General features: G+C 64.0%; 48 protein-coding genes and 1 pseudogene (2 of these 49 cut by a window edge). 25 read left to right on the top strand and 24 right to left on the bottom strand.

The genetic code is table 11. The features are described from left to right. Positions 1-461 carry the 3' portion of a DUF3885 domain-containing protein gene (locus tag GW587_RS23605; RefSeq protein ID WP_166107202.1) on the top strand. Its footprint begins 166 nt before the window's first position, so only the last 461 of its 627 coding nucleotides appear in the window; its start codon lies beyond the left edge, outside the window; it ends in the stop codon at positions 459-461. A gap of 53 nt (positions 462-514) precedes the next feature. On the opposite strand, the gene bcaP is transcribed toward GW587_RS23605, so the two are convergent. Continuing rightward, entirely contained in the window at positions 515-1903 is a 1389-nt protein-coding gene (gene bcaP / locus GW587_RS23600; protein WP_308495401.1) for a branched-chain amino acid transporter BcaP, read from the bottom strand. 99 nt (positions 1904-2002) lie between these two features. Further along, positions 2003-3139 (bottom strand): sugar diacid recognition domain-containing protein, encoded by a 1137-nt coding sequence (locus GW587_RS23595; RefSeq protein ID WP_166107198.1) that lies wholly within the window; start codon positions 3137-3139, stop codon positions 2003-2005. 128 nt (positions 3140-3267) lie between these two features. Here GW587_RS23595 and GW587_RS23590 point away from each other — a divergent pair, with 128 nt between their 5' ends. From GW587_RS23590 to GW587_RS23575, 4 genes are all read left to right on the top strand, one after another. Then, positions 3268-4590 carry an MFS transporter gene (locus GW587_RS23590; protein WP_166107196.1) on the top strand — a complete coding sequence of 441 codons (1323 nt, stop codon included), beginning with the start codon at positions 3268-3270 and terminating at the stop codon, positions 4588-4590. Between the two features lie 13 nt (positions 4591-4603). Further along, positions 4604-5749: a glycerate kinase gene (locus GW587_RS23585; protein WP_166107194.1), complete on the top strand. Its 1146-nt coding sequence runs from the start codon at positions 4604-4606 to the stop codon at positions 5747-5749. Between the two features lie 39 nt (positions 5750-5788). Beyond that, positions 5789-8437: a hybrid sensor histidine kinase/response regulator gene (locus GW587_RS23580; RefSeq protein WP_166107192.1), complete on the top strand. Its 2649-nt coding sequence runs from the start codon at positions 5789-5791 to the stop codon at positions 8435-8437. A gap of 104 nt (positions 8438-8541) precedes the next feature. Continuing rightward, on the top strand, positions 8542-11880 hold the full coding sequence (locus tag GW587_RS23575) for an exo-rhamnogalacturonan lyase family protein (protein ID WP_207393613.1): 3339 nt from the start codon (positions 8542-8544) through the stop codon (positions 11878-11880). Here the strand turns inward: GW587_RS23575 and GW587_RS23570 are convergent. The 5 genes from GW587_RS23570 to GW587_RS23550 form a co-directional block, all read right to left on the bottom strand. After that, positions 11877-13217: an amino acid deaminase gene (locus GW587_RS23570; protein WP_229259612.1), complete on the bottom strand. Its 1341-nt coding sequence runs from the start codon at positions 13215-13217 to the stop codon at positions 11877-11879. The two genes, GW587_RS23575 and GW587_RS23570, sit on opposite strands and share 4 nt — an antisense overlap. A gap of 45 nt (positions 13218-13262) precedes the next feature. Then, on the bottom strand, positions 13263-14192 hold the full coding sequence (locus GW587_RS23565; protein ID WP_166107189.1) for a diguanylate cyclase: 930 nt from the start codon (positions 14190-14192) through the stop codon (positions 13263-13265). Continuing rightward, the gene (locus tag GW587_RS23560; RefSeq protein WP_166107187.1) at positions 14189-17338 is read right to left on the bottom strand and encodes a hybrid sensor histidine kinase/response regulator; all 3150 of its coding nucleotides are present in this window, start codon (positions 17336-17338) and stop codon (positions 14189-14191) included. Before GW587_RS23560 ends, GW587_RS23565 begins: the two co-directional genes overlap by 4 nt. A gap of 6 nt (positions 17339-17344) precedes the next feature. After that, on the bottom strand, positions 17345-19465 hold the full coding sequence (locus tag GW587_RS23555; RefSeq protein ID WP_371875640.1) for a TonB-dependent receptor: 2121 nt from the start codon (positions 19463-19465) through the stop codon (positions 17345-17347). 188 nt (positions 19466-19653) lie between these two features. After that, positions 19654-20163 (bottom strand): TspO/MBR family protein, encoded by a 510-nt coding sequence (locus tag GW587_RS23550; RefSeq protein ID WP_166107183.1) that lies wholly within the window; start codon positions 20161-20163, stop codon positions 19654-19656. A gap of 204 nt (positions 20164-20367) precedes the next feature. Here GW587_RS23550 and GW587_RS23545 point away from each other — a divergent pair, with 204 nt between their 5' ends. Further along, a complete protein-coding gene (locus GW587_RS23545) occupies positions 20368-20637 on the top strand; it encodes a GlsB/YeaQ/YmgE family stress response membrane protein (protein WP_166107181.1) in 270 nt (89 codons plus the stop codon). On the opposite strand, the gene GW587_RS23540 is transcribed toward GW587_RS23545, so the two are convergent. Genes GW587_RS23540 through GW587_RS23525 form a run of 4 tightly spaced genes read right to left on the bottom strand, consistent with a single transcriptional unit; the run spans position 20634 to position 24988 of the window. Beyond that, the gene (locus GW587_RS23540; RefSeq protein ID WP_166107180.1) at positions 20634-21980 is read right to left on the bottom strand and encodes an amino acid permease; all 1347 of its coding nucleotides are present in this window, start codon (positions 21978-21980) and stop codon (positions 20634-20636) included. The two genes, GW587_RS23545 and GW587_RS23540, sit on opposite strands and share 4 nt — an antisense overlap. Before the next feature lie 47 nt (positions 21981-22027). Then, positions 22028-23395: an amidohydrolase family protein gene (locus tag GW587_RS23535; protein WP_166107178.1), complete on the bottom strand. Its 1368-nt coding sequence runs from the start codon at positions 23393-23395 to the stop codon at positions 22028-22030. 1 nt (position 23396) lies between these two features. Continuing rightward, complete coding sequence (locus tag GW587_RS23530) at positions 23397-24533, bottom strand: dipeptidase (RefSeq protein WP_166107177.1); 1137 nt, start codon at positions 24531-24533, stop codon at positions 23397-23399. 8 nt (positions 24534-24541) lie between these two features. Then, positions 24542-24988 (bottom strand): RidA family protein, encoded by a 447-nt coding sequence (locus tag GW587_RS23525; protein ID WP_166107175.1) that lies wholly within the window; start codon positions 24986-24988, stop codon positions 24542-24544. Between the two features lie 119 nt (positions 24989-25107). On the opposite strand from GW587_RS23525, the gene GW587_RS23520 reads away from it, so the two are divergent. After that, positions 25108-25830, top strand: coding sequence for a helix-turn-helix transcriptional regulator (locus GW587_RS23520; protein ID WP_166107173.1), 723 nt, complete (start codon positions 25108-25110; stop codon positions 25828-25830). A gap of 4 nt (positions 25831-25834) precedes the next feature. Here the strand turns inward: GW587_RS23520 and GW587_RS23515 are convergent, their stop codons facing one another. After that, positions 25835-26122 (bottom strand): FlxA-like family protein, encoded by a 288-nt coding sequence (locus GW587_RS23515; protein WP_166107171.1) that lies wholly within the window; start codon positions 26120-26122, stop codon positions 25835-25837. 163 nt (positions 26123-26285) lie between these two features. On the opposite strand from GW587_RS23515, the gene GW587_RS23510 reads away from it, so the two are divergent. The 6 genes from GW587_RS23510 to GW587_RS23485 all read left to right on the top strand — a co-directional run bounded on the left by GW587_RS23510 (position 26286) and on the right by GW587_RS23485 (position 33258). Then, entirely contained in the window at positions 26286-27239 is a 954-nt protein-coding gene (locus GW587_RS23510) for a MurR/RpiR family transcriptional regulator (RefSeq protein WP_229259611.1), read from the top strand. Between the two features lie 112 nt (positions 27240-27351). Beyond that, on the top strand, positions 27352-29679 hold the full coding sequence (locus GW587_RS23505) for a GH92 family glycosyl hydrolase (protein ID WP_166107169.1): 2328 nt from the start codon (positions 27352-27354) through the stop codon (positions 29677-29679). An 81-nt stretch (positions 29680-29760) separates the two neighbouring features. Further along, positions 29761-30339: a dihydrofolate reductase family protein gene (locus tag GW587_RS23500; protein ID WP_166107167.1), complete on the top strand. Its 579-nt coding sequence runs from the start codon at positions 29761-29763 to the stop codon at positions 30337-30339. A gap of 126 nt (positions 30340-30465) precedes the next feature. Next, a complete protein-coding gene (locus tag GW587_RS23495; RefSeq protein WP_166107165.1) occupies positions 30466-30963 on the top strand; it encodes a hypothetical protein in 498 nt (165 codons plus the stop codon). Between the two features lie 1139 nt (positions 30964-32102). Beyond that, a complete protein-coding gene (locus GW587_RS23490) occupies positions 32103-32411 on the top strand; it encodes a GNAT family N-acetyltransferase (RefSeq protein WP_166107163.1) in 309 nt (102 codons plus the stop codon). Between the two features lie 76 nt (positions 32412-32487). After that, positions 32488-33258: a hypothetical protein gene (locus GW587_RS23485; protein WP_166107161.1), complete on the top strand. Its 771-nt coding sequence runs from the start codon at positions 32488-32490 to the stop codon at positions 33256-33258. 438 nt (positions 33259-33696) lie between these two features. On the opposite strand, the gene GW587_RS23480 is transcribed toward GW587_RS23485, so the two are convergent. From GW587_RS23480 to ppk2, 5 genes are read right to left on the bottom strand one after another with little or no spacing between them, the layout of a single operon-like run. Beyond that, positions 33697-33987: a DUF4844 domain-containing protein gene (locus GW587_RS23480; protein WP_371875645.1), complete on the bottom strand. Its 291-nt coding sequence runs from the start codon at positions 33985-33987 to the stop codon at positions 33697-33699. Between the two features lie 26 nt (positions 33988-34013). Further along, positions 34014-34169 (bottom strand): hypothetical protein, encoded by a 156-nt coding sequence (locus GW587_RS31080; RefSeq protein WP_207393612.1) that lies wholly within the window; start codon positions 34167-34169, stop codon positions 34014-34016. Then, a complete protein-coding gene (locus tag GW587_RS23475; protein ID WP_166107159.1) occupies positions 34166-34528 on the bottom strand; it encodes a glyoxalase superfamily protein in 363 nt (120 codons plus the stop codon). The genes GW587_RS31080 and GW587_RS23475 overlap by 4 nt, the downstream gene beginning before the upstream one ends. Continuing rightward, positions 34525-35175, bottom strand: coding sequence for a VOC family protein (locus tag GW587_RS23470; protein WP_166107157.1), 651 nt, complete (start codon positions 35173-35175; stop codon positions 34525-34527). Before GW587_RS23470 ends, GW587_RS23475 begins: the two co-directional genes overlap by 4 nt. Positions 35176-35225: 50 nt before the next feature. Next, positions 35226-36071 carry a polyphosphate kinase 2 gene (ppk2, locus tag GW587_RS23465; RefSeq protein ID WP_371875644.1) on the bottom strand — a complete coding sequence of 282 codons (846 nt, stop codon included), beginning with the start codon at positions 36069-36071 and terminating at the stop codon, positions 35226-35228. Between the two features lie 284 nt (positions 36072-36355). On the opposite strand from ppk2, the pseudogene GW587_RS23460 reads away from it, so the two are divergent. Together GW587_RS23460 and GW587_RS23455 are read left to right on the top strand one after the other, a co-directional pair. Further along, a pseudogene (locus tag GW587_RS23460) lies at positions 36356-37061 on the top strand (HAMP domain-containing protein); the annotation flags it as partial. Positions 37062-37341: 280 nt separating this feature from the next. Continuing rightward, positions 37342-37782: an RNA polymerase sigma factor gene (locus GW587_RS23455; protein WP_166107155.1), complete on the top strand. Its 441-nt coding sequence runs from the start codon at positions 37342-37344 to the stop codon at positions 37780-37782. On the opposite strand, the gene GW587_RS23450 is transcribed toward GW587_RS23455, so the two are convergent. Both GW587_RS23450 and GW587_RS23445 read right to left on the bottom strand, forming a co-directional pair. Beyond that, positions 37772-38767, bottom strand: a complete 996-nt coding sequence (locus GW587_RS23450) for a 2-dehydropantoate 2-reductase (protein ID WP_166107154.1) — start codon at positions 38765-38767, stop codon at positions 37772-37774. The two genes, GW587_RS23455 and GW587_RS23450, sit on opposite strands and share 11 nt — an antisense overlap. 91 nt (positions 38768-38858) lie before the next feature. Beyond that, positions 38859-40208, bottom strand: coding sequence for an MFS transporter (locus GW587_RS23445; protein ID WP_166107152.1), 1350 nt, complete (start codon positions 40206-40208; stop codon positions 38859-38861). A 134-nt stretch (positions 40209-40342) separates the two neighbouring features. Here GW587_RS23445 and cyoA point away from each other — a divergent pair, with 134 nt between their 5' ends. Genes cyoA through GW587_RS23405 form a run of 8 tightly spaced genes read left to right on the top strand, consistent with a single transcriptional unit; the run spans position 40343 to position 47698 of the window. Beyond that, positions 40343-41341, top strand: a complete 999-nt coding sequence (cyoA, locus tag GW587_RS23440; protein WP_166107151.1) for a ubiquinol oxidase subunit II — start codon at positions 40343-40345, stop codon at positions 41339-41341. Between the two features lie 2 nt (positions 41342-41343). Next, positions 41344-43344: a cytochrome o ubiquinol oxidase subunit I gene (gene cyoB / locus GW587_RS23435; protein ID WP_166107149.1), complete on the top strand. Its 2001-nt coding sequence runs from the start codon at positions 41344-41346 to the stop codon at positions 43342-43344. Further along, the gene (gene cyoC, locus GW587_RS23430; RefSeq protein ID WP_166107147.1) at positions 43337-43966 is read left to right on the top strand and encodes a cytochrome o ubiquinol oxidase subunit III; all 630 of its coding nucleotides are present in this window, start codon (positions 43337-43339) and stop codon (positions 43964-43966) included. Before cyoB ends, cyoC begins: the two co-directional genes overlap by 8 nt. Beyond that, complete coding sequence (gene cyoD / locus GW587_RS23425; protein WP_166107144.1) at positions 43963-44376, top strand: cytochrome o ubiquinol oxidase subunit IV; 414 nt, start codon at positions 43963-43965, stop codon at positions 44374-44376. Before cyoC ends, cyoD begins: the two co-directional genes overlap by 4 nt. Further along, the gene (locus GW587_RS23420) at positions 44373-45170 is read left to right on the top strand and encodes an SURF1 family protein (protein ID WP_166107142.1); all 798 of its coding nucleotides are present in this window, start codon (positions 44373-44375) and stop codon (positions 45168-45170) included. The genes cyoD and GW587_RS23420 overlap by 4 nt, the downstream gene beginning before the upstream one ends. 22 nt (positions 45171-45192) lie before the next feature. After that, positions 45193-46563 carry an ATP-binding protein gene (locus GW587_RS23415; protein WP_166107140.1) on the top strand — a complete coding sequence of 457 codons (1371 nt, stop codon included), beginning with the start codon at positions 45193-45195 and terminating at the stop codon, positions 46561-46563. Next, a complete protein-coding gene (locus GW587_RS23410; RefSeq protein ID WP_207393611.1) occupies positions 46560-47102 on the top strand; it encodes a response regulator transcription factor in 543 nt (180 codons plus the stop codon). The genes GW587_RS23415 and GW587_RS23410 overlap by 4 nt, the downstream gene beginning before the upstream one ends. Further along, positions 47102-47698 carry a 2'-5' RNA ligase family protein gene (locus GW587_RS23405; RefSeq protein WP_166107139.1) on the top strand — a complete coding sequence of 199 codons (597 nt, stop codon included), beginning with the start codon at positions 47102-47104 and terminating at the stop codon, positions 47696-47698. Before GW587_RS23410 ends, GW587_RS23405 begins: the two co-directional genes overlap by 1 nt. Here the strand turns inward: GW587_RS23405 and GW587_RS23400 are convergent. Further along, on the bottom strand, positions 47695-52698 hold the full coding sequence (locus GW587_RS23400; protein WP_166107137.1) for a response regulator: 5004 nt from the start codon (positions 52696-52698) through the stop codon (positions 47695-47697). The genes GW587_RS23405 and GW587_RS23400 overlap by 4 nt on opposite strands. Positions 52699-52862: 164 nt before the next feature. Here GW587_RS23400 and GW587_RS23395 point away from each other — a divergent pair, with 164 nt between their 5' ends. Both GW587_RS23395 and yjjJ read left to right on the top strand, forming a co-directional pair. Continuing rightward, entirely contained in the window at positions 52863-53813 is a 951-nt protein-coding gene (locus GW587_RS23395; protein ID WP_166107135.1) for a 2-hydroxyacid dehydrogenase, read from the top strand. A gap of 85 nt (positions 53814-53898) precedes the next feature. Next, the gene (yjjJ, locus tag GW587_RS23390) at positions 53899-55293 is read left to right on the top strand and encodes a type II toxin-antitoxin system HipA family toxin YjjJ (RefSeq protein WP_166107134.1); all 1395 of its coding nucleotides are present in this window, start codon (positions 53899-53901) and stop codon (positions 55291-55293) included. Here the strand turns inward: yjjJ and GW587_RS23385 are convergent. The 4 genes in view from GW587_RS23385 to GW587_RS23370 are tightly spaced (at most 17 nt apart) and all read right to left on the bottom strand, a layout consistent with a single transcriptional unit that may run on beyond the window. After that, complete coding sequence (locus tag GW587_RS23385) at positions 55250-56047, bottom strand: GGDEF domain-containing protein (protein WP_166107132.1); 798 nt, start codon at positions 56045-56047, stop codon at positions 55250-55252. The genes yjjJ and GW587_RS23385 overlap by 44 nt on opposite strands. Next, the gene (locus GW587_RS23380; protein WP_166107130.1) at positions 56047-56433 is read right to left on the bottom strand and encodes a DUF1987 domain-containing protein; all 387 of its coding nucleotides are present in this window, start codon (positions 56431-56433) and stop codon (positions 56047-56049) included. The genes GW587_RS23385 and GW587_RS23380 overlap by 1 nt, the downstream gene beginning before the upstream one ends. A 17-nt stretch (positions 56434-56450) precedes the next feature. Continuing rightward, positions 56451-57008, bottom strand: coding sequence for a SiaB family protein kinase (locus GW587_RS23375; protein WP_166107128.1), 558 nt, complete (start codon positions 57006-57008; stop codon positions 56451-56453). A gap of 13 nt (positions 57009-57021) precedes the next feature. Continuing rightward, positions 57022-57671, bottom strand: partial view of a SpoIIE family protein phosphatase gene (locus tag GW587_RS23370; RefSeq protein ID WP_229259620.1) — the 3' portion only. 514 nt of this gene lie beyond the right edge of the window; only the last 650 of its 1164 coding nucleotides appear in the window; its start codon lies off the right edge, out of view; its stop codon occupies positions 57022-57024.

Below are 57671 nucleotides of genomic sequence, written 5' to 3'. Positions count from 1 at the left end.
TTTTTAGAAAAGAAGAGCGAATACTCGTTCACCTGGAGACGTTCGCGCTGGCATCGCGGTTTGAGTTACGTGAGAAGCTACGTGAGCTTCGCGTAGCCGGGATTGTCATCCCCAATATTCGAGATGTTTGGGTGGAGGCCCAAGCTCAAACCGATGAAGATGACGATGATGAGAGCGGTTACTGGGTAAGCTGCGCTTTTGAAGTCCCCACTTCCAAACTGCAAAACCTGCTTTGGTGTGCGTTTACCGTCGACTTCGGTTCCTCAGTAGGCCCCAATCCGCGCTGCCGGGTATATCTTCTTAATATGAACGACGGAATTGTCGTACACCCCTACGACGACAGGGGCATGGACGTCATTGGCCGCAACATGCCTTCGTTAGCAGGACTTTACGAGCGCCACAAAGACTTATTGCTGGCCTACGACCTTGAAGTGATGCGTCGGACCTTCACCAGTGCTTGAAAGCTGAGAAGCCGGCGAACCGCGCATGCGGCCCGCCGGTTAGTGATGCAGGATTAATTCAACAACGAGTGCTTGCGCGCATAGCCGAAGTACACGACCAGTCCGATCGCCAGCCAGATCACGAACGCGACCCAGGTGAACCAGCTCAGGTAAGTCATCAGCATCACGCAGAAGATCACCGCCAGCGCCGGAATCACCGGCACGCCTGGGCAGCGGAACGCGCGCTTCAGGTCGGGACGTTTCTTGCGCAGAATAACGACGGCAATCGACACCAGACTAAACGCGGCCAAGGTGCCGATGTTGATCAGCTCTGTCAGCACATTCAGCGGCACCACGGCGGCGATCAGGCCGAACACGATGCCGACCAGCCAGGTGGCGAAGAATGGCGTGTGGAAGCGCGGGTGCACCGTCGACAGCCGCTTCGGCAGCAAGCCGTCGCGCGACATCGCGAAGATGATGCGGGTCTGGCCGTACGCCATCACCAGGATCACCGTGGTCATGCCGAGGATGGCGCCCAGGTCGACGAAGCCGGCGACCCAGTTTTCACCGGCGTACTTCAACGCCAGCGACACCGGATGGTCCACACCCAGGAACTGCTGATACGGCACGATGCCGGTCATGATCGCCGACACCACCACGTACAGCACCGTGCACGCGGCCAGCGAGCCGATGATGCCGATCGGCAGATCGCGCTCCGGGCGTTTGACTTCCTCCGCCGCCGAAGTCACGGCGTCGAAGCCGATGAAGGCGAAGAACACCAGCGCGGCCGCGCTCAGCATGCCGTTGTAGCCGTAAGGCAGGAACGGTTGCCAGTTGGCCGGCTGCACGTGGCGCGAGCCGACGGCGATGAACAGCAACACGACGCCGATCTTGATGGCGACCATGATGTTGTTCAGGCGCGCCGATTCGCGCACGCCCCAGCTCAGCATCGCGGTCAGGATCAGCATGATGCACAGCGCGGGCAGGTTGATCCAGGTGGTGACGCCGGGCAGCGCGCCGGGCGCGGCGGTGAGCTGGACCGGCAAGTGGATGCCGAAGCCGGAGATCAGCGACTGGAAGTAGCCGGACCAGCCGACCGACACGGCCGATGTGGCCAGGCCGTATTCCAGCAGCAAGTCCCAGCCGATCATCCATGCGGCCAGTTCGCCGAGGGTGGCGTAACTATAAGTGTAGATGGAGCCGGCCACCGGGACGGTGGAGGCGAATTCGGCATAGCACAGCGCGGCGAAACCGCAGGCGACCGCGGCGACGATGAAGGACAGCGTCAGCGCCGGCCCGGCGGTGACGGCGCCGGTGCCGGTCAGCACGAAAATGCCGGTGCCGACGATGGCGCCGATGCCCATCAAGATCAGGTCGAAAGGTCCAAGTACCTTCGCCAGGCCGCCCGGCTTGCGGGAAGTGGCGATCATGTCATCCAGATTCTTCGTTCTAAAAAGGCTCAAAGTTGCTCCCGTGTTTTAGTTATGTAGCCCTCGTGAGGCGACCGCAAATAATACAGGATGTTCCGGGCCTTGCCGAGATTGCTGTTGTAACGTTATCTATCAATTATTTTTGCTGGACAAGAGCGCGGAAATGTAGAGCAAAAATCTATCCTCCAGCTTGGTCAGGTCGAGCCCGGTGATGTCGCCGATGCGGCGCAGCCGGTAATCCAGCGTGTTGCGGTGGATGTGCAGCGCCTCGGCGGTGGCGGCCGGATGACCGTCGTGGGCGAACCAGGCTTCCAGTGTGCGCTGCAGCAATTCCTTGTTCTTGTCCTGCGCTTGCAGTTTGGCGATCGGCAGGCGCAGCTGTTCGGCCTGCCAGCCCGCGCCTAGCCCGGACAGCAACACCGGCAGCGCTTGGTCGTAATAGCTGTGGCGATGGCGTCGCGGATGACGGGCGCGGCCGAGACGGGCGGCGGTCCGGGCGCTCTGATAGGACACCGCCACACCGCCGATGCCACTCAGCGCGATGCCCATGGTCAGCGTATGCGGCTGTTCGCATTCTTCGCGCAGGATCGCGGCCAGCGTCTGCAATTGGCGCTCGTGCCCGGGACCGGGGGCGTCGTAGAAGTCCAGCAACACCAGCTCGTGCGGGCCGGCGGCGGCCGTCAGCGTGGCCGGCAGGCGGGTGCGCATGCGCATTTGCAGGCGCTGGATCTCGGTTTCGCTGTCGATGGCCTCGTCGTCCAGCTGCAGCAGGAATACGTTGTGCATCCGCTCGAACTGCACGCCCAGCCGCCGCGCCCACGCGGCCAGATCGGCGTGCTCGGCCGGCTCGGCGTTGATCAGCTTGAGCACGAAGGCTTCGCGGTAGCGCGAATCGCGTTGCAGTTCGCCCGTCAGCTGGGCTTGTTCGAGGATCATTTCGGCGGTCAGGCGCACCAGCTCGCCGAACTGGCGCACGTCGTCCGGCGCGCCGCTCAGTCCGACCGCGCCGCATAATTGACCGTTGACCGTCAGCGGCAGGTTGATGCCGGGCTGGGCGCCGTGCATATTGCGCGCGCTGGCCTCGTCGATCTCCACCGTCAGCTGCTTGGCCAGGGCCAGCATGGCGCCGGCATGCAGTTCGCCGATGCGCGCCGGGTTGCCGCTGGCGACGATGCTGCCGTGCGCGTCCATGACGTTGACGTTGTACGGAATAATCCGCATGGTGCGGCTGACGATGTCCCGGGCCAGTTCGGTGCTGAGTAGGTTCATGCAATCCATTTTAGTGCATATGCCTAATAATTGGTGCGGGCGCAAGGGCATATTCAGGCGTTTTTCCAATGCTTTTTTGTGATCGATTCCAGATAATCGCCGCATCACTACAAAAACCGGAGATATGCATGAGCAGTTCCGCAACAGCCGCGGCATGGCCGTCCTCGACCGTCCTCGACGGCGCGTACAAGAAGGCCAGCTGGCACCTGATCCCTTTCATTTTCGTTTGCTACTTCTTTAATTACCTGGATCGGGTCAACGTCGGCTTTGCCAAGCTGGAGATGCTGGACGCGCTCAAATTGAGCAATACTGTTTACGGCCTCGGCGCCGGCATCTTCTTCATCGGCTATGTGCTGAGCGGCGTGCCGAGCAACCTGATCCTGCACAAGATCGGCGCCCGACGCTGGATCGCGGTGATGATGGTGGCCTGGGGCGCGCTGTCGGCCTGCATGTTGACCGTATCGACGCCGCTGTCGTTCTACGTGCTGCGCTTCTTCACCGGCGTCGCCGAAGCCGGCTTCTTCCCCGGCATGGTACTGTACTTCACCCACTGGTTCCCGTCGCAGAAGCGCGGCCAGGTGATGGCGCTGTTCATGTCGGCGATTCCGATTTCCGGCTTGATCGGCGGCCCGCTGTCCGGCTGGATGCTGGCGCATTTCTCGGCCGGGCAGGGCGGCATGGCCGGGTGGCAGTGGCTGTTCCTGCTGCAGGGCGTGCCGACCGTGCTGCTCGGCGTCGGCGTGTACTTCTATCTGAACGACGGTATCGCGCAAGCCAAGTGGCTCAGCGCCGAAGAAAAAGGCGCGATGCAAGCCGCGCTGGCCGCCGATGAACAACAGCGCCAGGCCGTCAGCAACGTCGGCCAGACCCTGGGCGCGGTGCTGCGCAACGGCAGCGTGTGGATGCTGGGCGTGATCTATTTCTGCATCCAGATGGGCGTGTATGCGATTAACTTCTGGCTGCCGTCGATCATCAAGTCGCTCGGCTTTCCGAGCGCGCAGACGGTTGGCTGGCTGAGCGCCATTCCCTATCTGATGGCGGCCGGCTTCATGGTGTGGATGGGACGCTCGGCGGACCGGCGCCGCGAGCGTCGCTGGCACGTGTCGCTGCCGATGCTGATGGGCCTTGTCGGCCTGACGATGGCGGCCAACTTCTCCAGCAACACGCTGGTCGTGATGATCGGCTTGAGCATGGCGACCATGGGCGCGCTGGCGGCGCTGGCGCTGTTCTGGTCCTTGCCTGCGGCCTTCCTTGGCAGCGCGGCAGCGGCGGGTGGCCTGGCGCTGATTAATTCGCTGGGCCAGATCGCCGGCTTTGTCAGTCCCTTCCTGGTCGGCTGGATCAAGGATGCGACCCAGAGCACCGATACGGCGCTGTACATTCTGTCGAGCGTGATGCTGCTTGGTGCGATACTGGTGCTGCGCGTTCCCGCGAAGCTGGTCAACCGTTGAATTGAGAATATCGATGAAAATCGTCATAGCGCCCGATTCGTTTAAAGAGAGCCTGACCGCGATGGCCGTCGCCAGCGAGATCGAAGCGGGCTTCCGTGAATTCTTCCCCGACGCGCAGTATGTCAAGCTGCCGGTCGCCGACGGCGGCGAGGGCACGGTGCAAGCCATGATCGACGCCAGCGGCGGCCGGCGCGTCGAGCTGCAGGTCACGGGTCCGCTCGGCGAGCCGGTGGCCGCGTTCTACGGCTTGATGGGCGACGGCGAGACGGCGGTGATCGAGATGGCCGCCGCCAGCGGCCTGGAACTGGTGCCGCCGGCGCGGCGCAATCCCTTGTACTCCACCAGCTATGGTACCGGCCAGTTGATCCTGAACGCGCTGGACGCCGGCGCGCGCCGTTTCGTGCTGGGCGTCGGCGGCAGCGCCACCAACGATGGCGGCGCGGGCATGCTGCAGGCACTGGGCGGCCGCTTGATCGACGCGGCCGGCGCGGAGCTGAACGCCGGCGGCGGCGCATTGGCCGCGCTGGCGCGCATCGATTTGTCGGCGATGGACAAGCGCCTCAAGGAGTGTGTGTTCGACGTCGCCTGCGACGTCACCAATCCGCTGGTCGGTCCGCGCGGCGCGTCGGCGATCTTCGGCCCGCAGAAAGGCGCGACGCCGGAGATGGTCGAGCAGCTGGACGCCAACCTGCGCCACTTCGCTTCGGTGATCGCGCGCGATCTCGGCCAGGATGTGGCGGAGATTCCGGGCGCCGGCGCCGGCGGCGGTATCGGCGCCGGGATGATGGTGTTCCTCGGCGGCCGTCTGCGGCCGGGCAGCGAGATCGTCACCGCCGCCGTCGGACTGGACGCGGCGGTCGCGGATGCGGACCTGGTCATCACCGGCGAAGGACGCATCGACGGCCAGACCATCCACGGCAAGACCCCGATCGGCGTGGCGCGCGTGGCGCAGCGCCACGGCAAACCGGTGATCGCGATCGCCGGCGGCCTGGCCACCGGCGCGGCGGCGGTGCATGCGCACGGCATCGACGCGGTGTTCGGCGCGGTCAGCCGGCCTTGCACGGTCGAAGAGGCGCTGGCGGCGGCGGCGGTCAACGTCCGTAGCGCCGCGCGCAACATCGCCGCTGTACTGAGCTTGGGGGCCAAGCTGGGGATGTGATAAAGTTATTCCTCTGTTAAACACCTGGGAAGTACATCTATGGGAGTCGCCAGACTGCCGTCCATCAAGGTACAGATGTACAAGCTCGTGTTGGTCTGCGCGCTGCCCGCCGTCGTGGGCTTCTCGCTCCTGACCAGCAATTTCATCGAGCGTGAGCGCACGCAGATCAAACAGGACACCCTGATCACGGCCCGCGCGCTGATCCAGGCGGTGGACCGGGACCTGAACACCGGCATCACCGTGGCCTTGGCGCTGGCCGGATCGCCCAGCATCGACGCCGGCGACTTCAAGGCCTTCCATGCCGAGGCGAACAAGGTGCTGCGGCCCGAATTCCCGGGTTTTAATTTTGTCCTCAGTACGCCGGATTCGATCCAGCTGGTGAATAGCGCGCGTCCTTTCGGCGGCATGCTGGTCGATCCCGGCAGCGCGCCGCGCATCAGCAAAGTCGTCGCCACCGGTAAGCCGCTGATCTCCGATCTGTTCATGGGGACGGCGGTGACGCGTCCGCTGGTGGCGATCCATGTGCCGGTGCTGCGCGACGGCGTTGTGCGTTACGTGATGTCGGTCGCCTTTCTGCCCGAGCGCCTGGGCCAGGTGTTGCGCGAGCAGCGCCTGCCGCCGGACCGCGTGGTCGGGATCTTCGATGCCAAGGGTGTCATTGTGGCGCGTAGCCGAGACGGCGAACGATTCGTCGGTCAGAAGGGATCGCCGTCGCTGTTGGCGCAAATGCCGAACAAGCTTGAGGACGCGATCGAGTCGATCACGCTGGAAGGCATTCCCGTCTATTCGATGTACAGCCGCTCCACCACCAGCGGCTGGTCGGTGGTGATCGGCGTGCCGCGCAGCGCGGTGTACTCCGAAATGCTGAAGTCCATCGTGTGGATCGTCGGCGTAGTCAGCCTGCTGCTGGCCGCCGGCATTGGCGCCGCCTGGTACTTCGCCCGCAATATCAGCCGTTCCGTGAGTGCGCTGTCGTCGGCGGCGGTGGCCTTGGGCGCCAACGGCGCGGGCAGCTTGCCGGTGGTTCGCGAACGTGCGCTGTTTCGCGAGGCGGACGATGCCATCAAGACCTTGCGCGCCGTGGACGAGGAGCTGCAACGCCATCGTCATCATCTTGAATACCTGATCGAGGAACGCACCCTGCAATTGCAGTCGGCGGTGGAGCAGGCGCAGACCGCCAACGCCGCCAAGGATGCATTCGTCGCCAATATGAGCCATGAACTGCGCACGCCGATGAACGCGGTGCTGGGCATGGCGCATCTACTGGGCACCACGGGTTTGTCGCAGGAGCAGAGCCGCTACCTGGAGATGATCCGCGCCTCGGGCCAATCGCTGCTTGGCGTGTTGAACGACATCCTCGACTTCTCCAAAATGCAGGCCGGGAAGGTGGAGCGGCATCCGGTGCGCTTCCGCCTGGAGGACGTGTTGCATTCGCTGGCGGCCATCATGAGCGTCAGCGCCGGCGACAAGAATCTGGAGCTGTGCATCGGCGTCGAGCCGGACGTGCCGCGCGCGCTGTTCGGCGACGCGCTGCGCGTGCAGCAGATCCTGATCAACCTGGCCGGCAACGCGATCAAGTTCACCGAGCAGGGCGAGGTGTCGGTGCTGATCGAACGCGCTTCGGCCGCGCAGGAACCTTTGGCGCTGCGCTTCCGGGTGCGCGACAGCGGCATCGGCATGACTGAGGATCAGCTGTCGCGATTGTTCATGCCCTTCACCCAGGGCGATCTGTCCACCACCCGGCGTTACGGCGGTACCGGCCTGGGGCTGACGATTTCCAAGGGCTTGATCGAAATGTTGGGCGGCGTAATCCTGGTCAAGAGCGTGCCGGGCGAAGGGAGCGAGTTCCAGTTCACCTTGCCGTTGAAGGTGTCCGACGAGAGCGAACCGACGGTGGCGGCCGGGCGCATGCACGTGCTGGTGGTCGACGACAATCGCACCAGCCGCGATTTCCTCGGCAAGATTATCGCCGCCTGGCATTGGACCAGCGACAGCGCGGCCTCCGGCGAGGAGGCGTTGACGCTGTTGCGCTCGGGCCGCAGCTACGACTTCGCCCTGGTCGATGGCGTGATGCCGGGCATGGATGGACCGGCGACCATGAGCGCCTTGCGGCAGCTGTCGGCGATGCCGGTAATCTGCATGGTCAACGCTTATGCGCGCGGAAAGCTGATGCAGCAGATGGCATCGTCCAACGCGGCGGCGTTCCTGACCAAGCCGGTGACCGCCTCCAGTTTGTTCGACGCGGTGCAGACGGCGACGGCGCGCCTTCAATCCGGCGCGGACGGCGCTGCGGCATCGCCGCAGGCGGCGGGGTTTGCCGGCGTGCGTATCCTGCTGGTGGAGGATAATCCGATCAACCAGAATGTCGCCAAGGGCATACTGGAACAGGCCGGGGCCACGGTCTCGGTGGCCGACAATGGTGAGCTGGCGATCGAGGCGCTGCGCGCCGGCGGCTACGACCTGGTGTTGATGGACGTTCAGATGCCGGTCATGGACGGCTACAGCGCGACGCGCCTTATTCGCGAGGAGCTGGGCTTGACGCTGCCGGTCATCGCCATGACCGCCGGGGTCATGGAGTCCGAACGCGAGCAGTGCATCGCCGCCGGCATGGACGACTTCATCGCCAAGCCTATCGACGTGGAGCAGATGTTCGCCACCATCCAGCGCCATCTTCGCTCACTTGTTTGAGTAGTTAATGCCGCGCCGCGTTTTCGCAGTGCGCCGGTGATAAGCTTCGACGCGGCGATTAAAGCGCTTCGCCGGTAGATATCAAGCGCGTTGGAGCAGGTCGCATGAGCGCATCATTGGAACGACGTCAATTCTTTAAAATCGCATCGCTGCTGGCCGGTGGCTTGCCCGCGTTGGCGGCTGGCTCCGGCGCCGCCGCTGCCGCCGCCGGGCCGCCAGCAGCCGGCCCGGCATCTGCCGACGGTGGAGCGCCGCTGCGCTGGCTGGACGGCACCCCGGCCAGCTTTCGTGGCGCCACCTGGGGCGTGGCCTGGCCGCAAGGCCGCGTGCAGCGCGACAGCGGGTTCGAATTGCGCATTGGCGAGGGCGCCGGCGCACGTGCTGGCGCGGCCGTGCAATCGTGGCCGCTGGCCTATTGGCCGGACGGCACGCTGAAATGGACCGCCCACGCGCTGCCGCCCGATGCCGGCGGCGGCAAGCCCGCCGCCGCCTACACGCTACATCCGCTACCGGCGGGCGCAGCATCCGCGCCGATCGGCGCCGGCCCGCTCCTGGCGAACGAGAGCGCGGCGCTCATCACCATCGACAATGGCGTCCTGCAGTGCACACTGCCGCGTGCCGGCGCGCTGCTGATCAAAACGCTGCAACGCGCCGGCAAGCCGCTGCTGACCGACGGCCGCCTGATCCTGCTGGTGGACGGCGCAGCGGATGACGAGGCCACCGGCGCCGCACGCCGCGCCTACGACAGCACCATCGACAAAACCACGCTGGAACAAAACGGACCGCAGCGCGCCGTGGTCCGCATTGAAGGCGCACACCGGCACACCGACGGCGCCAGGCTGTTGCCCTACGTGGTCCGTCTATACTTCTACAAGGATTCCGACGCGGTGCGCGTGGTCCACACGCTGGTCTACGACGCCGATCCGGACAAAGCCTATATACGCGGCGTCGGCCTGCGCTTCGGCGTTCCGTTGCGCGCGCCGCTGCACGACCGCCACATCCGCTTCGCCGGCGACAACGGCGGCGTGTTCGCCGAATCCGTGCGCGGCATCACCGGCCTGCGGCGCGACGCAGGCAAGGCATCCTACGACGCCCAGCTGAGCGGCCGCACCGTGCCGCTGGACCAGCTGTCGCCGCAAGTCAGCAAAGGGCTGCGCTACATCCCGGCATTCGGCCAGTACTCGCTGTTGCAATCCCACCCGGACGGCTTCTCGATCGCCAAGCGCACCAGCGCCGGCCATGGCTGGGTGCACGCGGCCAGCGGCACGCGCGCCTCCGGCACCGGCTATGTCGGAGCGCCCGATGGCGGCGTCGCGTTCGGCGTGCGCAATTTCTGGCAAAGCTATCCCGGCCAACTGGACATCGCCGGCGCCGAAACCGAGCTCGCCACCGTCACCTTGTGGCTATGGGCGCCCAAGGCTCCGGCGATGGACCTGCGCTTTTACCACGACGGCATGGGCGAAGACAGCTTCGCCAAACAGCGCGACGCGCTGGACATCACCTATGAAGACTACGAGCCGGGCTTCGGCACACCCTACGGCGTCGCCCGCACCAGCGAAATCGAACTGCAACTGCTGCCCGCCACGCCGAGTAACGCGGATCTGGTGGACATCAGCCGCCGCATCCAGTCGCCGCCGCAGCTGATGGTTTCCGGTGAGGCATTGCACAACGCCGGCGTGTTCAGCGAGTACTGGAGCCCGGCGGCGTCGCGGCCGACACCTGCGCAAGCCAGGCTGGAAAAGCAGCTGGCCTGGAGCTTCGACTTTTACCGCAAGGAGATCGAGCAGCGCAAATGGTATGGTTACTGGGACTACGGCGACGTGATGCACACCTACGACGAGCAGCGCCACGTCTGGCGCTACGACGTCGGCGGCTTTGCCTGGGACAATTCGGAACTAAGCACCGAGATCTGGCTGTGGCACTACTTCCTGCACAGTGGCCGCGCCGACGCCTTCCGCATGGCCGAAGCGATGACCCGGCACACCGGCGAGGTCGACGTCCACCACATCGGCCCATTCAGTCCGCTCGGCTCGCGCCACAGCGTCCAGCATTGGGGCGATAGCGCCAAACAGTTGCGCGTCTCCACCGCGATCAACCGCCGCTTCATGTACTACCTGACCGCCGACGAGCGCGTGGGCGATCTGTTGAGCGAGCAGACCGACGCCGTGGAGCGCTTGCGCACCGTGGTCCCCGGCCGCAAAGTGGGACAGAAGGCGGCCGAGGAGCCGGGATACGCCAGCGTCGCCTTTGGCACGGACTGGGGCGCGGTGGCGGCGGCCTGGTTCACCGAATGGGAACGCAGCGGCAAGCCGCAGTATCGCGACAAACTATTGGCCAGCATGGCGAGCATCGCCGCGCAGCCGCTGGGTTTCCTTGCCGGCGGCGGCACGATGGACCTGCGCACCGGCGCCTATGTACTGGACCACGACAAGAAGATCAGCGTCTCGCATTTGAGCGCGGTATTCGGACTTCCCGAGATTTGCAGCGAATTGATACGCACCGTGCCACAGCCCGGCTTCCGCGACGCGTGGCTACGCTACTGCCGCCTCTACAACGCCAGCGCGGAGCAACAGAAGGCGGAACTGGGCCAGGATCTCGGCAAGCTGAATCTTGGTCAGGGCCATGCGCGCCTGCTGGCCTACGCCGCCGTGCAGTGGCAAGACAAGGCGATGCTGACGCGCGCCTGGGCGCAGTTCCACGAAGGCCGCGCGGGCTTGAAGGACGGCGACCTGGTGTCGCGCATCGTCAAGCCGCCACTGGTGCTGGCCGAGGTGGAGGAGGCCCCGACCCTGTCGACCAACGCCGTCGCGCAATGGGGGCTGGGTGCGTTGGGCATGCTGGCCCTGGACGCCGCCAATTCCGCGCTATTCAGCGACGACTTCCAGCGCTTCGATCCGCGATCTTGGGCGGTGGAGGCGGAGGCGGGCGATGCCGCAAGCGCGGCGCGGGCCGCGTCGCGCGCGCTGATGCTGGATGCCGGCCGTGGCTTGACGGTGTGGCTGCGCAAGCAGCTGATCGGCCACTATGAAATCACGTTCACGCGCACGATTCTGGCCGAAGGTCGGCTATCGGACATGAACTTCTTCTGGGAGGCGCAGCTGCCGGCCGGCTTCACGCAATCGGGCAAGCTGGAGGAATACGACAAGCTGCGGCTGTTCTATGCCGGCGTGGGAGGCAACAGCAACAGCACCACGCGCTTCCGTTATTACGACGGCAGCGGCGAGCGCAAGCTGCTGCAGGAATACACCACGCCCGACTTCCTGTTGAAGGCCAACCACCCGTACCGCATCCGCATCGCGGTCGACGCGCAGGGCACGCGGTTGTTCGTGGACGACAAACTGTACTTCTCGGCGCCGGGACCGCAGGCGGGCGGCGGCTACTTCGGGCTGCGCACCACGCAGTCGCGCCAGAAAATCGAAAACTTCTCGGTGCGGCGGATTTAAAAGAAGGTATTGATGGCGTGCCGTACGCCGTAGTCGTCGTCCACCGCCAGCAGCAGCGGCCATTTGTCGAAGGTGGTGCACGGATGCGAGATGCCGCAGCCGACCAGGTCGCCCACCGCCAGTTCCGCGCCGATGGCCGCATCGGCCGGCATGCGCAGATACGCGTGCTGATCGTTCATCTTCTCGATGCGGCAGCCTTCCGGCATCGCACCCGGCTCGGCCGCGCCGGGCCGATGCCACACCAGCGCGCGCGGCAAATCGATGTCGTAGGACGCATCGCGTTTGCCCATGCTCAGGATCGCCAGCGTCGGCTCGGGCCGCGACAACACCATGCTCCATATTTCCAGCGCCGGCCGCAGGCCCTGTTCCGGCGTCACGCCTTCGCGCGCGTTCAGTTTGGCGATCATGTCCTGGTAGTGGCCGTGATCGTTGGTCAGGTAGCAGCCGCTGCGCAGCACCGGCAGCACCGGCCGCGACAAACCTTTTACCTGCGCGAAGCCGTTGGCGACGAAATCGAAGTACGCCGAACCTCCCGCAGACAGCAGGATGCGTTCGCGCGTGAACAGTCCCTCGCCGTCGGCCTGGCGCAGCAGGTCGGCCAGTCTGGCAACGAAGTCGCGCACCTCCTGGTGATCGCGCTCCTGATCCTTGCTGGTCAACAGGCCCTCGTAGCCTTCGATACCGGCCAACTCCAGTCCCGGCGCGGCTGCCACTTCGCGCGCGACGGCCAGCGCTTCCTCCATGGTCCTGCAGCCGGCGCGTTTGCCGGCCAGGCCGAGTTCCACCAGCAGCGGCAGCGGGCGTTCCAGCCCAAGGCGGGTAACGGCCTGCGACAGGCGCGCGACTCCGGCGCTGGAATCGACCAGCGCGAAGAATTCGAAACCGGAATCCTGCCGCATCAGCGCGACGGCGGCCTTGATGTCGGCAGGCGCCACCAGCTGGTTGGCCAGCAGCACGCGCCGCACGCCGTAGCGGAACGCCGTCTGCGCCTGCGTCACCGATGCCAGCGTGATGCCCCAGGCGCCGTTGGCCAGTTGGGCGGAGAACAGCTGGGGACTCATGGTGGTCTTGCCGTGTGGCGCCAGTTGCGCACCGTGGCGTTCGCAGAAGCGGCGCATCCATTCCAGGTTGTGCTGTATCGCGGAGATCTTGAGTACGGCGACCGGGAAGCTGGTGTCGGCGCGCAGCACGTTCCACTGCTGGGCGCCGATGGCGCCTTGCGGCAGCGGCGCCGTGATCGGCAGGCCTTTGACGCCGGGATGCAGCAGCTGCTTCTCCAGCGAGAGCAGCGGGGCGGAAGTGGCGCGGGCGGCGCCGGACAAAGCAGTGCGTTTCAAATAAGCTCCCGGCGATGGTGCGCCCCGCATGGCGGCGCTAGTCTTCTATTGTAAGGGTGCGGCGCGCCATTCGACACGGTTGCGGCCGGATTTTTTTGCCTGATACAGCAGGCGGTCGGTGGCGGCGAACAACTCGGTGCAGGTCTCGATGGGGTCGGCCCCGGCTCCCACCAGCGTGGCGCCGCCGGCGCTGACGGTCAGCACCGGCGCCACGGCCGACGCCTCGTGCGCGATCCCCAGTCCGGCGATGGCGGTGCAGATGGCGATCACCACTTGCTGCGCCTGGGCGGCGTCGGTGTCGGGCATCAGCAGCACCAGTTCTTCGCCGCCGTAGCGGGCCGCCAGATCGCCGGGCCGTCGCAGACCGGATGCGCTGGTGCGGGCCACTGCGCGCAGCGCGCGGTCGCCGGCAGGGTGGCCGTAATGGTCGTTGTATTGTTTGAACGCGTCGATATCCAGCATCGCCAGCGACAGCGGCCGGCCGTTGCGGCGGCAGCGCTGCCACTCCGCCTCGAACACTTCGTCGAAGCGGCGGCGGTTGGCCAGTTCGGTCAGGCCGTCGACATGGGCCAGGTGCTCCAGCATGCGGCGCTGGCGCACCATCTGCAAGTGCATCGCCACGCGCGCCATCACAACGGTGGTGTTGAAGGGCTTTGCGATGTAGTCGGCGGCGCCCAGCTTCAAGCCGTTGGCCTCGTCCTCCGGACGCCCCAGCCCGGAGATGAAAATGACGGTGATGTGCGCGGTCCGCGGGTCGGTCCGCAGCCGGCGCAGCACTTCGTAGCCGTCCATGTCGGGCATGACCACGTCGAGCAGCATCAGGTCGGGCAGATGGCGCGCGGCCAGCTCCAGCGCTTGCGCGCCGTTCTTGGCCAGCACCACCGTATGTTCGGGCTTGAGCAGTTCCGCCAGCACCTGGCGGTTCACGACATCGTCATCGGCGACCAGCACCTTTTGCGTTCCCGCGAAATTCATGCGTCTTCTTCCACTTTCGTTTGTCCGGCTGGGGCCAGCGCATTTGCCAATGCGTTCAGCGGCGCCAGGGCGGACTGATATTCGATCTCTTCGACGGCGCGCTGGATCGCGGCCAGCGTGCTTGTATGTTGTATGACCGCCGGCAGCGCGCGCAATTCGTGCAGCACGTCCTCGGCACGGGCGTCGTCGGCGCGTAGGTAGGCTTCCAATTGTTCGATCAGCATGGCGGCGTCTCCGTCGTGATAACGGGCGGCGGCCGGCGGTGCGTCGATGCCGGCCAGTCCGTTGGCCACCAGATCGAGGTCGGTGGATAGTTCGGCTGCCAGTGTGGCGATCAGGTCTTCGCGGCCGCTGTAGAGCGCTTGTTCGACTCCGTGGGCTTGCGCGGCCAGGTCGATAGCGCCGATGTAGGTGGCGCTCGATTTCAGGTTGTGCATCATGCCTTGCAAGACATCGTACTGCTGTTGCGCGATCGCTTCGCGGACGTTCCGGCCGCCGTCACGGTATTCGCGCAGGAAGCCTTGAATGCGTTTCTCCAGCCGGCCGCGCTGCCGGTCGACGCTGTCGAGGGCGAGCTGCCAGTCGATGCCCGGGATGGCCGGCAGTGCGTCCGGCGCGCCGATCGAGGCGCCCGCCGTGGTTGCGAAGCCTGCGGCGGTGTCGGCATTCGGCGCGGTGCCAGCGTGCGGCGCTTCTTCGCCGGAGTGCAAAGCAGCGGCGACCGGCGCCAGGCGCCGTCCCGCCAGCCGCGCCGGCGGTATCCATTTGAGCAGCGCGCGATACAGTTGCTCTGGCTCGATCGGCTTGGTGACGTGATCGTTCATGCCGGCCGCCAGGCTCTTTTCTCGATCGCCTTGCATGGCATGCGCGGTCATGGCGACAATGGGCAGCAGCTTGCAGCGGTCGATGGCGCGGATGCGGCGCGCCGCCGTCAGGCCGTCCACTTCCTGCATCTGGATGTCCATCAGCACCAGGTCGTAATCGCCTTCGTGCACCATGCGCACCGCTTCGCCGCCGTGATGGGCGACATCGACCTGGATGCGCGCCGCCGACAGGAATTCCAACGCGACTTCGCGGTTGTTGGCGTTGTCTTCGGCCAGCAGGATGCGGGCGCCGTCCAGCGCCGACAGGTCCGGCAGCGTCGGCGCGGACCAGGCGGCCGTGTTGCCTGCGGCGGTCGGTACGTGCGCGCTCGGCGGGCTGGCCGGCCAACCAGCCACGCCCGCCGCGTCGGCGATGCCCAGCCGCACCGTGAAGCTGAAGCGGCTGCCGACGCCGGGCGTGCTGCTCACCTTGATCTCACCGCCCATCAGCTCCACCAGCTGGCGCGAGATGCTCAGTCCCAGCCCTGTGCCGCCGTACTTGCGGGTGATCGAGCCGTCACCCTGGTTGAACGATTCGAACAAGCGCGCGATCTGCGATGGCCGCATGCCGATACCGGTGTCGCTGACCGAAAAGCGCAGCGACACATCTTCCGCCGTGCGCGCCATCAGCTCGACGGCGATAACGATTTCGCCGCGCTCGGTGAACTTGACCGCGTTGCTGGTCAGGTTGACCAGCACCTGCGTCAGGCGCAGCGGATCGCCGACCAGTTTCGCCGGCACCGCCGCGTCGATCTGCAACTTGAGGTCGACGCGTGCGGCGTCCGCCTTGATGGTGGTGAGGCTAGTCAGATGCTCCAGCAGTTCATGCAGCGCGAACGGCGTGGCGTCCAGCCCCAGCTTGCCCGCCTCGATCTTCGAGAAGTCCAGGATGTCGTTGATGATGGCCAGCAGGTGCTCGCCCGCGCCGAGGATCTTGACCAGATAGTTTTGCAGCTTGGGGTCGGGTTGCGTCATCAACGCCAGCCGGCTCATGCCGATGATGGCATTCATCGGTGTGCGGATCTCATGGCTCATGTGGGCCAGGAATTCGGACTTGGTGCGGGTCGCTTCCTCGGCGCGCAGCATGGCGGTCTGCATCGCCTTGGTGCGCAAGCCGAGAATGCGCATGAACACCAGCATGTCGAACAGATTCCCGAACTGCAGCGCGTGCATGGTCCAGAAGTTGGCGCCGATCTTGCCGCTGATGACCTGGCTCAGCACCACCGACGTGGCGAAGCTGACCGCCCAGCCGATCATGAAGTAGATCCCCACCGAGTCGCCGCGGCGCGCGCGGAGGTAGGCGCCGGGAAGGCCGAGCAGCATCGGCATCAAACCGAGCGTGCTGACGATGGCAACCAGCGTCTCGACGCTGATGATGTCGGTGGCGTAAGCCAGCGCGCTGGCGATGCACAGTGCGGCGCCGGCTCGCATCAGGCGGCTGAAGAGATGGTCCTTGCCGGGCCGCGCCAGCGCCTGCTCGACGAACAGATAGGCGCCGCAGGAGGCGATCAGCGCGAACAAGCCGCCGGCGTGGATGCTCATCCAGACGTTGTTCTTCCACAGATACTGGTTACCCAGTCCGAAGAACTCGACCGAGAACAGCGTGAAGCCGGCGATCAGCAGCGCGAACTTGCCGAACAAGGGTTCACGCAGGTTGATCCACTGCGCCAGGCTATACAGCAGCAGGCATAGACTCAGGCCGGTCAGCATCCCTTGCAGCATCTGCTCCTTGAGCGCTTCGGCATGGAAGGCGTCTGGACGCGAGAAGCGGATCGGCAGGATCATCGAGCCGATGTTCTCGACCCGCAGCAGCAATGTGTGTTCCACGCCGGGCGCCAGGTGCAGCAGGGCGGCGGGTACGCGGCCACGCGGCATGCCATCCGGCTCCGGTTGCAGGTTGCCGATCACCTGGTGCTGCGTGATGCCGTCACCGGTGGCGACATAGACGTCGATCCGGTTCAGCACCGCGTAGTCGATATTCAGCACCCATTCGCCGTCGCTTTGCGCCGGCAGCGTCACAGGGATGCGCAGCCATAGCACCTCCTTGTGCACGCCCAGCGTCGCGTAGGCGGAATCGGGCACCGCGTAGCGTTCGACATCCGCCAGCGCCTCGTCGGGCCGCAGTTTGCCTTCGGTCTCGATCATGGTCGTGACGGCGGGCCAGGCCTCGACATGGCGGCTGTGCGCGTCCAGCAGCAGCGGCGCCGGCGCGGCTGCGAATGCCCCTCCGGTTGGCAGCAGTGCGAAGACGATCAGCAGGTAGCGGAAGAGGCGGTGCGGCATGGGGGCTTAGTATCGGTAATCCAGGCGTACGTCGACGGTGCGTGGATCGCTGGGCACCACCATGCCGAAGCTGTCGATGCTGATCGGATGGACTTTGTTTTCGATATTCTTCACGCGCGCCATCAGGCTCCATGCCGACCGCGTCGGCCGGTAGCGCAGCGTGGCGTCGCTTTCGGTGCGCGACGGGACGCGGTATTGCAGCAGCTGGGTCGGTACGGCGATGACGTAGGCCCCGCTCTTGCGCGCGCTCAGGCCGGCGGCCAGTTCGCCACGCGCCAGCTGGAAGGCATGCTCGTAACCCAGCGTCAGCGCGTGGCTTGGCGAGCGGTCCAGCTTATTTCCGGCCCAGGAGTACACGCCATCCGGGCTGTAGCTGACGTACCGCGCATCCAGCAGGGCCAACGCGTAGTGCAGGCGGTCCTGCGCGGTGGGCCGGACCTGGCCTTCGGCTTCGAGACCCTTGACCCGGGCGACGCCGGCGTTGTTGGTGACGAAGCGCGGTGCGCCTTGCACGATGGCGACGCCGGACAATTGCAGATTCTTGTAGTCGTAATGGAAAGCGGACAGGTTCAGGCTCGCCTTGTTGTCCCAGAAGCGGGTCTTGACGCCGGCTTCGTAGGAACGCAGCGTCTCCGGGCGATAAAACAGCGTGTCGGCCGGCACCGCCAGCGCGGCGGGGCAGCTCAGGCCCATTTGCACCGAGCCGGCCAGGCAGCCGTCATTGAAGCCGCCGGCCTTGTAGCCGGTGGCGACGGCGCCGTACAGTAGTGTCGACGGGGTGACGTCGTAGTCCGCGCCGAGGCGCCACGTGGACTGGTGCGTGCCCATCGCGGCGGCGTTGAGCAGCTTGAAATCGGTCGCCGGATTGAAGATGCTGGACTGCTGGAAGTTGGTTGAACCGACGCGCGACTTCTCGTCGTCGGTGTAGCGTGCGCCGGCGGTTGCGCGCAGCTTGTCGCTCAGGCGATAGGTGGCCTGGCCGAAGATCGCCTTGCTGGTGGCGATGGTCGGTCCGTGCGGGAACACATAATAGGGCGGCAGGCCAAGCGCGCCGAGATCGCGGAAACTGTACAGCTGCGACGACTCCTCGCGGAAGTAATACAGGCCGGCTTGCGCGCTCAAGGCGCCGCCGCCATTGCTGGCGATGCGCAGCTCGTGCGAATTCTGCGCGTAGTCGCCGCTGAAAGCTTGATGCACGCCCAGCGCGAATCCGGGCGCGACGCGGTAATAGAAATTGGACAGCGCGTCGTGATCGTAGCTGCGATGCGAGCCAAGATAGTACAGCGTGGCCGCGCCCAGGTTCCAGGACAGGTCGGCGCCGATGCCCGACGCGGTCTTGCGGCTGTAGCCTTGCTCCGGCGCGGAGTTCGGCGGCACGAAGCCGTTGGTCAGCTGGGCGCGGGTGTCGCCGCCGCGCCAGACCGGATTGCCGGTTGCGACGCCGCTATAGAAATTGGTGTCCGGGACGAAGCTGTCGTTGTTGTCATCGACTTTGCTATGTTCGTAGCGCAGCAGCAGCGTGGCGTCGGCGTCGATCTTCAGCTTCGCCGAGAGGCGCGCCGACAGGTCGTCGCGGTCCAGGCCCAGGGAGTAGGGCGTGCCCTGGCCGTTGCGCAGGTAGCTGTCATGGCGGTTGTATGCCAGCGCGGCGCGCAGCGCCAGGGCATCGTTGACCGGCACGTTGAGCATGGCGTCGGTTTTGCGGCTGCCATAGTTGCCGATCGCGGCGCCGGCCGCAGCCTCGAAGCGATTGGTCGGCGCGGCGGAGATCACGTTGATCGCCCCGGCCGTGGTGTTGCGGCCATACAGCGTGCCTTGCGGGCCGCGCAGCACTTCGACCCGCTCCAGGTCGTAGAAGCTCAGGTTCTGGATTTGCGGGCGGGCGATGTAGATCCCATCCAGCATGAACGCGGCGGACGGATCGCCTTTTTCGGTGGTGTCCGCGTTGGAGACGCCGCGTATGGTGATCCTCAGGCCGTCGGCGGCGTTGTCCAGTTCCAGGTTGGGGAGGCGCGCGGCGACGCCTGCGGGATTGTCGATGCCGGCGTCGGACAACTGCTGCGCCGACAACGTGGACATTGTCACCGGCGTTTTCGATTCGAGGGACGGCGCGCGTTGGGCCGTCACGGTAACTTCCTGTATTTGCGCGCGCGCGGAGCCAATCAACATCAACGACAACGAAACCGCCAGTAGTTTTGGTGCGCCTGGCGCCTGGTATTTCTTCATACGAGCTGCAGAGAAGGTGCGAGAGCTCGGAGTCTAACAGGTCGGATTAGATAAATATAGTTATAAAAATAACTATATGTGCAAAGAGATCATGAAAGAGCGGCCGGATTTCTCTGCCAGATGCTATAGCAAAGGCAGGTCGCGAAGCTCACCCAGGCGATGTAGGGAACCAACAACAAAGCGGCGATTTTGTCGTGCCGGCGGAATGCGACGATGGTGGCGGCGATCAGTACCCACAGCAGCAGGATCTCCGCAAACGCCCAGGCCCCGCGATGCCAGGCGAAGAACAGCCAGGTCCAGAGCGCGTTCACCGCCAACTGGACGACGTACAAGACAAGCACCGGCCTGGCATCGTCCGGCGGCGCCGTGCGCTGCACCCTCCAGGCCGCGATGGCCATCAACAGGTACAGCGTGGACCACGCGGGACCGAACAACCACGCCGGCGGCGCCCAAGCCGGTTGGTCGAGTTGCATGTAAAAGGCGCCGGCCTGCGCGGAGGCATACGCGCCGATGGCGGCGAACGCAAAAGTCAGCAGCAGCCAGCCGCCCAGCGAGGGCAATCGCAGCGGACGATGATGGCTGTCGGCATGTATGGACATGGCAATTCCTGTTGATTGAGTCAGGTCGCAGCATGCCCGCCGTGCGGCTGCGGGTCTGTGCGGCGGCGAACGCCACACCCAGGTCGGCTCCCCAGCAGGATCAGTCCGACGCGTCTGCGGCGCACGGGCCTATAGGCGCGCCGGCGGCTGGTTCGGATAATCGGCACAGCGGTCAGCGGGCCGCCAACTTGAAAGGGGGATGCGATGAATCTGATACTGTGGATTGTGATAGGCGGCATACTGGGCTGGCTCGCCAGCTTGGTCATGAAGACCGACGCCCAGCAAGGATTGGTGCTGAACGTGGTGGTCGGCATCGTCGGCGCCTTGCTGGCGGGGTGGTTCCTGGCGCCGGTGCTGGGCACCGGCACCATCAACATGGAGGACTTCAGCCTGGCGTCGCTGGGCGTGTCCTTCGTCGGCGCGCTGATCTTGTTGGCCATCGTCAACCTGTTCCGGCGCGGCCGGATACGCTAGGCCGGGACCAGCGTCTTTTTCTGGCGCAGCCGGTAGCCGATGCCGAGTACCGCCAGCCAGACCGGGATCAGGTAGACCGACAGTCTCAGGTCGGGCGTCATGTACATCACCGCCAGGATCCCGGCGAGGAAGGCCAGGCAAATGTAGTTGGTCAGCGGATAGCCAAGGCTGCGGAACAGCGTGGCCTGGCCGTCCGCTTTTTTCCGCGCGCGGAAGCGCAGATGGATCCAGCTGATCATGGCCCAGTTGATGATCAGCGCGGACACCACGAGTCCCATCAGGAAGCCGAACGCCTTGCCCGGCATGAAGTAGTTGACCACCACGCAAATGCCGGTCGCCAGCGCCGACACGCCCAACGCCGCCAGCGGCGCGCCGCCCTTGTTCAACTTCAGCAGCGCCTTCGGCGCATTGCCTTGCCTGGCGAGGCCGTACAGCATGCGGGTGTTGGAATAGACGCAGCTGTTGTACACCGACAGCGCCGCCGTCAGCACCACCGCGTTGAGCGCGTGCGCCACCAACTCGCTGTTCAGCGCATGGAAGATCAGCACGAACGGGCTGCCGCCGGTCACCACCTTCTGCCACGGATACAGCGACAACAGGATGCCGAGCGCGCCGATGTAGAAAATCAGGATGCGGTAGATGGCCTGGTTGGTGGCCTTCGGTATCGTGTGCGACGGGTTGTCCGCCTCGGCGGCGGTGATGCCGATCAGTTCCAGCCCGCCGAAGGAGAACATGATCACGGCCATCGCCATCACCAGCCCGCCGACGCCATTCGGGAAGAAGCCGCCGTGGCGCCACAGGTTGGCGACGCTGGCCTCGGGACCAGCGGCGCCGGAGAACAGCAGGTAGGCGCCGAACACGATCATGCCGACGATGGCCAGCACCTTGATGATGGCGAACCAGAATTCCATCTCGCCGAAGGCCTTGACGTTCGACAGGCTGATGGCGTTGATGATGACGAAGAAGCCCATCGCCGACATCCAGGTCGGGATCGCCGGCCACCAGTACTGCACGTAGATGCCGACCGCCGACAGCTCGGCCATGCTGACCAATACATACAGCACCCAGTAGTTCCAGCCCGCCATGAAGCCGGCCCAGTGGCCGCAGTATTTGTCGGCGAAGTAGCTGAAGGAGCCGGCGACCGGCTCGTCGACCACCATCTCGCCCAACTGGCGCATGATGAAGAAGGCGATCAGGCCGGCGACGCCGTAACCCAGAAGCACGGAAGGCCCGGCCATCTGGATCGTCTGCGCGATGCCGAGGAAAAGGCCGGTGCCGATCGCACCGCCCAGCGCGATCAGCTGGATATGCCGGTTTTTCAAACCGCGCTTCAATTCACTCATCTGGTTCCCGGTGGGGTTATGAAAGATGGCCTCGATTCTCGCACAACTCAGTCTTCGTGGGCAGGGAGGGGAGTGAACTTATAGTCGGCGCGCGCGTATTCCCGGCCGCGCTTGACCGTCAATACAACAGAACGCACGTTGGCGATATCGGCGAGTGGATCGCGCTGAAGGAAAACCATGTTGGCCGCCTTGCCAGCGACCAGCGTGCCGAATTCGCGCTGCATTCCCAATGCCTCGGCGGCGTTGGCGGTGGCGGCGGTAATCGCCTGCTGCGGCGTGAAGCCGGCGTACTTGACCAGCTTTTCCAGTTCGCCGTCCAGCACCGGATACGGATCGTCGCCGGTGTTGTCGGTGTCGGTGCCGGCGATGATCTTCACGCCGGCCGCATGCATGGCGCGGGTGATGTCGCCGGCCAGGTCGATGTGGCAATGCTTGCCGTCGGTCTTGTAGACGCTCAGCGTGGCGTCCATGATGGTGCCGGATTTGACCAGCGCGGCGATGTACTTCCTGATGCCCGGGTCGTCGGCGGTCAGGCCTTCATACGACGGCTCGCCGCCGTGGCCATAGGCCGACTTGCCGGCCTCGCGCACGTGGCGCGCGATCATGCAGACGTGCGAGACGGCGGTGGCGCCCAGCGAATCGTAGGGCGTGGCCGGGTAGACCTGCATGTGGGTCCAGACCGGGAAATGCTGGCTGTTGGCCTCCGCGATCAGCTTGCGCACCAGGGGGCCGGGCAGGTTGGCGTAGATCTTCAGGCCGGTGGCGCCGGTGCCGCGCGCCTGCGCCACCGCCAGCGGCAGCCTGGTCTTGTCGTCGACCGCGTACAACCATGGCACGGCGCCGGGTTGCGTGCCGAGCGCCGCTACCACCGTGCGCGGATCCTTGAAGAAGCTCGGGCCGGCCACCAGCGAGGCGTAGAAAATATCCGGCGACGGGATGCGGTTCAGCAGCGCTTCGCGCGACAAGCCGGCCAGTTCGCGGGCGTCGCCGGCCATGTCGCGCACGCCGGTGACGCCGCCGTAGATATTGCGCCTCAGCTCCGCTTCGGCGTAGGGGCGGTCTGGATTGGTGGCGTAGTGGACGTGGGAGTCGATCAGTCCCGGCAGCACGTACTGGCCGCCGACGTCGACGACGCGGGCGCCGGCCTTTTGCGCGTCGCTCAGTTGCGCGCTCGGCACGACGGCTTCGATGCGGTCGTCGCTGACGATGATGCTCATGTCGGCGCGCGGCGCGGCGGCGGTGCCGTCGATCAGCGTGGCGCCGCGATAGATCACACGGCCCAGCGCCTTGCCGGACGATTTATCCAGGCGTGCTTGCTGGGTATTGGCTTTGGGTTTTTCCTCATCGGCGGCATGGGCGGTGGCGTGGAGGGCGGCGAGGGCGAGGGCGATCGCGGTGTACTTCTTGAAAGTCATCTTAGCTCCATACTCCGCCGGCCACGCGCAGGAAATTCTTGCCGAGGATTTTTTCGATACGACCGCTGGAGTGGCCGCGCTTGGCCAGCAGGTCGGCCAGTTTCCAGAACTTGTCCTTGCCCATCAGGTCGGGCAGGAAGGGGACGATGTCGGGGCGTTCGCCGGGAGCGCTGATGCCGGCGGCGCGGCGCTGGCGCACTTCCTCCTCCAGCCCTTTCATGTAGGCAGGCATGTCGTCGATCTGGGTCACGGTGCCGTCGGTGCCGATGCCGACGTGGTCCTCGCCGCAGACCTTGATGGCGTGTTCGATGTGGGCGATCAGGTCGTCCGCCGTCGGCTGCCGGCCCACTGCCAGGAAGGGCATGAAATAGATGCCGACGAAGCCGCCCTTGTCGGCGACCAGCTTCAGCTCCTTGTCGGTCTTGTTGCGCGGCAGGTCCGCGATGGCGCGGCAACCGGTGTGGGTAATGGCGATCGGCTGGGTCGACGCGGCGGCGGCGTCAAGGCAGATCTGCTCGCCGCTGTGGCTCAGGTCCACCAGCACCCGGTTGCGGTTCAACTCGGCCACCACCTCGCGGCCGAAAGGCGTCAGGCCCTTGTTGGACGCGGCCATCGAACCGTCGCCCAGTTGATTGGGGCCGTTGTAGGTCAGTTGTATGACGCGGATGCCGGCCTTGGCGAAGGTCTCGACGCGGCGCGCGTCGTCGCCCATCATCGCCGCGTTCTGGAAGCCGAGGACGACGCCGATGCGGCCGTCGTCGCGCGCGCGCAGGATGTCGGCGCCGCTGCGCACCAGCAGCAGGGCGTCGGCGCGCTGGGCGATATAGGCGTTCCAGGCGCGGGTCTCGGCGACGGTTTTTTCGTAGGGATCGCCGGCGCCGAAGACGTAACCGATGGTCATGTTGAAGGCGGTCAGGCCGGAGGCTTTGGCGTCGGCCAGCGAGCGGGCATCGATGCCGAAGCCATCGTCATCGCGGCGTGTGAAAGGCAGGTTGGCGTTGTCGATGCCGCCCAGGGCGTCGATGATCATCGGGCGGCGCTTGCGCGGGTTGGCGTCGTCGGCGGCGAAGGCGGGCAGACCAAGCGCGGCCAGGCCAAGGCCGGCGGCGCTGTGCAGGAAGATGCGGCGGTCGGTCATGGTCATCCTTATTTTTTGACTGGCGCGTAGGCCATGCATTCGACTTCGATCTCGCCGCCCAGCGCCAGGCCGTTGGCGCCGAGCGCACTGCGCGCGGGCAGGCGGCCCGGCTTGAAGTAGGTGACGTAGACCTTGTTGAAGTCCTCCCATTTGGACATGTCGGCGATCATGATGGTGCACTTGACGACGTTGTCCATGCCGAGGTTCATGCCTTTGAGGACGCCGGCGATATTGTCCATCGCCTGGCGCGACTGGGCTTCGAAGCCTTTGACCAGGCCATTCGGCCCGGTGCCCAGCTGACCGGAGAGGAAAACAAAATCGCCGGTGCGCACCGCCAGCGAGAACGGGCGACCGGGGGGATTGCCCTGGTTGTAGAACTCCTGCGCGCTGGCGGCGCCGGCGCAGGCCAGCAAGGCGAATGCGGCGGTCCATTTGTTCAAGCATTTGCGTGTCATGACTATCCCTCTCTTGGATGGTGGCGATAAATTATAGGCGGCGGCTCAAATTAGTGTAAACAGTTTGTTTAAAAAATGAGAAAATAGCAGGGTTAATCAACAAATTGTTAAAATAGTTTATGTCGGCAGTCAAGCGTAAAGGCGATGTGGGTATCTCGGATGCCGTGGCGGCGGAGCGGGCGGCGGTGATCAACGCGCTGCGTCCGATCGTGCCGATGCTGGCGGCGATGGCGGGGCCGCATCTGGAGGTGGTGCTGCACGATGTGGGCAAGCCTGAGAACTCGGTGATCGCCATCGGCAACGGACATGTCTCGGGTCGGGGCATCGGCAGCTCGGTACTGGAAGGACCGCAGAACGACAAGGGATTCGAGGCCGCGACCCGGCTTAAATCGAGCGAAGGCGCGGTGCATAGTTTGGTGGAGGACTACATCACGGTGACGGGCAGCGGGCGGCAATTGAAGTCGGCGTCGGCGATCTTTCGCGACTCATCCGGCGAGCCGTTTGCGACGTTGTGTCTAAACGCCGATGTCTCCGGTTTTCAGCTGGCGCACGGCTGGCTGGAACAGATGCTGAAGCCGGTGACGCAAGCCATGACGCCCGCCGTGACAGGCGCGCCGGAGATGGATACGCTGATGCGCGAGATTATCGATGCCGCTGTCGCGGTACGGGGCGGCACGGCGGTTTCGATGAAGCGCGAGGACAAGATCCGCGCGGTCGGCGAGATGCAGCGGCGCGGTCTGTTCATCGTCAAAGGCGGCGTGGAGCGCGCCGCCGCCGCGCTCGGTGTTTCACGCTTCACGATCTATAACTACATGGAGCGGATCAAGCGCGGGCAGGTCTGACCCGTTATTTCTGCGCCTGTTGCGCGCGTTCGCGCATCGCCGCCTTGCGCAGGTCGTTCGCCTGGATCTGCGCGATCTGCTGCTCCATCATCTGGATGATTTGCTGCAAATCCTGGATCTGCTTCATCAGCATCTTCCTTTCCTCCGGATCGGTAACTTCCTGCAGCTGTTTTTGCAGCGCCGTCAGCTGTTTGCGCAGGCCTTTGATCTGCGTCTGTATCCGTGAAATCAAATTCTGCGAGCCGACATTGTCGGTGCCGCCGCGCATGCCGCCGCTAATCCCCGATAGCATAAAGCCTCCATATTCAATACCTTACATGGTAAGCTATTGCTAGTGATTTGTGGTAACAAAATGTTTTTTCGCCAAGGTGTTGCTACGTAGACGCAATACGTAATACCCGCATTCCTTTTATAAGAAAAATGGTTATGCTTGCACCTTTTTGAAAACAGACTGAATGATGACTCCAAGGAAACCAGCGCTCGCCGTCGTTTCGGGCGCGCCTTCGGCCAACGTCGCTTTCGCCGAATCTCCTCTGGGACGCGTGCTCGCCGCCATGATGGCCGACGGCTCCGCATCGTACAGCCGCATCGCCGAATACCTGATGCGCAACCCCATGCGCGTCGCCGCGCTGAAGATCGACGAGATGGCCGAAGGCTGCCGCGTCTCCACCGCGACCATCAGCCGCTTCGCGCGCGACATCGGGTTCTCCACCTACGCCTCAATGCGCAGCGCGGTCGCCGAGACGCTGCACTCGGCGCTTCAACCGGTCGACAAGCTGCGCCACACCATCGAACACCGCGACGATTTGACCAGCCCCGGCGACGAGAGCATGGAGTACGCCGCCGTCAACATCGCCGCGACCCGCAATTCGCTGCCGCAGCCGGAACTCGATCAGGTGGTGCGCAAGCTGAGCGCCGCGCGCACCGTGTACGTGCTGGGCTTCGGCATCTCGTCGTACCTGGCGGGTCTGATGACGCTGCACCTGCAACCGTTCTGCGCCCACGTGGTGGAGGTGGCGGGGCCGGGCGGCACCGAGGTCGCGGCCGGACACCTGGTCAACATCGGACCGCAGGACGTGCTGGTGGTGATGTCCTTCCCGCGCTATGCGCTCGACGTGATCCGGCTGGCGCAGTTCGCGCGCAGCCACGACGCCTGCGTGGTCGCCATCACCGATGTGCCGACCGCGCCGATGGTGGAGCTGTCCGACCACGTGCTGTACGCCAGCAGCGGCCACGCCGTCCTGCCGAGCAGCGCCACCGCCGCCGTCGCGGTGATCGAGGCGCTGGTGATGTCGCTGATGGTGTCCAACAAGGACAACGTCGAGAAGGCGGCGCGCCTGAGCAAGGCGGTAGCCTCCTACCTGATCGCCCCCGGCGACGGCAAGCCCGCCCGCAAGCTGGCCAGGTAAACGCGTAAACTGTTTAGCGGATCGACTAAACATCCACGTCCGAGTGGGGAATAGATTGACCGCCGGGTGGCTTGGGGCTATAAAGTCGCATCGTCCTTGTCCCAGGTGTTGAATGAACGCGACTAAATTTATCCCCGCCGGCGCGCTGGCGCTGGTTCTGGCCTTCCCGGCGACGCATGCCATCGCTCAAACCACGCCCGCTGCGGCGGTCGATGTCTTCATCGGCACCGGCGGCGACGGCCATACCTTCCCGGGCGCGACGCGTCCATTCGGTATGGTGCAGCTCAGCCCCGACACGCAGGTGCGGCCGTTCCGCCAGAGTTATCCCTGGGCGTCCGGCTACCGCTATGACGACGACAGCATCCTCGGCTTCTCGCACACCCACTTCTCCGGCAGCGGCCACTCCGACCTGGGCGACGTGCTGTTGATGCCTTACAGCGGCGAGACCAAGCTGGAGCCGGGTTATCCCGAGCGCCCGTTCAGCGGCTACCGCTCGCGCTTCAAGCATTCCGACGAACGTGCGGAGCCGGGCTACTACTCGGTCAAGCTGCTGGACAACGAGGTCGATGTCGAACTGACCGCCAGCGAGCGCGTCGGCCTGCATCGCTATCGCTACGCGGCGGGCGCGCCGGCCAAGGTGATCCTCGACCTGCGCAGCAGCATCTACGATTACAAAGCCAAGAACCTGTGGTCGCGCCTGCGCGTGCGCGACAACACGCTGATCACCGGCATGCGCGAGACGCGCGGCTGGGCAGCCGGCCGCCAGTTGTACTTCGCGATCTCGTTCTCCAAGCCGCTGGTGTCGCGCCAGCTGCGCAATATGGAGCTGGACGTCGAATACAAAGGCTTCGCCGGTCCGGGCAGCGGCCCGGGCGACAAGGCCGTGGTCGAAGGCAAGGCGCTGGTCGGCGCGCTGGAATTCGGCGTGCCGTCGGACGGCGAACTGGAAGTCAAGGTGGCGATATCCGCCGTCAGCGAAGAGGGCGCGATCGCCAACCTCGGCGAGATGCCTGGCTGGGACTTCAACGCCGAACGCGTGAAGGCCACGGCCGCATGGAACGAAGCGCTGGGCGCCGTCGCCATTGAAGCCGCGCCGGACATGCGCAAGATGGTCTACACCTCGCTGTACCACAGCATGCTCGCGCCTAGCCTGTTCATGGACCGCGACGGCCGTTATCGTGGCCCGGACAATGAGGTGCATCAGGCCAAGGGCTTCCGCTATCACTCGACGTTCTCGCTGTGGGACACCTACCGCGCGCTGCATCCCTTGCTGACGCTGATCCAGCCGGAGCAACGCAACGTCGACTTCGTGCGCTCGCTGATCGAATCGCAGAAGGCCAGCCCATACGGCATCCTGCCGGTGTGGCAGTTCCACGGTCTGGAGACCTGGTGCATGATCGGCTACCACGCGGTGCCGGTGATCGCCGACGCCTACATGAAGGGCCTGACAGGCTTCGACGCGGAAGAAGCGTTGAAGGCCATGACCAGCAGCGCGGAGTACGGTCCTTACGGCGGCTTGCAGCACTATATGAAGCTCGGTTACGTGCCGATCGACCTGGAGCCGGAAGCGGCGTCGAAGACGGTGGAATATGCGTTCGACGACTGGACCATCGCACGCATGGCCGAGAAGATGGGCAAGAAGGACATCGCCGCGCGTTACTACAAGCGGGCGCAGAACTATCGCAACTCCTTCGATACCAAGACCGGCTTCCTGCGGGCGAAGACGTCGGCCGGCCAGTTCCGCGAGCCGTTCGATCCGGTGCTGTCCAACTTCGGCAGCGACTACACCGAGGGCAGCGCGTGGCAGTATTCCTGGTATATGCCGCATGATAACGCTGGCTTGATCAGTATGCTGGGCGGCGATATGGGCCTGCAAAACAAGATCGACATGATGTTCGATGCGAAGGTGGACGAGAAGGTCTATGCGCACATGGAGGACATCTCCGGTCTAATCGGCCACTACGCGCATGGCAACGAGCCGTCGCACCACGTCGCGTACCTGTACAACTACGCAGGCGCGCCTTGGAAGACGCAGAAGCGCCTGACCCAGGTGGTGGCGTCGCAGTACAACACGACGCCGGCTGGTTTGTCGGGTAATGACGATCTGGGTCAGATGTCGGCGTGGCTGGCTTTCACGGCGCTGGGCTTCTACCCTGTGGCGCCGGGCAGCAACGAGTATGTGATCGGCCGTCCGTTCCTGGACAAGGCGGTGATGAATCTGCCGAACGGCAAACGCTTCACGATCCGCGCCGTTGGTTTGAGCGCCGAGAACACCTACGTCGCCGGCGTGACCTTGAACGGCAAGCCGCTGGCGCAGACCTTCCTGCGCCATGACCAGATCACCGCCGGTGGCGAGCTGGTATTCACCATGTCCAACCAGCCGAACACCGACTGGGGCAAGGCCGCAACCGCGCGTCCTTATACGCAGACTGCGTATTAAGCCATAAACAGGGCCGCCCGCTGTGGCGGCCCTGCAAGCTACGGTCCGGCGTAGAATGGGGTTCCAAGATAGGAGCCCGCCATGTCCCGGAAAATCCCCAAGCGCCCGCTAAGATATTCGATCAACGTCACGATTGACGGCTGCTGCGATCACGAGCCCATGACCACGGACGAGGAATTGCATCGTTACTGGACTGAGCGCCTGGCGCAGGCCGACGCCCTCATCTTTGGCCGCGTGACCTACGAAATGATGGAGTCGGCGTGGCGAGAGCCCGCGCGCACCGGCGTCAAGCCCGATTGGATGACGGAATGGATGCAGCCTTTTGGCCGCATGATCGATCTCGCGAAGAAGTACGTGGTGTCGAGCACCCTGGAGCAGGTCGACTGGAACGCGGAGCTGATACGCGGTGACCTGGCCGAGACCATTCAGCAGCTCAGGCAAGAGCCGGGCAGGGGGCTGTTCGTTGGTGGCGTCAAGCTGCCACTGGCGTTGGCGGCGCTTGGATTAATCGACGAGTACGAATTCGTGGTCCATCCCAAGGTGGCCGGCCACGGACCGACCTTGTTTGCGGGCCTACCCCAGCATCTCGACTTGAAGTTTGTGGGCCAGTTTAAGTTCGGCTCCGGCGCGGTGGCGCTGCGGTACGAGCCAACAAGATAGCAAGCGGATCGACGTGGGAATTGGTGATTTTTTCCATATTGAAGAAATGCCACTATTGGCATTTCGGCGTAGCCAATGACAGACTGCTGTAACGAACCACAATTTTCCTTGCCGGAGTTGGTGCCAATGCATTTGGATGAATCATTTTTGCAGGAAATTTCGAATTTGGATGGTGAGGAATGTTGGGGCGTCACAGGTGGCTCCGGTACGGGATCCGTGATATCGCTGGACATTGGAAAGAAAACGGCCAGGGCCAAGCCAGTTAGGAATGCCCATTTGACGGAGCTGGTCAGGTGCTACGAAAGCGCATATAGTCTGTTGCTCTATTGTCCGTGGAGAATGGAGTCCAAATCAAAAGTGCTCTCCGGCAGCCACATGTCGAACGAGAACGATGGCCCGATGGTTCGCGGTCTGGAATTCATCCGTGGGAAAAAAATCGAAACGGTGACGTGCGCGCGGCCCGCGTTCGACCTGCGAATTGAATTCGAAGGTGAGCTCTCTCTTGTCATTCATTGCAGCTTGATCGGTATGGATGCAGATGAGTGTTATGTGTTTAAAGGAAAACTTGGCTGGTATTCAGTAGGCTTCGATGGCAGGTTATCTTTAGAGAACGCGGAAACATGAGGAACTGGCCGCGATGTTCTGATTCAGCGCTTTCGACCGATGCAATGCAGTTTTGAAACAGCGTTTAGCTGTGGGAATTTGTGATTTTTCTATCTTGGTGAAATGCTATCATGGCCTTCCAGACCGAATTCCGGCTCACCGTCGAGTTTCTTCGTTAAGGAAACAATGCAGCGTACTATCTTTCGATGCTTATTCACTGCGGCACTCCTGTGCTCGGGATGTAGCACGCCTGTGAAAATGAGTCCTGCCCACCTTGCATCGATCGGCGTAACCGGCGGCACAACGTATTGGGCGGCACAACAGAGTTTGGCGCGTCAGGGCTATCGCTGTTTCGTCAGCGGAGAGAAGCGGGAGAATTTCGACTGCACGAAGTCCGAGGGATTTTTTCCGACATGTCTCTTACGCATCGGATTTAAAGCCAACGATCAGAACGCCATATCAGACCTCCGCGTTTCTGATCCAGTATGTATTGGAACCCCTTAACATATGAATTTCGAATGGCATGGCGTAGAAATATCGCGAGCAACCGAAGTCACCCTATAGAAATGATATGATGAAGCTACGGGAAAGATTTTTTAAAGGAAGACATTTTTGGCTTCAGGTAATGTTTTTTGGAATCGTAACTTGGTGCGTTATCGTGTTTTTCTACGGGCTGATAATGTACACAGATGCGCCATACAAACTTTGCATAGATGGGCCGTACTGCGGCAAGACAGGTAAATTGCATTCGTATGCAACGTATGAGAATTGGAAGCGCTGGGAGGTAATACTCTTTGTTTGTTGGCCATTTGGCATTTTGGCCTCGTATGGTCTAAAGCGATTACGGAAGGTGTGAGCGAGACAGCTTGGCCGGCTACATAGGCGGCATAGCGCGGCAACAACCATACGGAGCTGGGTTTGCGCCGCACTCGTTCCGCCATTGCCTGCATTGAGAGAATCCCGACGCAGACCCGCATCTTCGACCAAAACCGCTGCCTTCAGCAACTCGCACCGCTGACCAATCGCTAGGCCGATTATTCTTTAAACTAAATCAGCAAACAGCGGAGCTTTCGTAGAAGAAAGAAAACCTTTGCACAGAACGTAATTGTTATCAGTGATAAAGCAGAACCCGAGTTCGAAAGAGTTATCGGGAAAGGCCCTTGTGCGTCATCGTGAGAGATTCCACTAGCAACGAGGTATTGGGAGGCGCTGTCGGTAGAACTTCTCTTGGGCTTGCATTTTTGGATCTGTTTCATTTGCCGAGTTCTTTTCGCGGCTCCGGATTAGGAACAAAAATCCTTCATGCATTCGAAGAGGAGGCGCGCCAGCGAGGTTGCAGTTCGGCGGTGCTCTACACAATCAGCTTCCAGGCGCCTGGATTTTATGAAAAAAATGGTTGGGCAAGGTTTGGCGAAATAGCTTCCGAGCGAGAAGGCATCAGCCGCATATTCATGACCAAGAAGTTGTAGCACTCAGGGCTCGGTCTTTCGGCTGCACGCGGACCTTGTCTCAATCGATTCCTTCATCGAAAATTTTGGCCCCTTTATGCATATCATTCTCCCGATCATCCTGCTGTTGTCCGTATCGAGCTCGGTCATGGCTGGGGCAGGCGCGGATCAATCCTCTTCCGAACCTGCTCAGCAAGTGACTGTGGCGGGTACCAAAGATCCCGACTGGAAACGGTACCGGAAAATGCTGGACGGTATGGATGCATTCGACCACTACCATTCCCTGGCGCCTCAAGCCGACTTGAAATTCATTTTACGCCCACAGCAGCCTGGCCTCGCAACCACCGATCTCAAACTTCGCATCGTGGGCGATAGTGCAAGTATCGAGATCCCAATCGCGGCGGACTCCACGTTCTCGGTGCCCCGCGACGAGTCCGCAGCCAAGGATGATGCCGACCTCCGACTCAGCACTAAGAAGGGCTTGTTCCGCTGGCGTCCGGATATCCACACTGCTGGACTTCCTGTCGGAACACGGCGGTTGGGTGATCTGCGCCTGGAATGCGAGGTGAGATGGGCCGTGGACAAGTTTGACGCTTCGTTTATTAAGCTGGCCTATCTCGTTCCCTTAGGCGGGGTTTGTCATACCTCCAGAAGCCGGGTTTTTTACTCGACGGCCTCTCCCATAACGGGCGCAACGCTGGTCTCAGGTTCCCGCCGTGAAAAGTTGCCCGTCGAGCGTTTGGATGAAAAAGACCGTACGCGTTATGCACCACCGCTGCATGATCAAAGCTGGCCGGATGACACGCTGGTGGAATTTGAACTCGCGACGCCGAATAACACCGCCGCAGACGGTAATTCGGCGAATTGAATCTGGTGTAGTCGCAGTTGTGCAAAAAATTCAGCGATATCCAGGCTGAGGTCGAACAAAATTTCGCCGATATCGAAATTCCGGATTGCCGGCTGATGTCGGTCAGGTTGCGGATTCGGATTCAACCGGTCGTTAAAAATGGAATTTTATGAAAAAAAATTTTCACGCATTGATATGAGAAATTACGAGGCTACGTGAAAGATGGCGTGTCGGTATCTATCGTTCAAAAGAGCAAGGAAATTAAGTCGACGGTAGCAGATGTCTATCAAGTTAGCGAGAGCTCGGAATTTTTCATTAGTGAAAATGGGAAAAGTAGAATATTTAGAGTTTTGATAAATAGTAACTGCTCTCCGTAAGACTGACTGACTTCAGTTGCGGAAGCCGACGTCCCGCTTTAGCGGTGGCAGACAAAATCTGTCGTGCCTTATTCACTGATCTTCACAGCATCCATCCGTAAGGGAATCCATAACGCCATACGTTCAGTAGCTCGCCGGAGTTTTCGATGCCGACGATTTGCATGATCTTGGTCAGGTACATGAGCAACTGGTCGCGGTCTTCGGATTCTGCGCTGTCGACCGACGCCAGTGCGGTTTTGAATTCGCGCAGCACTGTTGAGCGTTGTGGGCGTGTTAGCAGTTCTGCCCGCAACGACGCGATCACTTTGTCCACAGTCGCCTGGGCTTCGGCCCGCGCGGTTTCGGTCCGGGCGCCGACGTAGAAGGTGCCGATGTCTTCGTCGAATTTGCGCTCGGCTTTTAGCTTTTCCGCCGCTCCAGCATTTGCGGCGTCACCGCCAGCTTGTGATCGGCCAGGTAGGTCGGCCAGATGTAGAAGGTCAGTCCGGTAACGCCGGAGAGGATGATGGCCGCTATCCCCAGCGCCAGATATTTCAGTATTTTTGCGACGATCAAGTGGCGCTCGCGAAGGTGAGGCGGTTGCCGGCGGCGTCTTTTACCGTCATTTCGCGGCCGCCCCAGGGTGGGCTTTCGATGCCGGGCTTGGCGTATTTGTAGTTCTTGGCGGTCAGCTCGGCGTGGTAAGCGTCAATGTCGTCGCAGGCGATGCGAATGGCGCCGCCGGGACTGCAGTCGCCGTGATGTTCGCTCAGGTGCAGTACGCAGTCGCCTCGCGATACGCCCATGTACAGCGGGGCGTTCGGTTCGAAGCGGTGCTCCCAGTCGATCGTGAAGCCGAGGAAGTCGATATAGAATTCGCGCGCTTTCGCTTCGTCGAAGCTGCGCAGGATGGGCGTGATTTGTCCGAGAGTCATAGCGAGATCTTTCTTAAACCTTGCGGCGTTTGGATGTGTGCCACCAGTTGCGCCTGGTCGCCGAGTCGGCATTCGATGCGCTCGTCCTTCAGGCCGATGGAGGCGAGCAGGGCGGCAATGCGCGATGGCGTTGGATGCAATATCTCCAGCCTGGTCAGCGAGAGTCCGTGATCGGTCATTCCGGTGGCTGGATGCGGATTCGCGTCCCATTCGATCAGCGCCGGGGCGACGCCGTCGATGCCGACCGAGCCGTCGGCGGGAATCGTGATCAGCCAGTTGCGCGTGCCGCGTGACATCGGCTCGATCCGGCCCAGGTCTTCGGTGCTGGCGGCGGCTGCGGCGTGGATGTCGGCGGTGCTGATGACCCAGGTGCTGAGCTTGGCCGGCCCATCGGGCGCCATGCGGTCCAGCGCGAACCAGCGCGGACGGTCCGGCGTGGGCGCGTCGGGATTGGCTGCGATCACTTCCAGGAACAGGTCATCGCCCAGCCGCAACAGTAGGTTGTGCGTACCCATGCGCGGATGTTCTCCGCCGGTTTGTGGTGCGACGCCTAGCGCGCCATAGACAAACGCCGCGCCGGCTTCCAGCGTCGGCGCGGTGACGGTGATGTGATCGATGCGGGTCACCGGGCCTGTGCCCAGTTGCATGTCGATCTCCTAAAGTAGATGATCAGGCAACTGTAGCACAGCGTTGTCGATCAGTACACCTCAGGGACGATGATCTCGGACGGCACCGGGCGGCGCACGTAGTCGTCGTGGTATTCGCGCTCCGGCAGCTGGATCGCGGGGTGTTCGACTTCCACATACGGCATCTGTTCCAGCAAATGGTGGATGCAGTTCAAGCGCGCTTTCTTCTTGTCCACGCCTTGCACCACCCACCACGGCGCTTCGGGAATGTGGGTGCGCTCCAGCATGACTTCTTTGGCGCGCGTGTATTCTTCCCAGCGGCGGCGCGATTCGAGGTCCATCGGGCTCAGCTTCCACTGTTTCAGCGGATCATGAATGCGGCCCAGGAAGCGTGCGTTCTGCTCTTCGTCGGAGATCGAGAACCAGTATTTGATCAGCTGGATGCCGGAGCGGGCCAGCATGCGTTCGAATTCCGGCACGGTCTGGAAGAATTCTTCGTACTGGTCGTCGGTGCAGAAGCCCATCACGCGTTCGACGCCGGCGCGGTTGTACCAGCTGCGGTCGAACAGCACGATTTCGCCGGCGGCCGGCAGGTGCGAGACGTAGCGCTGGAAATACCATTGCGTGCGTTCGCGGTTGTTCGGCGCGGGCAGGGCGGCGACGCGGCAGACGCGCGGATTCAGCCGTTGCACGATGCGCTTGATGACGCCGCCCTTGCCGGCGGCGTCGCGGCCTTCGAACAGGATCACGACTTTGTGGCCGGTGTGGACCACCCAATCCTGGAGTTTGACCAGCTCGGCTTGCAGGCGGAACAGTTCGCGGAAGTACAGCCGGCGCTCTTCCTTGGCGGCGGCGCTGCGCTCGGTGACGATGACTTGCTGGGTGAGTGGATCGATCTCGCGGTCCTCCAGTTCCATCTCCAGTTCTTCGTCGTAGCTGTCGGTCAGCTCGCGCTGGACGCGGTCCAGTAAATCCTGCTCGTTCAAATTCACGCAATACTCCTCAGCTTGTGATGCAAGTCAGTCTACCCGCGCAATATGACGTTGCCATGACTTGGTGTTACTTTCACAAATTTCTTGCTTTTGTACGTGCAGTCGCGCATGCGCGGCCGCATTGAGACGGCACAGACCAAGTTCGGCGTCAGTTCCGATCGCCTCGGCGCGTTGGTGCGGAGCGAGAAGGCCAAGCAGCTCTATGCCGGCTACTGTTGGGCGCCACCGTGCTGGCGGTCATTGCCGCCGTCGGCCTGGCGTGGACGATTATGCGTTCGATCACCGGACCCATCAACGACGCGGTGGCGGTGGCGCAAACCGTGGCATCCGGCGATCTGACCAGCACCATCGAAGTCAAGGGCCGCGACGAAGTCAGCCAGTTGTTGACCGCGCTGAAGGCGATGACCGCAAGCCTGGCCTCCATTGTCAGCGAGGTGCGCGCTGGGACCCGAGACCATCAGCACCGCGTCGCGACAGATCGCGAGCGGCAATCAGGATTTGTCATCGCGGAACGAAGAGCAAGCCAGTTCGCTGGAGGAAACCGCGTCTTCAATGGAGGAGTTGACCTCGACCGTCAAGCAGAGCGCGGACAATGCGCGCCAGTCCAATGTGCTGGCCAACTCGGCGTCGGAAGTGGCGGTGCGCGGCGGCGCCGTGGCGGCGTAGGTGGTCGCGTCGGAAGTGCGCAATCTGGCGCAGCGTTCGGCCTCGGCCGCCAAGGAGATCAAGGCGCTGATCGGTAACTCTGCGGAGAAAGTGGGCGCCGGCGCCAAGCTGGTCGATCAAGCCGTTTCACAGATGGATCTGGTGACGCCGCAGAACGCGGCGCTGGTGGAGGAGGCTGCCGCAGCTGCCGAGTCGATGCAGGACCAGGCGGTCAGCCTGGCGCTGGTGGTGGATGCGTTCAACATCGACATTCATTTTGTCTCCCGGCGTGTACTGATTTGTGCGCCTGAGTCACTAGTGTGCGCTGCTACACATAAGGAAATATTGGATGGCGTAAAGTTACATGGTGGTTTGGGAATACATTACCAGGATGAAGAATATGGAAAAGCTGCGGTTGGAAAGACGTGTTTCGCAACAAGCCAATTTTCGATCCAGCTCTTGCACACGGGGCGCGAACGCCGTGCCGCGACTCTCGTTCGATACAGCCTATGCTTGCGCACGCGGGCCGTTGTTCGCGCAAGCATACCGCGTGACGAAGGATAGGAAAGCTGCCGAAGAAGTGGTTCAGGAAGTGTTCTTGTATGCATGGCTGAATTCCGAAAGCTACAACGAAGAGCGCAGCAGCGTGCTCACGTGGCTCAGCATGCTATGCCGCAGCCGGGCCATCGATTATTTGCGTGCACATGCAACCCAGCATCGCGTCGAGATCAATACCTTAAGTGCCGATGAATTTGAATCAGCCGACTTGTCGCCTGCCCATGCCTGCGAAGCCGCGCGACGCAGTATCGCGCTGAAAGAAGCGATGATCGGCCTTTCCCCGGTGCAGCGGGAAGCCATCGTGTTGAGCTATTACGCCGAACTTTCGCACGACGAAATCGCCTCTCAGATGGATCTTCCCATTGGCACAGTGAAAACACATATCAGGCGCGGCAAGCAGGGCATGTCGGCCAATGCGGCACTCAAGGATTGACGCTCGGCTGTGGGTACAGTCGACGGACCTGTCCGAACAGCCGCGTCAGGCCCAGCAGGGCGTCGATGTTGGGCGTGGCGACTTGCAACCGCAGGCCGATCTCGCGCACGGCGGCGACCAGCGCGTCCAGCTCCAGCATGCGGCCGGCTTCGGCGTCCTGTAGCATCGAGCTCTTGAAGGCGCCCAGCTTGCGCGTGACCAGGTGGCGTTGTTCCGGAGTCTCGGCGATGCCGCAGCCGATGCGCTCGCCGATCACGGCCGCTTCGCGCATCGCGGCGCGGCAGAATTCGGCCACCAGTTCGTCGTCGAGGATGCGGTCGGCGGTGGCGCCGGTGATGGCTGACACTGGATTCAGCGTCATATTCCCCCACAGCTTGTACCAGATGTCGTAGCGCACATCGGCCGAGACGGTGACGTCGAAGCCGCCGGCGCGTAGCAGGGCGCCCAGCTGTTGCGCCCGCGCCGAGTCGCCGCCGGCCGGTTCGCCGATGATCAGGCGGTTGCCCATGTTGTGCGCGACCAGGCCCGGCTCCGGCGTCGAGGTGCTGGCGTGCACCACGCAGCCCAGCACTTGTCCGTAGGGCAGCGCCGCCGCGATCACGCCGCCGGCGTCGACGCTGGCCAGCGGCTCGTCGCCGATGGCGGCCACACCACGACCGAACCACCACGGCACGCCGTTCATGGCCGGCAGGATGATCGTTTCCGGTCCGATCAGCGGTGCGATTTGCTGCGCGACTGCGGCCAGCGCCTGTCCCTTGACGGCGATGATGAGGACGTCTTGCAGGCCGAGTTCGGTGGCGTTGTCGCTGGCGCGGGCCGGGGCGCTGGTCAGCACGCCGCCTTGCTCAAGCCGCCAGCCGTGCTTGCGCAGCGCGGCCAGCGTGGCGCCGCGTGCGTAGGCGCTGAGGTCGCAGGCCTGGGCCGCAGCCAGCCGCGTGCCGATGAAGCCGCCGATGGCGCCGGCGCCGATGATGCATACTTTCATGGATTTACTCGAAGGCGGGGTCAGTTCCGGCAACGTGCCATTTACGGAATAAATTCCGTAAATGGCACGTTGCCGGAACTGACCCCGGTTTTTAGTCGCGGATTTCCAGGCGACGGTTCAGGCTCAGCGCGGCCAGCGAGCATAGCGCGCCGGACAGCAGGTACAGGCCGGCGTACGCCAGGCCGAAGTGGGCCGAGACGCCCAGCGCGACCAGCGGTGCGAAACCGGCGCCGACCAGCCATGCCAGATCCGACGTCAACGCCGCGCCGGTGTAGCGGAAGCGCTGTTCGAACTGCGACGTCACGGCGCCGGCGGCCTGGCCGTACGACAGACCCAGCAGCGAGAAGCCCAGCAGGATGAACGTATCCTGGCCCATTTCGCCACCATTGATCAGCATCGGCACGAAGGCGCTGAATACCGCGATCAGGATGGCCAGCGTGCCCAGCGTGCGGCGACGGCCGATCTTGTCGGCCACCAGGCCGGAGATGATGACGCAGATCGCCATCAAGGTCACACCCACCATCTGCACTTGCAGGAAGCCGGCGATCGAGCGCGGCGAATACAGGCTGATCCACGACAACGGGAACACCGTGACCAGGTGGAACAGCGCGTAGCTGGCCAGGGCGGCCAGCGCGCCGATCAGCACGTTGCGGCCCTGGTTGCGCATCAGCTCGAAGACGCTGACCGGCTCCAGCTGACGCTCATCCAGCAGATGCGAGTATTCGGTGGTGGTCACCAGGCGCAGACGGGCGAACAGCGCGACCACGTTGATGGCGAAGGCCACATAGAACGGATAGCGCCAGCCCCATTCGAGGAAGTCGAGCGAGGTCAGGTTGGCCAGCAGGTAGGCGAACAGGCCGGCGGCGATCATGAAGCCGATCGGCGCGCCCAGCTGGCCCAGCATCGCGTACCAGCCGCGCTTGTTCTCCGGCGCGTTCAGCGCCAGCAGCGACGGCAGGCCGTCCCACGAGCCGCCCTGGGCGATCCCTTGACCAATCCGCAACAGCGACAGGATCACGATCGAGGTGGTCCCCAATGTGGCATAGTCCGGAAGGAAGGCGATACCGGCGGTGGATACGCCCATAATCAACAGGGCCAGCGTCAGCTTGGCTTCCCTTGTGAAATGGTGTTGAACTGCCATAAATGCGACAGTCCCGATCGGTCGTGCAATAAACGCAAGCGAGAAGATCGCAAAGGCGTATAGTGTCCCGTCCAGCCGGCTCTCATATGGGAAGAAAACCGACGGGAAAACCAGCGCCGAAGCGATGGCGTAGACAAAGAAGTCGAAGTATTCGGAGGCGCGTCCAATGACGACGCCGATGGCAATCTCACCCGGGGAGATGTGCCCGTCCCTGGCGTTGATGTTGCGTGCGCCCTGGCTGGTTTGAGGATGTTCATGGACGCCAGCCTGGACGCCCGTCAGTGTAGTCGTGTTAGCCATAGTCTCTGTCTCGCATTGATTAATTATTATCACGTGTACCATCCCCGCCGGGTAGGACAAAGTGTCCAATGGCAAGAACAGTTCGTAATAGGTACAGTAGCATGTTATCCATATTCTGTAACGTACATTACCGCATGATTCCTCCTATCGCTCGTCGTGGACTCTTCCTCGCACCGTTGTTGTGGCTTACCGGCTGCAACACGGTCGTGTTGAACCCGTCCGGAGATATCGCAGCCCAGCAGGCACACCTTGTTGTTGTGTCAACCTTGCTGATGCTGTTGATTATCGTACCCGTTATGTTTTTGATCTGTCTGTTCGCTTGGCGCTATAGGAGGTCAAATACTTCGGCCGAATATACGCCCGACTGGGATCACTCCACCAAGCTCGAGCTGTTGATTTGGGGCGCTCCGCTGCTGATCATCATCGTGCTGGGCCTGATCACCTGGATCTACACCCACCTGCTGGACCCGTACCGTCCGCTGAGCCGCATCGACGAACACCGTCCGGTCGTGGCCGGCATCAAGCCGCTGGAAGTGCAAGTGGTGTCGATGGACTGGAAGTGGATGTTCATCTATCCGGAGCAGGGCATCGCCACCGTCAACGAGCTGGTGACCCCGATCGACGTGCCGGTCGTGTTCAAGATGACCTCGTCGAGCGTGATGAACGCGTTCTATATTCCTGCGCTGGCCGGCATGGTCTACACCATGCCAGGCATGGAGACGCAGCTGAACGCGGTGATGAACAAGGTGGGCGTGTACGACGGCTTCTCGTCGAACTACAGCGGCGCCGGCTTCTCGGACATGAAGTTCAAGTACCACGGTGTGTCGCAAGCCGACTTCGACGCCTGGGTGGCCAAGACCCGCGCCGGCGGCGCGCTGACCCGCGCCGAGTTCCAGGCGCTGGACAAGCCGACCATCAAGCATCCGATCATGCACTTCGGCAGCGTCGACAAAGGCCTGTACGACCTGGTGCTGAACCGTTGCGTGGCGGAAGGCTCGGTCTGCATGAACCACATGATGCACCAGGACGCCAAACGCAATGAAGCGGCCGCAGCGGTGAAAGCCCTGCCGAAAGACGTCTGCGAGACCGACGTCGCCACCGCAGCCACCGCACAACCTACCCGTAAAGAATGACCATGTCTGATATCAACCTGACCAAACTGATCTTTGGGCGGCTGTCGCTGGAAGCAATTCCGTACCACGAGCCCATCCTGGTCGCCACCTTCGCCATGGTGGCGGTCGGCGGCCTCGCGTTCCTGGCCGCGATGACCAAATTCCGCCTGTGGGGCCCGCTGTGGCGCGACTGGATCACCTCCATCGACCACAAGAAGATCGGCATCATGTACATGGTGCTCGGCCTGATCATGCTGTTGCGCGGCTTCGCCGATGCGCTGATGATGCGCGCCCAGCAGGCGATGGCCTTCGGCGACAGCGCCGGCTTCCTGCCGCCGCACCACTACGACCAGGTGTTCACCGCCCACGGCACGATCATGATTTTCTTCGTGGCGATGCCGTTCGTGACCGGCCTGATGAACTACGTGGTGCCGCTGCAGATCGGCGCGCGCGACGTGTCGTTCCCTTTCCTGAACAACTTCTCGTTCTGGATGACCACCTTCGGCGCGATGCTGACGATGGCCTCGCTGTTCATCGGCGAATTCGCCAAGACCGGCTGGCTGGCGTTCCCGCCGCTGTCGGGCATCGCGGCGTCGCCGGATGTCGGGGTCGATTACTATATCTGGTCGCTACAGGTGGCCGGGGTGGGGACGACACTGTCGGGCGTCAACCTGATCGCGACCATCGTCAAGATGCGCGCTCCAGGCATGAGCCTGATGAAAATGCCGGTCTTCACCTGGACCGCGCTGTGCACCAACGCGCTGATCGTTGCCACCTTCCCGATCCTGACCGTGACCCTGGCGATGCTGTCGCTGGACCGCATGGTCGGCACCAACTTCTTCACCAGCGACCTCGGCGGCAACCCGATGTTGTACGTCAACCTGATCTGGATCTGGGGCCACCCTGAGGTTTACATCCTGGTGCTGCCGGTGTTCGGCGTGTTCTCGGAAATCGTCTCGACCTTCAGCGCCAAGAAGCTGTTCGGCTACACCTCGATGGTGTACGCGACCGTCGTGATCACCGTGCTGTCCTACCTGGTATGGCTGCACCACTTCTTCACCATGGGTTCGGGCGCCAGCGTCAACTCGTTCTTCGGCATCACCACGATGATCATCTCGATCCCGACCGGCGCCAAGATCTTCAACTGGCTGTTCACCATGTACAAGGGCCGTATCCGCTTCGACGTGCCGATGCTGTGGACCGTGGGCTTCATGCTGACCTTCGTCATCGGCGGCATGACCGGCGTGATGCTGGCCGTTCCTCCGGCCGACTTCGTGCTGCACAATTCGCTGTTCCTGATCGCCCACTTCCACAACGTGATCATCGGTGGTGTGGTGTTCGGCGTGTTCGCCGGCCTCAACTACTGGTTCCCGAAAGCATTCGGCTTCAAGCTGGATGAATTCTGGGGCAAGGTCTCGTTCTGGTGCTGGCTGGTCGGCTTCTGGGTCGCCTTCACGCCGCTGTACATCATGGGCTTCATGGGCATCACCCGCCGCATGAACCACTTCGACGATCCGTCGCTGCAGAAGTACTTCATCATCGCCGCCATCGGCGCGCTGATCGTCGCCGCCGGTATCGGCGCCACGCTGCTGCAGTTCTACGTCAGCTGGAAGAACCGCGAGAAACTGCGCGACGTCACCGGCGACCCATGGGGCGGCCGTACGCTGGAGTGGGCGACCTCGTCGCCACCGCCGGACTACAACTTCGCGTTCACCCCGGTGGTGCACGAGAGCGACAGCTGGGCCGACATGAAGGCCAACAACTACAAGCGTCCGACCAGCGGCTTCGTCGCGATCCACATGCCGAAGAACACCTCGGCCGGCTTCATCATCTCGGCCTTGTCCGCGGTGCTGGGCTTCGCCATGGTCTGGCAGATGTGGTTGCCGGCTGCCGCCGCCTTCATCGCCATGATGGCCGCGATCATCACGCACACCTTTAACTACAAGCGCGACTTCTATATCCCTGCGGAAGAAGTAGTCCGTACCGAAGAAGCCCACACTCGTTTGCTGGAACGCCATGTCTGAAACTATCGCTAACGGCGCCGTGAGCGCCGACCCAAGCGCACGCTACTACGTGCGCGACCACCACCCGGAGAACGGCACGCTGCTGGGCTTCTGGCTCTACCTGATGAGCGACTGCCTGCTGTTCGCCGGCCTGTTCGCGGCGTATGCTGTGCTGGGTCGCAGCTACGCCGGCGGTCCGTCCGGCGCCGAGCTGTTCGACCTGCCGACGATCGCGCTGAACACCGCGTTCCTTCTGCTGTCGTCGATCACCTACGGCTTCGCGATGATCGCGTCGCAGCGCAAGAACGTCAAAGCCACCATCATCTGGCTCGGCATCACCGGCCTGTTCGGCCTGGCGTTCCTGACGCTGGAGATCCAGGAATTCCTGCACCTGATCCATGAAGGCGCCGGTCCGCAACGCAGCGCGTTCCTGACCTCGTTCTTCGCGCTGGTCGGCACCCACGGTCTGCACGTGACCTTCGGTTCGATCTGGCTGGTGACCTTGATGTTCCAGGTCGGCAAGCACGGCCTGACCGTTGAAAACAAACGCCGCCTGATGTGCCTGTCGATGTTCTGGCACTTCCTGGACGTGATCTGGATCGGCGTGTTTACCTTTGTTTACCTGATGGGAGTCCTGCCATGAGCGCACCACATAATCACTCCGGCCACGACGACCACCACGGCGATCACGGCCACGGCCACGAAGATGAAGGCCACCACGGCAGCCTGAAGGATTACGCGATCGGCTTCGTGCTGTCGGTGATCCTGACCGCGATCCCGTTCTGGCTGGTGATGGCCAAGGTGTTCGACAAATCCAGCACCACGGCCGCCGTCATCCTCGGTTTCGCCGCGGTGCAGGTGGTGGTGCATATGGTCTACTTCCTGCACATGAACGGCAAGGCCGAAGGCGGCTGGTCGCTGCTGGCGACGATGTTCACGCTGGTGCTGCTGGTGATCGTGCTGGCCGGTTCGATCTGGGTCATGTACCACATGAACGCCAACATGATGCCGTCCATGGGCACGGACGTGCACAACATGCAAGACATGCGATGACGGCCGGCGCCTCACCGCGCCAACGTTCCCGCGCCCTGCGCGTCATTCTGGCCCTAGCGGCCGGAGTGATGTTCGCAGGGTTTTTTGCTTTGGGAACCTGGCAAATCTATCGTCTGCAATGGAAGCTGGACCTGATCGAGCGGGTCGGCCAGCGCGTGCACGGCGCGCCGGCGGCGGCGCCGCAGGCCACCCAGTGGCCGCATCTGAACGCCGAGGACGACGACTACCGTCCGCTGCGCTTGCGCGGCGTCTACCTGAACGCGTCCTCGACGCAGGTGCTGGCCTCGCTGGATCGCGGCGTCGGCTATTGGGTCATGACGCCGCTGTGCACGGCGGACGGGATTGTGCTGGTCAATCGCGGCTTCATCCCGGCCGGCAGCGGCGGCTGGTCGCCGCAGGCGGCTCCCGCTGCGGCGGCGTCCGACGCCTGCAGCGCCGCGCGCGTCGCCGGGACCGCCGAGACCGAGGTGGTCGGCCTGCTGCGGCTGAGCGAAGTCACCGGACGCCTGCGCGCCAACGAACCGGAGCGCAACTACTGGTACACCCGCGACGTGCAGGCCATCGCCAAGGCGCGCGGCCTGCCGCCGGTGGCGCCGTACTTCGTCGATGCCGACGCACCCTCGGCGCTGGCCTCCGGTCCGGTGGCCGACGCGCAGCCGGTCGGCGGTCTGACGACGGTTTCCTTCGTCAACAACCATTTGGTTTATGCTGTCACCTGGTACGCACTGGCGCTGATGGTGGCCGGCGCGACGGCCTGGGTCGTCCGCGATGCGCGCAAAGGGCGGCCGCACTGACTTGGAAGGCAAGAAAGCAATAATGGCGAGGAAAAACGAGAACCCCTACGATCGCGGCCGCCCCGGCATGCCGGTGGTCGAACCGCTGGCGGCGGTGAACGCCTCCGCCAACACCATCACCCACGCCGCCGGCCACAAGAACATGCAGCAGCTGATCCAGCTGCGCTGGATCGCCGTGATCGGACAGATCACCACCATCGCCGGCGCCTCGGTGGCGCTCGGAGTCGAACTGCCGATGCCGGCCATGCTCAACGTGCTGGCCTGCCTGATCGCCTTCAACATCGCCAGTACCTTGCGCTGGCAGGAAAACCAGTTCGTCTCCAACAGCGAGCTGCTGCTGGCGTTGACGGTGGACGTGGCCAGCCTGACCGCGCAGCTCTACCTCAGCGGCGGCGCCACCAATCCCTTCGTGTTCCTGTACCTGCTGCACGTGATCCTCGGCGCGGTGCTGCTGGAGCGCTGGTCGACCTGGACCATCGTCATCGTCACCGGCGCCTGCATCGCCGGGCTGGCGCTGTTCTCCGAACCGCTGACGCTGCCGCTGGACCACTCGCTGGGCATCTTCAGCCTGTACGTGCAGGGCACGCTGCTGTGCTTCATCCTCGACGCCGCGCTGCTGGTGGTGTTCGTCAGCCGCATCACCGACAACGTGCGCGACAGCGCCGCCAAGATCGCCACGCTGCGCCAGCGCGCGGCCGAAGAGGAACACATCGTCCGCATGGGACTGTTGGCGTCCGGCGCCGCGCACGAACTGGGCACGCCGCTGGCGACACTGGCGGTGATCCTCGGCGACTGGAAGCACATGCCCGAATTCAAAGGCAACCCGGTGCTGCTGGAGGAGATCGCCGAAATGCAAACCCAGCTGAAGCGCTGCAAATCCATCGTCAGCGGCATCCTGCTGTCGGCCGGCGAGACGCGCGGCGAATCGTCGGCCGCCACCACCATCAACACCTTCCTGGCCGAAGTGGTGGCGGAATGGCGCATCGGCCGGCCGGTGGTGCGTTTCGAATTCGACAACCGCATCGCGCCGGATTTGCCGGTGGTATCCGATTCGACCTTGAAGCAAATGATCTGCAATGTGCTGGATAATGCGCTGGAAGCGTCGCCGCAATGGTCGCGCATGGAAGCCAGCGTCGAAGCGGGCGAACTGGTGCTGCAGGTGACCGACGCCGGCCCGGGCTTCGCCGAAGAGATGCTGGCGCAGTTCGGCAAACCGTACAACTCCAGCAAGGGGCGGCCGGGCGGCGGTCTCGGGCTGTTCCTGGTGGTGAACGTCGCCCGCACGCTGGGCGGCGCGGTCAGCGCCAGCAACCTGGCGCAGGGCGGGGCGGTGGTGCGCCTGACGCTGCCGCTGTCCGCCATTGAAATCAAACCGGAACTACAAGCGACATGACAATAGACGAAGAACGGGTATTGCTGCTGGTCGAGGACGACGCGGCGTTCGCCCGCACCCTGGGGCGCTCCTTCGAACGGCGCGGCTACAAGGTGCTGCTGGCGGAAAACGTCGACGAAGTCAGCGCGCTGCTGGTAGAACACGCGCCGGGCTATGCCGTGGTGGACCTGAAATTGAAGGGCAACTCGTCCGGATTGGCCTGTGTGCAGATGCTGCACCAGCACGACCAATCGATGCTGATCGTGGTGCTGACCGGCTTCGCCAGCATCAACACGGCGGTGGAAGCGATCAAACTGGGCGCCTGCCAATACCTGGCCAAGCCGTCCAACACCGACGACATCGAAGCCGCCTTCGAGCACGTCGCCGGCGCGGCCGAGGTGGACGTGACCAACCGCGCTACCTCGATCAAGACGCTGGAATGGGAGCATATCCACGCGGTGTTGGCGGAGACGGACTTCAACATCTCCGAAGCCGCGCGGCGGCTCGGCATGCACCGCCGCACGCTGGCGCGCAAGCTGGAGAAGCAGCGGGTAAAGTGATGAGCCGACAAGGACTGTTCGATGCGCTTGAACCGCCGCCGATGGCGACCGATCGCATTTTTTTCGCGATCATGCCGGACGCTGACGCCATCGCCGACATCGTCGCGCTGACGGCGAGATTGAAGACGCAACACGGCATGCGCGGCCGGCCGACAGCCGACACCAAATTGCACGTCACCTTACACCACCTGGGTGACTTTGCCGGCATGCCGCATGCGAAAGTGGCGAGCGCGAAGCGCGCGGCCGAAGCGGCGGCGAAGGCCATGGCGACGTTCGTGGCCTGTTTCGACACGGCGCAATCCTTCGTCACACGTCGCAACAACCGTCCGTTGGTGCTGACCGGCGACGACGGTGTGATTGGCATCGCCGCGCTGCACCGGGCGCTGGCCAGCGCGATGCCGAAAGCCGGACTGCCGCCGATTCCCGCCAGCTACACGCCGCACATCACGCTGCTCTACGACGACATCACCGCGCTGCCACAACCGGTGGCGCCGGTCGAATGGAGGGTGCGCGAACTGTTGCTGCTGCACAGCCGCCTCGGCCAAGGCCAGCCCTATACTGCGCTGGGCCGATGGCCACTCCGGGGTCAGAGCTAAAAACTGGACATGAGCTCGTGTCCAGTTTTTGGCTCTGACCCCGGAGTTTCGCGGGCACTTCTCATCACGGTGCCGAACGTTTCGACGAATTCGCGCAGCGTGTCGGGCAGGGCGTCTTGCTGCGCGCGCAGGCCGGCTTCCAGGGCTGTGGCGCTGTTGAACAGCTCGGTCGCGGAGAGGTTGCCGGCGGCGCCGCGTATCTTGTGCACCAGGTCGGCCGCTTTGGGGAATTCGCCGGCCTCGATGGCGTCCTGGATCTGTTGCATGCTGTGTTCGAAGTCCCTGGCGAACAATTTGAGTAGCTGCGTCAGCAGCGCGCCGTGGCCGCCCAGCCGCTCCAGCGCGGCGGCGACGTCGATGCCGGGATGGGGGGCGAAGACGGCCGCCGGGCGCGGCGCTTCCGCCTCGGCCATCGCCGCCGCCGCGCGGCCGATGTCGGGCTGCACCCAGGTCGCCAGCACGGCGTACAGCGTGTCCGGGTCGATCGGCTTGGTGACGTAGTCGTTCATGTCCATCGCCAGGCAGCGCTCGCGATAGCCGGCCACCGCGTGCGCGGTCATGGCGATGATCGGCAGCGCGGCGTGGCGCCCGTCGGCGCGGATCAGCGCCGTCGCCTGGTAGCCGTCCATGTCCGGCATCTGGATGTCCATCAGCACCGCGTCATAACTGACGGCGTCGATCATGCGCGCCGCTTCCTCGCCGCTGGCGGCGATGTCGCTGCGCACGCCGGCGCGCTGCAGGATTTCGCTGGCCACCTGCTGGTTGATCGAGTTGTCGTCCACCACCAGCACCAGCGCGCCGCGGATGCGCTGCACCGCCAACGATGGCGGCGCCTTGCTCTTGACGGCGGGCTGGCCGGCGTCCAGCCCCAGCGCGGTCATGATCGCGCTGCGCAGCAGGTGCGGATTGGCCGGCTTGTCCAGATGGGGCATGATGCGGATCTGCTCCATGGTTTCCTTGTTGTGCTCGCGCGCGTAGGCGGTCACCATCAGCACCGCCGGCACCGCCGCCAGCTCCGGCTCTTCGGCGATGCGGTGCAGCGTGTCGATGCCGTCCAGGTCCGGCATGTCGGCGTCGATCAGCATCACGTCGTAGTGCTCCAGTTGCAGCGCCGCCACCGCCGCCGCGCCGGAGGCCACCGCGCGTGCCTTGACGCCCAGCGCCGTCAGCTGGATCTTGAGCATGTGGCGCACCGCTTCGCTGTCGTCCACCACCAGCACCCGCTTGTCCTGCACCGATTCCGGCACCGGCTGCAGGCGCGTGGTCTGGTCGGCCGCCGGCAGTAGCTGCGCGGTGAAACTGAAGCTGCTGCCGACGCCCGGTTCGCTGTCGACCTTGATCACGCCGCCCATCTTGCGCACCAGCTGCTGCGAGATCGCCAGCCCCAGCCCGGTGCCGCCGTACAGGCGGGTGGTGCTGGCGTCGGCCTGGGCGAAGGCCTGGAACAGGCGTGCCTGCTGCTCCTGGCTGATCCCCAAGCCGCTGTCCTCGACCGTGAAGCGCAGCGCCAGCGCGCCGTTGCCGATGTCGGTGGCGCCGTCGCCGCCCGGGTCGCGCTCGACGCGCAGTTCGATGTGGCCGCGCGCGGTGAACTTGAGCGCGTTGCCGACCAGGTTGACCAGGATCTGGCTCAGGCGCAGCGGGTCGCCCAGCAGGTTGGTCGGCACGTCCGGCGCGGCCCAGATCACCAGTTCCAGCCCGCGTTCGGCGGCGCGCCACGCGAACAGGTCGGCGATCTGGTTCAGGGTGTCCGGCAGGTCGAACGGCAGCGCCTCCAGCTCCAGCTTGCCCGATTCGATCTTGGAGAAGTCCAGCACGTCGTTGATGATCTCCAGCAGGCTTTGTCCGGCGCGGCCGATCTTGCGGAAGTAGTCCAGCGGCTGCGACGGCAGGTCGAGGTGTGTGCCCAGACCGGCGAAGCCGAGGATGGCGTTCATCGGGGTGCGGATTTCGTGGCTGATGTTGGCGAGGAATTCGCTCTTGGCGCGCGTGGCCGCTTCGGCGTTGAGGCGCGCCTGTTCGATCATGCGCAGCGCGCGCGCCTTCTGGTAGGCCGAGACGAAAGGTTCTTTCAAAGCCTTCAACAGATCCAGGTCGCTGTCGGAGAAGGCGGCGCGGTATTGGTAGTTCTCGAAAATCAGGTAGCCCTCGACCTGGCCGTCGAGCACCACCCGCACCGACAGCAGCGCGCAGACGTCGCCCGGCAGCGAGTCCTGGTGGTGCACTTCGAAGATGTCCGGCGCGATCATGCAGTCCGGTGGCGCGTAGCGCAGCTCGGCCTGGCGCTGGTCGATGCGGTAGCTGTCGGTGGCGGTGGCGTCGATGCGGCCCCAGGCCGCGCGCAGGCTGAGCGTGGTGGCGCCGGGTTCGCGCACCAGGGCCAGCGCCGAGTCGATGCCTTTAATGACGGTCGATTCGTGCAGGATGGTGTGCAGCAGCGCGTCGAAGTCCAGCTGTTCGTTGATCGATTTGACGATGGCGTTGAGTTTTTCCAGATGCTGGGTGCGCGAGTAGACCAGCGCCTGCAACGCTTCGCCCTTGTGGTGCAGGTGCCGTACGCGCCAGCGCACCAGCGCCCACGCCAGCACGCAGGTGACCAGGAAGTAGCCCAATCGCGCCCACCAGGTCTGGTGCCAGGCCGGCAGCACTTCCACCCGCAGCGTCAGCTCCTCGGCGTTCCACAGGCCGTCGCGGTTGCTGCCGCGCATGCGCAGCCGGTAGCTGCCCGGCGGCAGGCGGCTGTAGGCGGCGATGCGGCGGCTGGCGTCGGCGTCGATCCAGCCCTTGTCGAAGCCCTCGAGCAGGTAGGCGTAGCGGTTGCGCTGCGGCGCCGAGTAGTCCAGCGCCGCCAGCTCCACTTCGAACCCCTGGTCCTGCGGCTGCAACGTCAGCGTCGGGCCGTCGGCGCCGGCCAGCTGCGCCGGCGCCAGCGGGCGCTGGTCCAGGCGCACGGAGCTGATCACCAGCGGCGGGCGATAGCTCCAGTCGTTGAGCCGCCCCGGATACACCACCGCCATGCCGGAGCTGGCGCCGAACAGCAGGTCGCGCTCCATGGTGACGGTGCTGGCGTTGATGAAGAAGGTGCGGAAGGCCAGGCCGTCGGCACGGGTCAGGGCGCGCACCCGCAGCGTGCTTGAATCGATGACGGCGATGCTGTCCAGCGTCGCGGCCCAGATCCGTCCCACCGGGTCGGCCTGCAGCGCCATGATGGTGCCGGTCTCCAGTCCGGCGCGGGTGCCGATGCGTTCAAATACCGGTTGTCCCAGGGCGTCGCGGCCGGTCATCACGCAGATGCCGCCGCCGTAGGTGCCGACCCACAGGCGGCTGCGGCGGTCGATCGCCAGCGAACTGATGACGGCTTCCGACAGCGCGTCGGCCTTGCCCGGATTGGCACGGATCTGCTCCACCTTGCCGCTGTCGGGATCGAGCCGGTTCAAGCCGTCGCGGGTGCCGATCCACAGCGCGCCGTCGGCGTCGGCCTGCACGGTGTGGATGCGGTTGTCGCTCAGGCCTCCCGTTTCGGCCGGGCCCTGTGCGTAGCGCCGCAAGGTGTTGGCCGCCGGGTCGTATTCCAGCAGGCCGTCGAAGGTGCCTAGCCACAGTTTGCCTTTGTGGCGCAGGATGGTGCCGATGCGGGGATAGGGATTGGTGTCCGGCAGGTCGACCCGCTGCACCATGCTGCCGTGCGCGCTGGTGTGATAGAGACCAAGCTGGGTGCCGATCCAGGCCTCGCCGGGTTCCGCTTCGGCCAGCGACAGCACCACGCGGCTGGGCAGCGCGCGCTCGGGGCGGGTGGGATCCGGGCGCAGGGCGGCGCGCCGGGCACCGTCGAGCCGTACGATGTCGACGCCCTGGTCGGCGAGGGCGATCCAGACGTCGCCTCGGCTGTCGGTCATCAACGCGGTGACCGACGCCTCCTGCGCGCCTTCGGCGCCGAACACCGCGTCGATGCCGGCACTGTGCGGGTTGTAGATGTCGACGCCGCGCTCGGTGGCGACCCAGACGATGCCGCTGCGTCCGCGCAGCAGCGCGGCGGTGCGGTCGTTACTGAGGCTGAAGGGCACCGCCGGCTGGTGCAGGATGCGCGTGGCGCGTCCGGTGTTGGGTTCGTATTCGATCACGCCGCCGCCGTAGGTGCTGAGCCACCAGACGCCCGAGACGCTTTCGGTCACCGCCAGCACCATGTTGGACTGTAGTCCCTTGATGTCCTTGGGGACGACGATGCGTCCGCTGTCGGCTTGCGCGTTGACGACGCCGAAGCCGCTCTTCAGCGTGCCGAAGGCGATCTGTCCCTGGTGGTTTTCGCCGATCGACAGCACCGCGTCGTGGTGGGTGCTGTTGGATTCGGCCGCGATCGGGATGGTGAGGATGGTGCCGCCAGGCTTCATGCGCGACAGCCCACTGCCCGAGCCTATCCACAGGTTGCCGGCGCGGTCCGTGAGCAACGCGCGGATCTGGTTGTCCGGCAGGCCGGGCGTGTCTTCGTGCGTGTAACGGCGCAGCGAGCCTTGCACCACGTCGTAGTAGCGCAGGCCGGTGGGCGTGCCTATCCACAGGTTGCCCTTGGCGTCGCTGGCGATGGCGTTGACCTGGCCCCGGCTGAGTTCATCGTTGGGACGGACGAAGCGCTCGGTGCTTTTGTCGTACATGGCCAGCCCGGAGGCGGTGGTGCCTACCCATAGGTGGCCGCGCTTATCGACGTGCAGCGCCTGGATAAAGTCACCGGGGAGGCTGCCGGCGTCGGCGGCGTCGTGCTGGAAGCTACGCACATGATAGCCGTCCCAGCGCGCCAGGCCGCTCTGCGTGCCGACCCAGATATAGCCGTCGCCGTCCTGCGCCAGCGCCATCGCGACCGCGTTGGGCAGGCCCTCGTTCAGTCCGAGATGTTCGAACAGCGGCGTCGCCAGTCTGTCCCAGCGATCGGGTCCGGCGTGCGCGGCGCCGGCGGCGGCCAGCATCGCCATCGCGAAGGCGGCACGGGCCAGCCAGCGCGCTGCCATCGCACGGAGATGCCGGGTAAGGACGTGGGCGTTCAAGGCGGGGCGCACTCCTGTTCAAAGGTTATCCAGAGCATACGTAATAGCTGCTGGAATGTCCACGAGTAGCAACGGGAAATCGACTGCGCTTGTACAATCGCCACATGCGAACCAAAGTGGATATCAACATGAAACCTGAAGTACTTGTAATCGCGGCCAGTCCGTCGGCCGATGTGATGGCGCAGTTGGAGCGACTATTCATTTGCCACCATCTGTGGCGCCAGCCGCGCGATGAGCAGGCGACGTGGCTGACCGGCGTGGCCGGCGGCGTGCGCGGCGTGCTGACCACCGGCGCGATCGGCATCGATGCGGCTCTGTTGGCGCAACTGCCCAAGCTGGAGATCGTCGCCGTCAATGGTATCGGCACCGATGCGGTGGACCTGGCCGCGACGCGGGCGCGCGGCATCGCGGTGACGAATACGCCGGGCGTGCTGACCGACGATGTGGCGGATCTGGCGTTGGCGCTGCTGCTGGCCGCGGCTCGCCGCTTGCCGGCGCTGGATCGCTTCGTACGCGCCGGCGATTGGGAGGCCGGCAAGCCGTTGACGCCGACGCGCTCCTTGCGCGGCAAGGTGTGCGGCGTGTATGGCTTCGGTCGCATCGGCCAGGCGGTGGCGGCGCGGGCGCAGGCGTTCGGCATGGAGATCCGCTACTTTCAGCCGCGCGCGATCGAGGGCGTGACGGCGCCGCGCAGCGCATCCTTGCTGGCATTGGCGCATGAGAGCGATTATCTTGTGGTGTGCGCGCCGGGCGGTCCGGCCACGCGTCATGTGATCGATGCGCAGGTGCTGGCGGCATTGGGGGCTGCGGGCACGTTGGTCAATATCGCGCGCGGGTCGCTGGTGGATCAGGCGGCGTTGATCGCCGCGTTGCGCGAGGGCGCGTTGGGCATGGCGGCGCTGGATGTGTTCGACGGCGAGCCCAAGGTGCCGGCCGAACTGCGCGCGCTGGAGAACGTGGTGATGACGCCGCACGTGGCCAGCCTGACCGTGGAGACGCGTCACGCCATGGGGCAGCTTGTGGTGGATAATCTGAGCGCGCATTTCGACGGCCGACCCTTATTGACTATTGTTCTGTAAATCGTTTCACCGGATTTGCAGAAAATCCTTTAAGTCATTGAATATGTTATATTTGAGCGATTAGAATCGTTTCATGGTGCGTTTCATGGCTTCTTCCGTTGATGTGCTGCATATACTTCGGCTGGCGCGGGTGATTTCCGGCGCCGATCTGCTGCTCCGCCTGCAGAAAAACCGGTCGTCGCTGAGCCGCGCCACCATGATGCGCATGGTGAAGGAACTGGGCGACCAGGTGGTGGTGCGCGGCGCGGCACGGCGCACCAGCTATGCGGCGCGCCGTCCGCTGCGCGGCGTTCGCGAACCGATTCCGCTGTATCGGATCGACCGCAAGGGCCGTGGCGAGCAGGTCGCGCTGCTTGATCCTATCTATCCCGCCGGCTGCGCGCTGCGCTACGAACAGCCGCTCGAATGGCCGCTGGCGCCGGAGATGGGCGACGGCTGGTTCCCCGGCCTGCCATACCCGCTCGACGACATGCGGCCGCAGGGTTTCCTCGGCCGGAATTTCGCGCGCAATTTCGCCGAGATGCTGCAAGTCGGGGCCGACCCGCAGAAGTGGCAGGAGGACGACACCCTGTACGTGTTGTCGACGCTGGGCGCGGACGCCGCCGGCAACTACATCCTTGGCGAAGCGGCCTACCGCCGCCACCTGGAAGCGCTGCGGCAGGGTCTGGCGCCGGTCGCGGCGGCGGAGATCGAGTCGGCCTACACGCGCCAGGCGGAGATAGCGATGGAGGCGGGCGTCGCCGGCTCGTCCGCCGGCGGCGAGTTCCCCAAGTTTACCGCCTTCCGCGAGCATGACGGCGAGCGCGCCCACGTCATCGTCAAATTCTCCGGCAACGACAACGCGCCCGGCACGCAGCGCTGGTCGGATCTGCTGGTGTGCGAGCATCTGGCGCTGGAGACGATCAGCAATCATCTCGGCGTGGCGGCGGCGCGCAGCCGCGTGCTGCGCCACGGCCAGCGCACCATGCTGGAGGTGGTGCGCTTCGACCGCCACGGCGATTTCGGCCGCTCGGCGGTCTGCACCTGGGCGGCGCTGGACGCGGCGCTGTTCGGCATGGCGGGCGAGGGCTGGATCAAGGTCGCGGCGCGCATGCTGGCGGACCGCTACGTCGGCGCCGATACCCACGCCGAGATCAAGCGCTTATGGCACTTCGGCCGGCTGATCGGCAACAACGATATGCATGAAGGGAACCTGGCCTTCGTTCCCGGCGCGGCGGGCAAGCCGCCGCTGGCGCTCGCGCCGGCCTACGACATGCTGCCGATGCTGTATGCGCCGGTGCGCGGGGTGGAGCTGCCGCCGCGCGAATTCGCGCCGGCGCTGCCTTTGCCGGCGGAGCGCGAGGACTGGCTGGCGGCGGCGCAGGCGGCGATCGAGTTCTGGAGCATGGCGGCGGCCGATGGACGCATCAGCGCCGGCTTCCGCGCGACATGCCGTGTCAATGGCAGGGAGTTGAGGCGCCTGCGGGCGCTGGCGGAGTAGCGGGCGGTGCCGACGCTGGGGATAAAGGCTGCGGCGGCGGCAACTGCCAGTACACCTTGACGCAGTTGCGGCCGGCGCGCTTGGCGGCGTACAGCGCCTCGTCGGCGCGGCTGTAGGCCAGTTCGAAGGTGGTGCCGGCCGGATTCCAGCTGACGCCGACGCTGGCCGTGATCTGGCGGTCGATCGGCGCGCCGAACACCTGGTCGGCGATGGCGTCGCAAATGCTGGCGGCCACCGTCTGCGCCTCTTCCACCGAAGCGGTAGGCCACACCACCGAGAATTCCTCGCCGCCGACGCGCCCGATCGCCACTTCCGGCCCGAGCAGATCCTGCAGGCAGTTCACCACCGTCTTGATGACGGTGTCGCCGGCCGGGTGGCCGAAGTCGTCGTTGACCCACTTGAAGTGATCGATATCGAGCACGATCAGGGCCAGGTCGCGGCTCTCCAGGCAGGCGCTGGCCTGGTCGATGACCGCTCCCCGGTTCAGCGCTCCGGTCAGCGGGTCGTGGGTGGCGCGGTATTCCAGCTGTTGCGCCAATTCGTGCAGCTGGCGGTTCATCTGGTTCATGTCGAACTCGGCGCGGTCGCTGCGGCGGATCAGGCGCCGGCTCTCGCGCATCAGGCGCTCGTAGTGGACGATCATCTCGGCCAGCGCGGAGCGCGCGTCGGCGCCCGGGTCCGCGTGCGCGGCCTTGGCGTTGGCCAGGGCCGCGCTCTCCAACGCGAACAGATCGGCTTCGGCCGCGGGTTTCATCAGCCGCTCACCGCATGGTCGTGGAAGTCGAGGGCGCCGAAATCGTCCTGCAATTCCTGGCCGAATTCGAGGATGGTGTCGTCGTCCTCGTCGTGGTACCAGTTCAGGCGCACGTGGTTGCCGGCCATGGCGGCGTCGTTCAGCGCTTCGAAGAACGAGAACAGCATCTTGGTGCTGGAGCTGTTGAAGTAGGCCAGCGAGACGTTGACGGTGATGGCCGCGTCCTTGCGCTCCGCGAGATAAGCCTGCACCTGCGCGATCACCGGGCCGTAGAAGGCGGCGGCGTTCTCCGGATAGGATTCGCCTTTGATCGACAGCGTGTGCTGGTCGAAGCGGAAGTCGATCTCCGGCGAGGTCGGCGAGGCGGCGATAAAGAGTGGTTCCATGTTAGTTCTCAGTATATTCAGATGATCGCTTTGATGCAGAAGACCGTGGCGTCCGGGTGCTGGTTGTCCTGCACGAATTCGAATTCCAGCGGTTCGCTGGCGTCGCGCGCCATGGTCAGAAAGCCCAGGCCGGCGCCCTTGCTGTCGGCCGGCGTCTCGTCGCGCAGCGCCTTCTTGTAGGCCGACTTGATTTCCTCCATCGACATCGTGTGCAGCGGTTCGAGGCGGCTGCGGATGCGCTCGACGTTGGCGCTGTCGACCGGATTGGCGCACAGCAGGAAGAAGCTGTCGCCCTTCATGCCGATGCAAAACGAGCCGCGCCGCATCTGGTTGTCCGACTGCTCGTCGGGCGTCAGCGTGTCGGACGAGTAGTGCATGATGTTCTGCGACATTTCGACGAAGGACGAGAAGATGCGGCGCCGCGTCGGTCCCGCCGCGCCGGCCGTGTCCAGCCGCGCCTTGATGGTTTCGGAAATGGCGGCCACCACGTGCTGCGAAAAGTAGCCCACGTAGAAAAAGATGATGTTGCGCTTGCGGGCCACATCCCAGAAGTCGTTGAATTCTTCGTACAGCAAAATCGTGCTCCTCTTAGGGGCGGAAACAGAAAAAGGTCAGGTCGTCGCGGCGTGGCTGCGCGCCTTGCCAGGCCTGGTAGTCGTCGAGCATGGCCTGGCTGACGTGGCGCGCGCAGGCGGTGCGCTGCGCCAGCAGCACGTCGCGCATGCGGCGCTTGCCGTAGGCGATGTCCTTGGCGCCGCCGATCTGGTCGATCAGACCGTCGGTGGTGAGGAACAGCAGGCTGCCCTCGGGAATCGTGATCACCTTGTTGTTCCAGGCGTAGTCCTGCGGCGAATCGACGTAGCCGACGCCCATGCGTTCGGCGTCGATGGTCTGCACCGCCTGCTGTTCCGGGTCGAGCTGGAACAGCGGCAGCTTGGCGCCGGCGAAGTGCAGCTGGCGCGTGGCGTTGTCGAACCACAGGAAGGCGGCGTCCATGCCGTCGTTCGATTCGGCGTTGCCGTTGCCTTCGATCTGGCCCAGCATGCTCTTGACGCCGCGGTTGACCTCTCCGATCAACGCCGCCGGATCGCGCGGGCCCAGTTGCTGCAAGGCCTGCGTCAACGTGGAGGAAGAGATCAAGGTCATGAACGCGCCCGGCACGCCATGGCCGGTGCAATCCGCGATGGCGGCGAACCAGCCGTCTTCATACCGCGCGAAGTGGTAGAAGTCGCCGCCGA

This window comes from Duganella aceris (genome assembly GCF_011090165.1).
Taxonomy (GTDB): Bacteria; Pseudomonadota; Gammaproteobacteria; order Burkholderiales; family Burkholderiaceae_D; genus Rugamonas; species Rugamonas aceris.
The sequence above is the reverse complement of the archived record's forward strand: the minus strand, read 5'-3'. Positions and strand labels throughout refer to the sequence as shown.

Excerpts from the sequence above, each read along its gene's own strand:
- GW587_RS23595 (WP_166107198.1), bottom strand. The coding sequence starts at position 3,139 with ATGAACCTACTCAGCACCGAACTGGCCCGGGACATCGTCAGCCGCACC.
- GW587_RS23590 (WP_166107196.1), top strand. The coding sequence starts at position 3,268 with ATGAGCAGTTCCGCAACAGCCGCGGCATGGCCGTCCTCGACCGTCCTC.
- GW587_RS23585 (WP_166107194.1), top strand. The coding sequence starts at position 4,604 with ATGAAAATCGTCATAGCGCCCGATTCGTTTAAAGAGAGCCTGACCGCG.
- GW587_RS23580 (WP_166107192.1), top strand. The coding sequence starts at position 5,789 with ATGGGAGTCGCCAGACTGCCGTCCATCAAGGTACAGATGTACAAGCTC.
- GW587_RS23575 (WP_207393613.1), top strand. The coding sequence starts at position 8,542 with ATGAGCGCATCATTGGAACGACGTCAATTCTTTAAAATCGCATCGCTG.
- GW587_RS23565 (WP_166107189.1), bottom strand. The coding sequence starts at position 14,192 with ATGAATTTCGCGGGAACGCAAAAGGTGCTGGTCGCCGATGACGATGTC.
- GW587_RS23560 (WP_166107187.1), bottom strand. The coding sequence starts at position 17,338 with ATGCCGCACCGCCTCTTCCGCTACCTGCTGATCGTCTTCGCACTGCTG.
- GW587_RS23550 (WP_166107183.1), bottom strand. The coding sequence starts at position 20,163 with ATGTCCATACATGCCGACAGCCATCATCGTCCGCTGCGATTGCCCTCG.
- GW587_RS23545 (WP_166107181.1), top strand. The coding sequence starts at position 20,368 with ATGAATCTGATACTGTGGATTGTGATAGGCGGCATACTGGGCTGGCTC.
- GW587_RS23540 (WP_166107180.1), bottom strand. The coding sequence starts at position 21,980 with ATGAGTGAATTGAAGCGCGGTTTGAAAAACCGGCATATCCAGCTGATC.
- GW587_RS23535 (WP_166107178.1), bottom strand. The coding sequence starts at position 23,395 with ATGACTTTCAAGAAGTACACCGCGATCGCCCTCGCCCTCGCCGCCCTC.
- GW587_RS23530 (WP_166107177.1), bottom strand. The coding sequence starts at position 24,533 with ATGACCGACCGCCGCATCTTCCTGCACAGCGCCGCCGGCCTTGGCCTG.
- GW587_RS23525 (WP_166107175.1), bottom strand. The coding sequence starts at position 24,988 with ATGACACGCAAATGCTTGAACAAATGGACCGCCGCATTCGCCTTGCTG.
- GW587_RS23520 (WP_166107173.1), top strand. The coding sequence starts at position 25,108 with ATGTCGGCAGTCAAGCGTAAAGGCGATGTGGGTATCTCGGATGCCGTG.
- GW587_RS23515 (WP_166107171.1), bottom strand. The coding sequence starts at position 26,122 with ATGCTATCGGGGATTAGCGGCGGCATGCGCGGCGGCACCGACAATGTC.
- GW587_RS23510 (WP_229259611.1), top strand. The coding sequence starts at position 26,286 with ATGATGACTCCAAGGAAACCAGCGCTCGCCGTCGTTTCGGGCGCGCCT.
- GW587_RS23505 (WP_166107169.1), top strand. The coding sequence starts at position 27,352 with ATGAACGCGACTAAATTTATCCCCGCCGGCGCGCTGGCGCTGGTTCTG.
- GW587_RS23500 (WP_166107167.1), top strand. The coding sequence starts at position 29,761 with ATGTCCCGGAAAATCCCCAAGCGCCCGCTAAGATATTCGATCAACGTC.
- GW587_RS23495 (WP_166107165.1), top strand. The coding sequence starts at position 30,466 with ATGCATTTGGATGAATCATTTTTGCAGGAAATTTCGAATTTGGATGGT.
- GW587_RS23485 (WP_166107161.1), top strand. The coding sequence starts at position 32,488 with ATGCATATCATTCTCCCGATCATCCTGCTGTTGTCCGTATCGAGCTCG.
- GW587_RS23475 (WP_166107159.1), bottom strand. The coding sequence starts at position 34,528 with ATGACTCTCGGACAAATCACGCCCATCCTGCGCAGCTTCGACGAAGCG.
- GW587_RS23470 (WP_166107157.1), bottom strand. The coding sequence starts at position 35,175 with ATGCAACTGGGCACAGGCCCGGTGACCCGCATCGATCACATCACCGTC.
- ppk2 (WP_371875644.1), bottom strand. The coding sequence starts at position 36,071 with ATGGAACTGGAGGACCGCGAGATCGATCCACTCACCCAGCAAGTCATC.
- GW587_RS23450 (WP_166107154.1), bottom strand. The coding sequence starts at position 38,767 with ATGAAAGTATGCATCATCGGCGCCGGCGCCATCGGCGGCTTCATCGGC.
- GW587_RS23445 (WP_166107152.1), bottom strand. The coding sequence starts at position 40,208 with ATGGCTAACACGACTACACTGACGGGCGTCCAGGCTGGCGTCCATGAA.
- cyoA (WP_166107151.1), top strand. The coding sequence starts at position 40,343 with ATGATTCCTCCTATCGCTCGTCGTGGACTCTTCCTCGCACCGTTGTTG.
- cyoB (WP_166107149.1), top strand. The coding sequence starts at position 41,344 with ATGTCTGATATCAACCTGACCAAACTGATCTTTGGGCGGCTGTCGCTG.
- cyoC (WP_166107147.1), top strand. The coding sequence starts at position 43,337 with ATGTCTGAAACTATCGCTAACGGCGCCGTGAGCGCCGACCCAAGCGCA.
- cyoD (WP_166107144.1), top strand. The coding sequence starts at position 43,963 with ATGAGCGCACCACATAATCACTCCGGCCACGACGACCACCACGGCGAT.
- GW587_RS23420 (WP_166107142.1), top strand. The coding sequence starts at position 44,373 with ATGACGGCCGGCGCCTCACCGCGCCAACGTTCCCGCGCCCTGCGCGTC.
- GW587_RS23415 (WP_166107140.1), top strand. The coding sequence starts at position 45,193 with ATGGCGAGGAAAAACGAGAACCCCTACGATCGCGGCCGCCCCGGCATG.
- GW587_RS23410 (WP_207393611.1), top strand. The coding sequence starts at position 46,560 with ATGACAATAGACGAAGAACGGGTATTGCTGCTGGTCGAGGACGACGCG.
- GW587_RS23405 (WP_166107139.1), top strand. The coding sequence starts at position 47,102 with ATGAGCCGACAAGGACTGTTCGATGCGCTTGAACCGCCGCCGATGGCG.
- GW587_RS23400 (WP_166107137.1), bottom strand. The coding sequence starts at position 52,698 with ATGGCAGCGCGCTGGCTGGCCCGTGCCGCCTTCGCGATGGCGATGCTG.
- GW587_RS23395 (WP_166107135.1), top strand. The coding sequence starts at position 52,863 with ATGAAACCTGAAGTACTTGTAATCGCGGCCAGTCCGTCGGCCGATGTG.
- yjjJ (WP_166107134.1), top strand. The coding sequence starts at position 53,899 with ATGGCTTCTTCCGTTGATGTGCTGCATATACTTCGGCTGGCGCGGGTG.
- GW587_RS23385 (WP_166107132.1), bottom strand. The coding sequence starts at position 56,047 with ATGAAACCCGCGGCCGAAGCCGATCTGTTCGCGTTGGAGAGCGCGGCC.
- GW587_RS23380 (WP_166107130.1), bottom strand. The coding sequence starts at position 56,433 with ATGGAACCACTCTTTATCGCCGCCTCGCCGACCTCGCCGGAGATCGAC.